52 protein-coding genes, 2 tRNA genes and 2 pseudogenes (2 of these 56 running past the window's edge) are annotated in these 56,527 nt (G+C 67.3%); 34 read left to right on the top strand and 22 right to left on the bottom strand.

Translation table 11 applies throughout. The features are described 5' to 3' along the window. Nucleotides 1-396, top strand: partial view of an Abi-alpha family protein gene (locus ACQPW1_RS43365; protein WP_433659245.1) — the end only. The gene continues 549 nt to the left of window position 1, outside the view; only the last 396 of its 945 coding nucleotides appear in the window; its start codon lies beyond the left edge, outside the window; the stop codon is at nucleotides 394-396. A 314-nt stretch (nucleotides 397-710) separates the two neighbouring features. Next, nucleotides 711-1,238 (top strand): annotated as a pseudogene (locus tag ACQPW1_RS43360) (nuclear transport factor 2 family protein); the annotation flags it as partial. Nucleotides 1,239-1,240: 2 nt separating this feature from the next. Here ACQPW1_RS43360 and ACQPW1_RS43355 read toward each other — a convergent pair. After that, a complete protein-coding gene (locus ACQPW1_RS43355) occupies nucleotides 1,241-2,860 on the bottom strand; it encodes a peptide chain release factor 3 (protein ID WP_433659243.1) in 1,620 nt (539 codons plus the stop codon). 306 nt (nucleotides 2,861-3,166) lie between these two features. Between ACQPW1_RS43355 and ACQPW1_RS43350 the strand changes: the two genes are divergently transcribed. Then, nucleotides 3,167-3,781, top strand: a complete 615-nt coding sequence (locus ACQPW1_RS43350; protein ID WP_433659241.1) for a 50S ribosomal protein L25/general stress protein Ctc — start codon at nucleotides 3,167-3,169, stop codon at nucleotides 3,779-3,781. 22 nt (nucleotides 3,782-3,803) lie between these two features. Further along, the gene (pth, locus tag ACQPW1_RS43345; protein WP_433659239.1) at nucleotides 3,804-4,385 is read left to right on the top strand and encodes an aminoacyl-tRNA hydrolase; all 582 of its coding nucleotides are present in this window, start codon (nucleotides 3,804-3,806) and stop codon (nucleotides 4,383-4,385) included. 57 nt (nucleotides 4,386-4,442) lie between these two features. Here pth and ACQPW1_RS43340 read toward each other — a convergent pair whose 3' ends face one another. The 3 genes from ACQPW1_RS43340 to ACQPW1_RS43330 all read right to left on the bottom strand — a co-directional run bounded on the left by ACQPW1_RS43340 (nucleotide 4,443) and on the right by ACQPW1_RS43330 (nucleotide 7,468). Beyond that, the gene (locus ACQPW1_RS43340) at nucleotides 4,443-4,952 is read right to left on the bottom strand and encodes a pyridoxamine 5'-phosphate oxidase family protein (protein WP_433659237.1); all 510 of its coding nucleotides are present in this window, start codon (nucleotides 4,950-4,952) and stop codon (nucleotides 4,443-4,445) included. A gap of 66 nt (nucleotides 4,953-5,018) precedes the next feature. Beyond that, the gene (locus ACQPW1_RS43335; RefSeq protein WP_433659236.1) at nucleotides 5,019-6,665 is read right to left on the bottom strand and encodes a fatty acyl-AMP ligase; all 1,647 of its coding nucleotides are present in this window, start codon (nucleotides 6,663-6,665) and stop codon (nucleotides 5,019-5,021) included. A 131-nt stretch (nucleotides 6,666-6,796) separates the two neighbouring features. Further along, nucleotides 6,797-7,468, bottom strand: coding sequence for a lysophospholipid acyltransferase family protein (locus tag ACQPW1_RS43330; RefSeq protein ID WP_433665505.1), 672 nt, complete (start codon nucleotides 7,466-7,468; stop codon nucleotides 6,797-6,799). Nucleotides 7,469-7,572: 104 nt separating this feature from the next. Between ACQPW1_RS43330 and ACQPW1_RS43325 the strand changes: the two genes are divergently transcribed. Continuing rightward, nucleotides 7,573-8,139, top strand: coding sequence for a TetR/AcrR family transcriptional regulator (locus tag ACQPW1_RS43325; RefSeq protein WP_433659234.1), 567 nt, complete (start codon nucleotides 7,573-7,575; stop codon nucleotides 8,137-8,139). Nucleotide 8,140: 1 nt separating this feature from the next. Here the strand turns inward: ACQPW1_RS43325 and ACQPW1_RS43320 are convergent, their stop codons facing one another. Continuing rightward, nucleotides 8,141-9,325 carry an aminotransferase class V-fold PLP-dependent enzyme gene (locus ACQPW1_RS43320; protein WP_433659232.1) on the bottom strand — a complete coding sequence of 395 codons (1,185 nt, stop codon included), beginning with the start codon at nucleotides 9,323-9,325 and terminating at the stop codon, nucleotides 8,141-8,143. A 204-nt stretch (nucleotides 9,326-9,529) separates the two neighbouring features. Here ACQPW1_RS43320 and egtA point away from each other — a divergent pair, with 204 nt between their 5' ends. From egtA to egtD, 4 genes are all read left to right on the top strand, one after another. Then, nucleotides 9,530-10,897: an ergothioneine biosynthesis glutamate--cysteine ligase EgtA gene (gene egtA, locus ACQPW1_RS43315; RefSeq protein ID WP_433659230.1), complete on the top strand. Its 1,368-nt coding sequence runs from the start codon at nucleotides 9,530-9,532 to the stop codon at nucleotides 10,895-10,897. Between the two features lie 124 nt (nucleotides 10,898-11,021). Beyond that, the gene (gene egtB, locus ACQPW1_RS43310; RefSeq protein WP_433659228.1) at nucleotides 11,022-12,368 is read left to right on the top strand and encodes an ergothioneine biosynthesis protein EgtB; all 1,347 of its coding nucleotides are present in this window, start codon (nucleotides 11,022-11,024) and stop codon (nucleotides 12,366-12,368) included. A gap of 64 nt (nucleotides 12,369-12,432) precedes the next feature. Next, nucleotides 12,433-13,323, top strand: a complete 891-nt coding sequence (locus ACQPW1_RS43305) for a class II glutamine amidotransferase (protein WP_433659226.1) — start codon at nucleotides 12,433-12,435, stop codon at nucleotides 13,321-13,323. After that, a complete protein-coding gene (gene egtD, locus ACQPW1_RS43300; protein ID WP_433659224.1) occupies nucleotides 13,320-14,291 on the top strand; it encodes an L-histidine N(alpha)-methyltransferase in 972 nt (323 codons plus the stop codon). Before ACQPW1_RS43305 ends, egtD begins: the two co-directional genes overlap by 4 nt. Here the strand turns inward: egtD and ACQPW1_RS43295 are convergent. The 6 genes from ACQPW1_RS43295 to ACQPW1_RS43270 form a co-directional block, all read right to left on the bottom strand. After that, on the bottom strand, nucleotides 14,288-14,950 hold the full coding sequence (locus tag ACQPW1_RS43295) for a DUF2461 domain-containing protein (RefSeq protein WP_433659223.1): 663 nt from the start codon (nucleotides 14,948-14,950) through the stop codon (nucleotides 14,288-14,290). The genes egtD and ACQPW1_RS43295 overlap by 4 nt on opposite strands. A gap of 27 nt (nucleotides 14,951-14,977) precedes the next feature. Then, nucleotides 14,978-15,934: a hypothetical protein gene (locus ACQPW1_RS43290; RefSeq protein WP_433659221.1), complete on the bottom strand. Its 957-nt coding sequence runs from the start codon at nucleotides 15,932-15,934 to the stop codon at nucleotides 14,978-14,980. Nucleotides 15,935-16,099: 165 nt separating this feature from the next. Further along, nucleotides 16,100-16,360 (bottom strand): hypothetical protein, encoded by a 261-nt coding sequence (locus tag ACQPW1_RS43285; RefSeq protein WP_433659219.1) that lies wholly within the window; start codon nucleotides 16,358-16,360, stop codon nucleotides 16,100-16,102. 98 nt (nucleotides 16,361-16,458) lie between these two features. Further along, nucleotides 16,459-17,439, bottom strand: coding sequence for a ribose-phosphate diphosphokinase (locus ACQPW1_RS43280; protein WP_107659278.1), 981 nt, complete (start codon nucleotides 17,437-17,439; stop codon nucleotides 16,459-16,461). Then, the gene (gene glmU, locus ACQPW1_RS43275; protein WP_433659217.1) at nucleotides 17,436-18,926 is read right to left on the bottom strand and encodes a bifunctional UDP-N-acetylglucosamine diphosphorylase/glucosamine-1-phosphate N-acetyltransferase GlmU; all 1,491 of its coding nucleotides are present in this window, start codon (nucleotides 18,924-18,926) and stop codon (nucleotides 17,436-17,438) included. The genes ACQPW1_RS43280 and glmU overlap by 4 nt, the downstream gene beginning before the upstream one ends. 110 nt (nucleotides 18,927-19,036) lie before the next feature. After that, nucleotides 19,037-19,107, bottom strand: a tRNA-Gln gene (locus ACQPW1_RS43270). A 262-nt stretch (nucleotides 19,108-19,369) separates the two neighbouring features. Here ACQPW1_RS43270 and ACQPW1_RS43265 point away from each other — a divergent pair. From ACQPW1_RS43265 to ACQPW1_RS43250, 4 genes are all read left to right on the top strand, one after another. Further along, entirely contained in the window at nucleotides 19,370-19,984 is a 615-nt protein-coding gene (locus ACQPW1_RS43265) for a TetR/AcrR family transcriptional regulator (protein WP_051187212.1), read from the top strand. A gap of 182 nt (nucleotides 19,985-20,166) precedes the next feature. Beyond that, on the top strand, nucleotides 20,167-20,814 hold the full coding sequence (locus ACQPW1_RS43260; protein WP_396975032.1) for a TetR family transcriptional regulator: 648 nt from the start codon (nucleotides 20,167-20,169) through the stop codon (nucleotides 20,812-20,814). Between the two features lie 262 nt (nucleotides 20,815-21,076). Next, entirely contained in the window at nucleotides 21,077-24,631 is a 3,555-nt protein-coding gene (gene mfd / locus ACQPW1_RS43255) for a transcription-repair coupling factor (RefSeq protein ID WP_433665504.1), read from the top strand. A gap of 119 nt (nucleotides 24,632-24,750) precedes the next feature. Beyond that, the gene (locus ACQPW1_RS43250; RefSeq protein WP_433665503.1) at nucleotides 24,751-25,383 is read left to right on the top strand and encodes a MazG family protein; all 633 of its coding nucleotides are present in this window, start codon (nucleotides 24,751-24,753) and stop codon (nucleotides 25,381-25,383) included. On the opposite strand, the gene ACQPW1_RS43245 is transcribed toward ACQPW1_RS43250, so the two are convergent. Continuing rightward, entirely contained in the window at nucleotides 25,377-25,991 is a 615-nt protein-coding gene (locus tag ACQPW1_RS43245) for a peptide deformylase (RefSeq protein ID WP_433659215.1), read from the bottom strand. The genes ACQPW1_RS43250 and ACQPW1_RS43245 overlap by 7 nt on opposite strands. Nucleotides 25,992-26,155: 164 nt before the next feature. Between ACQPW1_RS43245 and ACQPW1_RS43240 the strand changes: the two genes are divergently transcribed. Both ACQPW1_RS43240 and ACQPW1_RS43235 read left to right on the top strand, forming a co-directional pair. Beyond that, nucleotides 26,156-27,250, top strand: a complete 1,095-nt coding sequence (locus tag ACQPW1_RS43240; RefSeq protein WP_433659213.1) for a glycerol dehydrogenase — start codon at nucleotides 26,156-26,158, stop codon at nucleotides 27,248-27,250. A gap of 357 nt (nucleotides 27,251-27,607) precedes the next feature. Next, a complete protein-coding gene (locus ACQPW1_RS43235; RefSeq protein WP_433659212.1) occupies nucleotides 27,608-28,561 on the top strand; it encodes a phosphodiesterase in 954 nt (317 codons plus the stop codon). On the opposite strand, the gene ACQPW1_RS43230 is transcribed toward ACQPW1_RS43235, so the two are convergent. Next, nucleotides 28,509-29,969, bottom strand: a complete 1,461-nt coding sequence (locus ACQPW1_RS43230) for a stealth family protein (RefSeq protein ID WP_433659210.1) — start codon at nucleotides 29,967-29,969, stop codon at nucleotides 28,509-28,511. The genes ACQPW1_RS43235 and ACQPW1_RS43230 overlap by 53 nt on opposite strands. 657 nt (nucleotides 29,970-30,626) lie before the next feature. On the opposite strand from ACQPW1_RS43230, the gene ACQPW1_RS43225 reads away from it, so the two are divergent. The 3 genes from ACQPW1_RS43225 to ACQPW1_RS43215 all read left to right on the top strand — a co-directional run bounded on the left by ACQPW1_RS43225 (nucleotide 30,627) and on the right by ACQPW1_RS43215 (nucleotide 32,345). Beyond that, the gene (locus ACQPW1_RS43225; protein WP_433659208.1) at nucleotides 30,627-31,079 is read left to right on the top strand and encodes a flavodoxin domain-containing protein; all 453 of its coding nucleotides are present in this window, start codon (nucleotides 30,627-30,629) and stop codon (nucleotides 31,077-31,079) included. Nucleotides 31,080-31,200: 121 nt separating this feature from the next. Continuing rightward, a complete protein-coding gene (locus tag ACQPW1_RS43220) occupies nucleotides 31,201-31,692 on the top strand; it encodes a pyridoxamine 5'-phosphate oxidase family protein (RefSeq protein ID WP_433665502.1) in 492 nt (163 codons plus the stop codon). Between the two features lie 77 nt (nucleotides 31,693-31,769). Further along, nucleotides 31,770-32,345: a TerD family protein gene (locus tag ACQPW1_RS43215; protein ID WP_433659206.1), complete on the top strand. Its 576-nt coding sequence runs from the start codon at nucleotides 31,770-31,772 to the stop codon at nucleotides 32,343-32,345. A 97-nt stretch (nucleotides 32,346-32,442) separates the two neighbouring features. Here ACQPW1_RS43215 and ACQPW1_RS43210 read toward each other — a convergent pair whose 3' ends face one another. The 5 genes from ACQPW1_RS43210 to ACQPW1_RS43190 form a co-directional block, all read right to left on the bottom strand. Then, complete coding sequence (locus ACQPW1_RS43210; RefSeq protein WP_433659205.1) at nucleotides 32,443-33,855, bottom strand: MATE family efflux transporter; 1,413 nt, start codon at nucleotides 33,853-33,855, stop codon at nucleotides 32,443-32,445. Between the two features lie 232 nt (nucleotides 33,856-34,087). Continuing rightward, complete coding sequence (locus tag ACQPW1_RS43205; protein ID WP_433659203.1) at nucleotides 34,088-35,125, bottom strand: PLP-dependent cysteine synthase family protein; 1,038 nt, start codon at nucleotides 35,123-35,125, stop codon at nucleotides 34,088-34,090. Nucleotides 35,126-35,156: 31 nt separating this feature from the next. Further along, nucleotides 35,157-36,506, bottom strand: a complete 1,350-nt coding sequence (locus ACQPW1_RS43200; RefSeq protein ID WP_433659201.1) for an alanine racemase — start codon at nucleotides 36,504-36,506, stop codon at nucleotides 35,157-35,159. Then, nucleotides 36,497-37,507, bottom strand: coding sequence for an ornithine cyclodeaminase family protein (locus tag ACQPW1_RS43195; RefSeq protein WP_433659200.1), 1,011 nt, complete (start codon nucleotides 37,505-37,507; stop codon nucleotides 36,497-36,499). Before ACQPW1_RS43195 ends, ACQPW1_RS43200 begins: the two co-directional genes overlap by 10 nt. Then, nucleotides 37,479-38,681: a TauD/TfdA family dioxygenase gene (locus ACQPW1_RS43190; protein ID WP_433659198.1), complete on the bottom strand. Its 1,203-nt coding sequence runs from the start codon at nucleotides 38,679-38,681 to the stop codon at nucleotides 37,479-37,481. The genes ACQPW1_RS43195 and ACQPW1_RS43190 overlap by 29 nt, the downstream gene beginning before the upstream one ends. A 263-nt stretch (nucleotides 38,682-38,944) precedes the next feature. On the opposite strand from ACQPW1_RS43190, the gene ACQPW1_RS43185 reads away from it, so the two are divergent. The 9 genes from ACQPW1_RS43185 (at nucleotide 38,945) to ACQPW1_RS43145 (ending at nucleotide 48,332) form a co-directional block, all read left to right on the top strand. Further along, nucleotides 38,945-40,462 (top strand): ABC transporter substrate-binding protein, encoded by a 1,518-nt coding sequence (locus ACQPW1_RS43185; protein ID WP_433659197.1) that lies wholly within the window; start codon nucleotides 38,945-38,947, stop codon nucleotides 40,460-40,462. Next, the gene (locus ACQPW1_RS43180) at nucleotides 40,459-41,415 is read left to right on the top strand and encodes an ABC transporter permease (protein WP_433659195.1); all 957 of its coding nucleotides are present in this window, start codon (nucleotides 40,459-40,461) and stop codon (nucleotides 41,413-41,415) included. The genes ACQPW1_RS43185 and ACQPW1_RS43180 overlap by 4 nt, the downstream gene beginning before the upstream one ends. After that, the gene (locus ACQPW1_RS43175) at nucleotides 41,412-42,254 is read left to right on the top strand and encodes an ABC transporter permease (RefSeq protein WP_433659193.1); all 843 of its coding nucleotides are present in this window, start codon (nucleotides 41,412-41,414) and stop codon (nucleotides 42,252-42,254) included. Before ACQPW1_RS43180 ends, ACQPW1_RS43175 begins: the two co-directional genes overlap by 4 nt. Further along, the gene (locus ACQPW1_RS43170; RefSeq protein ID WP_433659191.1) at nucleotides 42,251-43,852 is read left to right on the top strand and encodes an ABC transporter ATP-binding protein; all 1,602 of its coding nucleotides are present in this window, start codon (nucleotides 42,251-42,253) and stop codon (nucleotides 43,850-43,852) included. Before ACQPW1_RS43175 ends, ACQPW1_RS43170 begins: the two co-directional genes overlap by 4 nt. Nucleotides 43,853-43,880: 28 nt before the next feature. Continuing rightward, nucleotides 43,881-44,618 (top strand): lytic transglycosylase domain-containing protein, encoded by a 738-nt coding sequence (locus ACQPW1_RS43165; RefSeq protein WP_433659189.1) that lies wholly within the window; start codon nucleotides 43,881-43,883, stop codon nucleotides 44,616-44,618. A 112-nt stretch (nucleotides 44,619-44,730) separates the two neighbouring features. Then, nucleotides 44,731-46,017, top strand: coding sequence for a phosphopyruvate hydratase (gene eno, locus ACQPW1_RS43160; RefSeq protein WP_433659187.1), 1,287 nt, complete (start codon nucleotides 44,731-44,733; stop codon nucleotides 46,015-46,017). 92 nt (nucleotides 46,018-46,109) lie between these two features. Continuing rightward, complete coding sequence (locus ACQPW1_RS43155; protein WP_433659185.1) at nucleotides 46,110-46,778, top strand: FtsB family cell division protein; 669 nt, start codon at nucleotides 46,110-46,112, stop codon at nucleotides 46,776-46,778. Nucleotides 46,779-46,851: 73 nt separating this feature from the next. Next, nucleotides 46,852-47,388 (top strand): DUF501 domain-containing protein, encoded by a 537-nt coding sequence (locus ACQPW1_RS43150; RefSeq protein WP_433659183.1) that lies wholly within the window; start codon nucleotides 46,852-46,854, stop codon nucleotides 47,386-47,388. Then, nucleotides 47,385-48,332 carry an exopolyphosphatase gene (locus ACQPW1_RS43145; RefSeq protein WP_433659181.1) on the top strand — a complete coding sequence of 316 codons (948 nt, stop codon included), beginning with the start codon at nucleotides 47,385-47,387 and terminating at the stop codon, nucleotides 48,330-48,332. Before ACQPW1_RS43150 ends, ACQPW1_RS43145 begins: the two co-directional genes overlap by 4 nt. Before the next feature lie 11 nt (nucleotides 48,333-48,343). On the opposite strand, the gene ACQPW1_RS43140 is transcribed toward ACQPW1_RS43145, so the two are convergent. Continuing rightward, nucleotides 48,344-48,799, bottom strand: a complete 456-nt coding sequence (locus ACQPW1_RS43140) for an SRPBCC family protein (RefSeq protein ID WP_433659179.1) — start codon at nucleotides 48,797-48,799, stop codon at nucleotides 48,344-48,346. A gap of 172 nt (nucleotides 48,800-48,971) precedes the next feature. Between ACQPW1_RS43140 and ACQPW1_RS43135 the strand changes: the two genes are divergently transcribed. The 4 genes from ACQPW1_RS43135 to ACQPW1_RS43120 all read left to right on the top strand — a co-directional run bounded on the left by ACQPW1_RS43135 (nucleotide 48,972) and on the right by ACQPW1_RS43120 (nucleotide 53,256). Next, complete coding sequence (locus ACQPW1_RS43135; protein WP_433659177.1) at nucleotides 48,972-50,438, top strand: peptide MFS transporter; 1,467 nt, start codon at nucleotides 48,972-48,974, stop codon at nucleotides 50,436-50,438. Nucleotides 50,439-50,492: 54 nt separating this feature from the next. Further along, nucleotides 50,493-51,992: an amino acid permease gene (locus tag ACQPW1_RS43130; protein ID WP_433659176.1), complete on the top strand. Its 1,500-nt coding sequence runs from the start codon at nucleotides 50,493-50,495 to the stop codon at nucleotides 51,990-51,992. Between the two features lie 121 nt (nucleotides 51,993-52,113). Next, a complete protein-coding gene (locus tag ACQPW1_RS43125; protein ID WP_433659174.1) occupies nucleotides 52,114-53,031 on the top strand; it encodes a ribonuclease Z in 918 nt (305 codons plus the stop codon). Between the two features lie 151 nt (nucleotides 53,032-53,182). Then, a tRNA-Leu gene (locus tag ACQPW1_RS43120) sits at nucleotides 53,183-53,256 on the top strand. Between the two features lie 7 nt (nucleotides 53,257-53,263). Here the strand turns inward: ACQPW1_RS43120 and ACQPW1_RS43115 are convergent. Together ACQPW1_RS43115 and ACQPW1_RS43110 are read right to left on the bottom strand one after the other, a co-directional pair. Continuing rightward, a pseudogene (locus ACQPW1_RS43115) lies at nucleotides 53,264-53,521 on the bottom strand (tyrosine-type recombinase/integrase); the annotation flags it as partial. 405 nt (nucleotides 53,522-53,926) lie between these two features. Continuing rightward, on the bottom strand, nucleotides 53,927-54,139 hold the full coding sequence (locus tag ACQPW1_RS43110; RefSeq protein ID WP_433659172.1) for a hypothetical protein: 213 nt from the start codon (nucleotides 54,137-54,139) through the stop codon (nucleotides 53,927-53,929). 154 nt (nucleotides 54,140-54,293) lie between these two features. Between ACQPW1_RS43110 and ACQPW1_RS43105 the strand changes: the two genes are divergently transcribed. From ACQPW1_RS43105 to ACQPW1_RS43095, 3 genes are all read left to right on the top strand, one after another. Next, complete coding sequence (locus ACQPW1_RS43105) at nucleotides 54,294-55,034, top strand: helix-turn-helix transcriptional regulator (protein WP_433659170.1); 741 nt, start codon at nucleotides 54,294-54,296, stop codon at nucleotides 55,032-55,034. A 524-nt stretch (nucleotides 55,035-55,558) separates the two neighbouring features. Next, nucleotides 55,559-55,822 (top strand): hypothetical protein, encoded by a 264-nt coding sequence (locus tag ACQPW1_RS43100; RefSeq protein ID WP_433659168.1) that lies wholly within the window; start codon nucleotides 55,559-55,561, stop codon nucleotides 55,820-55,822. Nucleotides 55,823-55,888: 66 nt separating this feature from the next. Then, a complete protein-coding gene (locus ACQPW1_RS43095; protein WP_433659166.1) occupies nucleotides 55,889-56,314 on the top strand; it encodes a hypothetical protein in 426 nt (141 codons plus the stop codon). Between the two features lie 76 nt (nucleotides 56,315-56,390). Here ACQPW1_RS43095 and ACQPW1_RS43090 read toward each other — a convergent pair whose 3' ends face one another. Next, nucleotides 56,391-56,527, bottom strand: partial view of an AMP-binding protein gene (locus ACQPW1_RS43090; protein ID WP_433665501.1) — the 3' portion only. It continues 1,453 nt past the right edge of the window; 137 of the gene's 1,590 nt are visible here — the last part of the coding sequence; its start codon lies off the right edge, out of view; the stop codon is at nucleotides 56,391-56,393.

The following is a 56,527-nucleotide window of genomic DNA, read 5'->3' as shown; positions in this document are numbered from 1 at the left end:
GACCGCATCCTCGACGAACTGGCGCCCGACGAGGCCCGCATCCTGCGCTTCATGGCGCAGAACGGCCCGCAGCCCTCGGTCGATGTGCGGACCAACCGGCCGCTGGGCATCGGCTCCGAACTGGTCCAAGGGGATCTGACCTCGGTGCCGGAACAGGCGGGCGTCCGTTATCCGGACCGGTCACGCCCTTACCTGATCAACCTGAGTCGGCTCGGGTTGACGCTGGTCTCCGATGACCCGGTGGTGCTGAGCCGATACATGGTGCTCGAGGTGCAGCCGGTAGTAGAGGCCGCGTTGAAGAAGGCCGGTCGCGCACCGAAAATCGTGCGCAAGAGTCTGCGTCTCACCGAGTTCGGCGAGGACTTCTGCCGCACCTGCTTCACCATCGCCAATTAGCCAGAAGGTTCGTTAAACGACTGTTCCCTCGGTCAGCTACTGATAACAACGGCGGGCCGTCATCACCGCGCTCCGGGGAAGCGGACACGGAGGGTACAAATCTCCCAATTCGTGAAGCCGGAAGGCTTTGGATGGGATTGTTAAGTATGGATCAGGGAACCGGCGGGCAGGGGCGCGGCGACCCGAGTGCGGGTGGCGGCGGACAGGAGCGGGGTAACCCCGGGATCGACATCGGCGGGCGCGGCGATCCCGCGGCAGACGCGGGTGAGCAGGGGCGCCGAGAGGGCCGACCGCGCGTCGACGATCGCAGACTCGACGACGTCACCGCGATCAGCAGACTGAAGTTCCGCTACCTACGCAGCCTCGACACGAAATCCTGGGATGAGTTCGCGGACACCATGATTCCGGACGCGACCGCCACCTACAGCGAATACCTGCAGTTCGAATCGCGCGACGCGTTCCTCGCGTTCATGCGCAACACCCTCGGCCCGCACGTCATCACCGAGCACCGCTGCGACCATCCCGAGATCGATGTCGACGGTGATTCCGCGACCGGCACCTGGTACCTCGCCGACACCGTGCTCATTCCCGGTCACAACATGTTGCTGCGCGGCGCGGCCTTCTATTCCGACGAATACGTGCGCTGCGACGACGGCAGCTGGCGCATTTCGCACACCGGTTACGAACGCACCTACGAAGTGGTGCTCTCCCTGAGCGATCTGCCCAGCCTGCGCCTGACCTCGAGCCGTTGGGGTCTGATCTCCAGAGAAGACGGCGTCATTTCCTCGGTCGAACGCGATCCGGGCGCACCACCTGTGCGGCGCGAGCCGGAAGCAGGCTGAACTCAGTCCGCCGTCGCGACCAGTGGCTCCAGGGTCAGCTTCGGGAATTCCTTCTCGATGTACTGCAACCGCCACTTGTCGCTGAACAGCGCGAGCAACGCACCGTCGCTGCGGGTGAACACCTCGACGCCGCGCTGCTTGCCCAGTTCGTCCATCGATGCGGCATCGGTGCGCCGGGCCAGCGTGTAGGGCAGGTTGTCCATCTTGGTCTCGACATTGAACTCGGTCAGCATGCGCGCGGTGACCACCTCGAACTGCATCGGACCGACGGCCGCGAGCACGGGTGACGCGTCGCCGCGAATGTCGTTGCGCAGCACCTGAACCACGCCCTCGGAGTCGAGCTGATCGATGGCCTTGCGGAACTGCTTGTACTTGCCCGCGCTCTCGGCGCGCAGCACCGCGAAGTGCTCCGGCGCGAACGACGGGATCGGCGGGAACTCCACCTTCTTGTCCACGAACAGTGTGTGACCAGGGGCCAGTGCGGTCGCGTTAACCAGGCCGACCACGTCGCCCGGGTAGGCGGTGTCGACTGTGTTGCGTTCCCGGCCGAACACGGTCAGCGCGTACTTCGTCGCGAACGGCCGACCGGTCTGCGCGTGCGTGACGACCATGCCGCGCTCGAACTCACCGGACACGATCCGCATGAACGCCAGCCGATCCCGGTGCGCGGCATCCATGCCCGCCTGCACCTTGAACACGACCGCGCTGAACGGCTCGGTGATCTCGCGCGCTCCGCCGTTCACATCGGGACGCGGGCCGGGCGCGGGCGCCAGCGAGACCAGCGCCTCCAGCAGTTGCCGCACACCGAAATTCAGCATCGCGGAGGCATAGATGACCGGTGAGGTCTGCCCGGCGAGGAACATCTCCTGATCGTGGTCCTGCCCGGTGGCCGAGAGCAGCTCGCTCTCCTCGACCGCGGTGGTCCACGGCTCGCCCTCGCGCGCCTCGGCCTGCGCCGGGGTCAGCGACTCCTCCGGCGCGATGGTCGCGCCGCCCGCGGTGCGGGTGAAGTGGATGTATTCGAGCGGGGCACCTTCTTCGCCGCGGCGAAGCAGCCCGCGGAAGTCGCCCGCGATGCCGACGGGCAGAAACAGCGGTGTCGGGGTAAGTCCGATCCGCTCGTTGATCTCGTCGAGTAGTTCCAGCGGCGCCTGGCCCGGCCGGTCCCACTTGTTGATCACGGTGATGACCGGGATACCGCGATGGCGACACACCTGGAACAGCTTGAGCGTCTGCGGCTCCAAGCCCTTCGCGGCGTCGATCAGCATCACCGCGGCGTCGACGGCGGTGAGCACCCGGTAGGTGTCCTCGGAGAAATCGGAGTGGCCCGGCGTATCGACGAGGTTGATCACGCTGTCCATGTCGGAGCCCTCGGCGCGGTAATTGAACTGCAGCGCGGTCGAACTGACCGAGATGCCGCGCGCCTTCTCCATCTCCATCCAGTCCGAGACAGTGGAGCGGCGGCCCGCCTTACCGTGGATCGCGCCCGCCTCGGAGATCATCCTGGCGTGCAGCGCGAGCGCTTCGGTGAGCGTCGACTTGCCGGCGTCGGGGTGCGAGATCACCGCGAACGTGCGCCGTCGGGAAACCTCGGCGGGAAGTCCCTCAGGGGAGGCGGTCAACGGAACAACCTTTCACAGACGACCGATCGGCAACCTGTCTAATCTACGCGATCCGCATGGCCCGGACACGACCTGTGCCTGACCACCCGATTCAAACTGCGCATAACCATTGCGGTATGGTGTTCGGGTTGTCTCGGCGAGGGTGACCGCAGACCTTGATTTGCGTTCACCGTGATCGACGCGGCTCGGCTTCCGGCCGTCCCCGTTGGTTCTTTCGTCGGACGAGTAGACCAATCTAGCCAGGTCGGAAACAGACCCTGGCGCACTGTTGACAGCCCGGAACAGCCGTAGGGAGTAGATCCAGTCATGTCCGACGCCAACCTTCTCGAAGCCGCCGTACGCACCGAGTTCGGTAAGGGTGCCGCCCGCCGTACCCGTCGCGCGGGCAACGTTCCCGCCGTGCTGTACGGCCACCAGGCCGACCCGCAGCACCTCTCGCTCGATGCCCGTGCCTTCTCCGCCATTCTGCGTGAGCACGGCACCAACGCGGTGCTCAGCCTCGTCATCGACGGCAAGAAGCAGCTCGCGCTCACCAAATCCGTTGTCGTGCACCCGATTCGCCGCTACATCGAGCACGCCGACCTGCTCATCATCAAGAAGGGCGAGAAGGTCACCGCCGATGTGAACGTCATCATCGTCGGCGACGCCGCCCCCGGCACCCTGGTCACCCAGGACGCCACCACCATCTCCATCGAGTCCGACGCGATGAGCATCCCGGAGTCCATCGAGGTCTCGGTCGAGGGCATCGAGGCGGGCACCCAGATCAACGCCAGCCAGCTGACCCTGCCCAAGGGTGTCACGCTGATCGTCGATCCGGAGACCCTGATCGTCAACATCATCGCCGCCCCGCAGTCCGAGGCCGAGGCTGAGGAAGCCGCCGAGGCCGCCGAGGCCGCCGCCGAAGCCGCGAGCGCCGAGTAAGTAGCACCGGAATCGGTTGTCGATGACCGAATCCACCACCGGGCCCGCGCTCGTCATCGGACTGGGTAACCCGGGCACCGAATACGAGCGGACCCGGCACAACGTGGGGTTTCTGGTCGCCGACGTGCTCGCGGAGCGCGTCGGCGGCCGTTTTGCCGTGCACAAGAAGTCCGGCGCCGACCTGCTGCAGGCCCGTCTCGACGGCCGCCAGGTGCTGATCGCCAAGCCGCGGTCGTTCATGAATCTGTCCGGGCGCCCGGTCGCCGCGCTGGCCAAGTTCTTCTCCGTGCCGCCGACCGAGGTGATCGTCGTGCACGACGAGCTGGACCTGCCGTTCGGCGAGATCCGGCTCAAGCGTGGCGGCGGCGAGGGCGGGCACAACGGCCTTCGCTCCGTGTCGAGCGCGCTGACCACTAAGGACTATCTGCGCACCCGGATCGGCATCGGCCGCCCGCCCGGTCGGCAGGATCCCGCCGACTACGTGCTCAAGTCGTTCGCGGCGCCGGAGCGCAAGGAAGTGCCGGTGATCGTCGAGCAGGCCGCCGACGCCGTCGAGCTGTTGCTCCGGGTCGGTTTGGAAGCCGCGCAGAACCAGGTGCACTGACCGGCTGCGTCGCGAATTCGCCGCGCTGCCAATGTCTTTCGGTGCTTGTGCGGCGGATCAGTTGAAGCTGTAACGGGTTTGGCTGAACGGCTCGCCCTTGCTGAAAGCCAGCACCTTTGCCGGTGCGACGGCATAAACGAGGGCAGTGTGTCCCGCGCCATCGTTGAATCCGCCATCTACCACCGCAAAGTCCCAGTCCAGCTTGGACTTCCACAGCTTTGCCAGCTGCTGCAACGTCGACTGGTCGGTGATTCGAGCAGCGGTGCCTTCGACCACCACATCGAGTCCCGAGTTCATCGCATTGGTACCGGTGCTGAGAATGCAGTGCGGCTCGGCGGCCAGGTTCACCGCCTTCTGCTCCTGCGCGCCGGTGCAGATGTGCAGACTGCCGTCGTGCCAGATCGCGGGCAGCGGCGTGACATGCGGGCGGCCGTCACGCCGAGTTGTACTCAGCCAGAACATTTCCGACGTGGTCAGCACATCGCGCACCGCAGACCAGGCCGGAGATGTGGCACCTCGGCTGCTGAAGTCCTCGTTCAGTTCGATGGTCGGCTCGAGCTCGGGCATCGCTGTCTCCTGTTCGCTGGTTATCTATACAGACGACGCCAGCGGCAGAAGCTCATCGGTCCCGTCTCAGCGCAGGTGGACGGCGGTGGCAGCGCGCCGGAGCTTGCCGGAGGAGGTCTTCGGCAGCGCGCCGGGGCCGAGCACGGCGACGGTCCGCGGACGGGAACCGACCTCGGAGAACACCGCGTGCACGATCTCGCGCTCGATTCGCTTGACCGCCTCGGCATTCTGGTATTCGTTGCTCTCCACCACCACCGCGAAACTCTCCCGCTTCTGCCCGGCGTCCAGGCGCACGGCGACCGCGTTGCCCGGCCGCACCCCGGTCACCCGGGTGGCTGCGCGCTCGATGTCGGTGGGGTAGATGTTGCGGCCGCCCATGATGATGACGTCCTTGATCCGGCCGCACACCACGATCAGGCCCTCGTCGGTGAAGTAACCGATGTCGCCGGTGTCGAGCCAACCCGCCGCGTCCTGCGCGGGGCGGAAGCCGTTCACCGTGACGTAGCCGGAAGTGACTGCCGGGCCACGTAATTCGATGACGCCGACGGATCGGCTGGGTAACTCTTGCCGCTCCGCGTCGACAACCCGGCCCTCGAGGTGATCGACCAGATAACCCAGCGTGGGCAGTCGGCGGATGTTGCCGGGATGCCCGTGCGGATCGGGCACCGGCACCGCCTTGCCGAGCGCCTCCAGCAGGTCGGCGTCGATGACATCGAGCACCTGACCCAGGCCCGGATCCGGAATCGACACGGCCAGTGTCGTTTCCGCCATGCCGTACACGGGGGTGAGTGCCATCGGGCTGAGCCCGAAGCGCTTTCCGGCCGCGGCCAGCGTCTCCATGGTGTCCGGGTCGACCGGCTCCGCGCCGTTCCACATGTAGCGGACGCTGCTCAGATCGAACGCGCCGTCATCGGCCTGCTTCAGTCGGCGGGCCAGCAGTGAGTACGCGAAATTCGGTGCGGCGGTGACAGTTCCGCGGTACTTGGCGATCAACTCGGCCCACAACAAGGGGCGCATCAGGAAGTCGATCGGCGTCACGCACACCACTTCCGCGCCGATTTGCATGGGGACACTGAGGAATCCGACCATACCCATGTCGTGGAACAGCGGCAGCCAACTGATCATCACGTCGTCGTCGAGCTGGAACTTCACCCGATCGAACATCGCGTAGGCGTTGACGAAGAAGTTGCCGTGCGTGATCCGGACCGCCTTGGGCGACCCGGTCGATCCAGAGGTCAACTGCTGCAGGGCGATATCGTCCTCGGCCGTCGGCACCGGATCGGTATCCGTGCCGTCGTGCAGCTGATCGATGCGCACCACGGTGATGCCGCGCTCGCGCAGCAGCGGCTCAGCCGCCTCGAACGGGGCGCCGAGCACCACCGCGCGCGCCTCGATCATGGTCAGCACGGTCTCGGTGTCGCGGGCCCAGACGATCAGATCGGTGCGCGGGGTCGGCTGGTGCAGCATGGTGATCGACGCGCCGCGCATCCAGATGCCCTGGCAGGCCGGTGCGATATCGACCGGCATGCCCGCGAGCACGCCGACGGCGTCACCGTGCCCGATGCCCGCCGCCGCCAGGCCGCCCGCCATCCGCCGGGCGATCCGATGGATCTCGCCCCAGCTCTGGCGTCGGGGTGCGCCCGGCTCACCGGTCACCAACCCCCGGGTAGACGCCTGCGCCGTCGCATACATCTCGTCGGTGAACCTGCTCAACGTCAACTCCCTCATCACCAGCTTCGGGCCGCCTGCCGACCTGAATCAACTATCCCGCCATTCCGGCGTGGCGTTAACCCTTTTCCTGCGTGTCTGAGTTTGCTGGAGTGTCGCGGGTAACGGAACGCGCGTCAGCGACGAGCGGCCGGGGCCGGGAACGTGGTGGCGTATCGGTCGACGTAGTGGCGGCCCGAGCGGGCGGCGAGCTCGCGCATCAGCTCGTCGGTGGTGGTCCGCGCGGCGTGCTGCTGCTCGGCGGGCAGGTAGTAGCGCGGGGTGCCGAAGCTGATCCGGACCTTGCCGAAGCGGGGCAGCCGGCTGCCGCGGGGGTTGACGCGATCGGTGCCCGAGAGCACGACCGGGATCACGGGCGCGCCGGTCGCCATCGCGACGCGCAGGGTGCCGGTGCGGCCGCGGTAGATCCGTCCGTCCGGCGAGCGGGTGCCCTCGGGGTGGATGGCCCACACGCCGCCCGCCTCGAGAATGCGGGTGGCGGCCGCGAGCGCGTCGGCCGCGGCGCTACCGCCGGTTCGGTCGACCGGCACCTGGCCTGACGCCGAGAAGAACCACCTCTTGAAGCGGCCGCGCAGGCCGGTCCCGGTGAAGTACTCCTGCTTGGCCAGGAAGGCGACCTGGCGCGGCAGCACGAGTGCGAGGTAGAGCGAGTCGATCACCGCGAGGTGGTTGGCCGCGACGATCACCGGTCCGGTGCGCGGAACTTGGTCGAGCCCTTCGACTTCGGGTCTACCCAGCACCCGCAACAGGGGACCGAGCAACACGTACTTGAAGAGCCAGTACCACACGTAAACCTCCCAGAAAGAATGTGTAGACATTGTCTACCGCATTCGCGTAGACAGTGTCTACACCCGCGGTGCGGAGACTTGTGGTCGCGGTAGACAATGTCTGCATGGTCGAGAGTGAACCGCTGCGGGAACGCCTGGTCGGTGCGGGCGTCGACCTGTTGGAAGAGGTCGGTGCGGCGCAATTGGGACTTCGCGCCATCACCCGGGCCGCGGGTGTCTCACATGGGGCACCGCGCAGGCACTTCCCGACCCATCGCGCGTTGCTGGCGGCCATCGCGGCGCGCGGCTTCGCCGAGCTGATCGAGCGGTTCGCCACGCTCGACCCGGGCGGCGAGACGACGCGAGATCGCCTGGCCCGCATGAGCATCCAGTACGTCGAGTTCGCCGCCGAACGCCCGGAGATGTTCACCCTGATGTTCCGGCACGACCTGCTGGAAGGCTCCGGCGAGAACCTGCGGGCGACCACGCTGCCACTGTTCGCGCGATACGCGGCACTGGTGAGCGAGGCCGCCCGGCACGGATCGGTGGACCCGGAGGAGCGCGCGACCGCCCTGTGGACCAACCTGCACGGCATAGCCACCCTGCAGGCGAATCGCAGCCTCCGGTTGATCGCCCCCACCGCCGACATCCGCGCGCTCGTCGACCGTGCGCTGGAATTACACCTGGCCTGAACTACAGGGCGGCGACGGCGGTGATGAAACGGTCCAGTTCGTCGAAGGTTACGAAGCAGTGCGGCGAGGCGCGGATCACGGATTGCAACCCGCGGCCGGTCATGTCCAGCAGGGTGGAGCTGGCGTGGCTCACGGTTACCGTGATGTGTTGCGCGGCAAGCTGATCGCGCACCGCGATGGCATCGATGCCGTCGACGGTGAAGGACACGATGCCGCTGTGCCGAATGCCGATGTCGCGCATCGTGACTCCGGGAATCTCGGGTAGCGCCTTGCGCAGGTGCTCGGCGCGGGCGGAGATGGCGTCGTACACGTTTTCCGGACCGAGGTCGAGCAGGTACTGCACGGCGGCACCGAGACCGAGGCGTCCGGCTACGTCGCATTCCCAGAACTCGAAGCGGCTGGCGTCGGGGGCGAGGCGGTATTCGTCCGGGCCGATCCACGCCGCGCTGTGCAGGTCGAGTCGTCCGGGTTCGATGGATTCCGCCAATTCCGGCCGGACGTAAAGGAATCCGGTGCCGCGCGGCCCGCGCAGCCACTTGCGGCCGGTGGCCGAGAGTGCGTCCACGTCGAGCTCGGCCACATCGATCGCGAGCTGCCCGGTCGACTGGCAGGCGTCCAGCAACACCAGCGCACCCACCGAATGCGCGATCCGGGTGGCCTCGGCGGCCGGGTTGACCAGGCCGCCGTTGGTCGGTGCGTGCAGTATCGAGACCAGCTTGACTTGCTCGTCGACCATGTTCGTCAGCGCGTCGAGATCGATCTGCCCGGTGTCGTCGCTCGGGATCGTCTGCACCGTGGCCCCGGTGGCGCGGGCGCGCTGCAATGCCGCGATGGCATTGCTCGCGTAATCGGCCTCGGAGACCAGGATTCGGTCGCCCTCGGTCAGCGGAATCGAGTAGAAGAAGTCGGCCCACGAACGAGTTGCGCTGTCGCTCAACGCGATGCTGGTCGGCGCCGCGTTGATGAGCGTGCCGATCGCGGTCTTCACCGCGGCGAGATCGTCGAGCCGTTCGTTCGCGGCGCGGTAGCCACCGACCTCTGCCTCGCGCCGCAGATGCTCGACGGTGGTGTCGAGGACTACCCGCGGCGGCAGGGACGACCCGGCACTGTCGAGGAAAACCGAACCCGGTTCGGCGCCTGCCGCACAACCCGGAGTGTCGGCACGGACACGCTCTTCATCCAGCATGATTCCGACTTTAACGGGCATAGCCGGGCGGAGTCCGTCCGTACCAGGCTGGTCCCCAGTTCGGATTCTTGTCGATTTCTTGTCGGTACCGCTCGCTACTCTGGATGGATCGCCGCGAGCGGAACACAGCACGGCAACGCGGTGGTTATAGATCAACGGCGGACACGAAACCACAGCATCTCGGACGCACAAGTGGAGGTTGGCATGGCGGTCACGCTGGAATCAGAGCTGGTCAGTCGGGTTATCCACGACGGAGAGCTCAACTCGCGGGCCGCCGCCGAGGCGTATATCGGAGGTGTCTGCTTCAAGCAGGGACCACCTATGCTGATCGGCGCCGAGCTCGAATGGCTCACCGTGCAGGGTGAGTGTCAGGCGTCAGGCCCCTCGGCCGCCCCGCGTCCGCAATTGACTGCTCTTGCGGATGCCCTCGGACCTTACGCACCACGGTCCATCGCCCCCGATTCGCCGGAAAAGGCACTACCCGGGGGCAGCCGGGTCACCATCGAACCCGGCGGTCAGATCGAACTATCCAGCGCACCATTCGCTGATGCCGCGCAGCTGAGTACCTCGCTCCGCGACGATGCCCGCCTCTTGCGGGAACTTCTCGAATCCCGGTCCATCCGCACCGTTTCCGCTGCCGCCGACGCGGACCGCCGCCCCAAGCGGCTGCTCCAGTTGCCGCGCTATCGCGCGATGGAACAGACCTTCGCCGGCATCGGACCGTACGGCAAACTCATGATGTGCAATACCGCCGCGACCCAGGTCAGCGTCGATGCGGGCGCCGACCGCGCCGATATCGCCGCCCGCTGGACCGCGCTCTACGCCATCGGCCCGGCCATGCTCGCCGCCTTCGCCTGCTCGCCCACCCTCCGTGGCGCCCCGGCAGGCGAGTGGGCCTCCCAGCGGATGCGGGCCTGGCTGCGGCTCGACAACGCCAGGACCCGGCCACCGCTGATGGACTGGGCGGATCCGATCGTCGGCTACAGCAGATGGGCGCTGGACGTCCCGCTGCTGTGCGTTCGAAGACCGGACGGCACTGACGGGCCAGGTACGAACGGTCATCGCACCAATGGCCACGGTGTCGACACCGGCTGGTCGCCGCCGCCGGGGGCGACCTTCGCGGACTGGCTCTCCGGTGCCTTGGACGACGAGGTCGGCCGCCGACCCGATCGCAACGACCTCGACTATCACCTGACCACGCTGTTCCCGCCGGTCCGCGCGTCCGGGTATCTAGAGGTCCGCTATATCGACGCCCAACCCGGCGACAGCTGGACCGTCCCGATTCACGTCCTCGACGCGCTCATGTCCAGCCGCACCGTGGTGGCCGAGGCGATCGCCATCGCCGCGCCACTGGCCGGGCACTGGCTCGACGCCGCCCGCTATGGCTTGGCCGATCTGGAAATCCGATCGGTGGCGGTCGAACTGCTCAGCCTGGCCGCGGCCAACGCGTCGACCGTCGAGGCTGCCCGCGAGATCGAGGCCGCCGTCGAGCGATGTCGCAGCGGCCATAAACCCGTGGCGGAATCCGCCGCGGCCGACTCCGGGGCGGGCGGTCCCGGAGCGGATTCGTGAGCGCCGGTCCGCGAGTGAGCCTTGGCCGCAGCTGTATTGCGTGCCGAGCTTGCCTGCATTGCCGATCCGGCCCGGCGTACGCAGCTGCGCCGAAGCCGACAGGAACTAGCACCGGAGACCCATCGTGACCATTCAGCATCCGCCTGCCACGGACAACGCGGGCACCGAACAACTACGTGAGCAGATCGCCGAGGTACTCACTCGTGCCAGGCAGCGCACGCTCACCCTCACCGACTGCATCGACGAAGCCGAACTGGTGGCACAGCACTCGCGGCTGATGAGCCCGCTGGTGTGGGACCTCGCACACATCGGCAACCAGGAAGAACTGTGGCTGGTCCGCGATGTCGGCGGCCGCGAGGCGGTGCGCGCCGACATCGACGAGCTGTACGACGCGTTCAAGCACGCCCGCTCGAACCGTCCCGCGCTGCCGCTACTCGACCCGACCCAGGCCAGGGGATACGTCGGCACCGTCCGCGACAAGGTGTGGGATGTGCTGGACCGCAGCGACTTACGCGGCTCGCCGCTGGTCGACGGCGGTTTCGCGTTCGGCATGATCGCCCAGCACGAGCAGCAGCACGACGAGACCATGCTGTCCACCCACCAGTTGCGCACCGGCGCCGCGGTATTGACGGCGCTCGCGGTGCCGACCGTGGCGGCTCCCGTCACCGGCGAAGTCGTCGTTCCCGCAGGCGAATTCACCATGGGCACGTCCACCGAACCGTGGGCGCTGGACAACGAACGCCCGGCGCACCGAGTTCGGTTGCCCGGCTTCGCGATCGACGCCGCACCGGTGACCAACGAGCAGTACCTCGCGTTCATCGATGACGGTGGCTACGACCGTCCCGAGCTGTGGTCCGAACGTGGTTGGGCGCATCGGCAGGAGGCGGGCCTCGTCGCGCCGCAGTTCTGGGAGCGAGACATCTCCGGACACTGGTGGCGGCGCGTCTTCAGCGTGCTGACCCCGTTGCGCCCGCATCAGCCGGTGGTGCACGTGTGCTGGTTCGAGGCCGAGGCGTTTGCCAACTGGGCGGGCAAGCGGCTGCCGACCGAGGCGGAGTGGGAGAAGGCCGCGCGCCATGATCCGGCCACCGGCGCGGTCCGCCGATTCCCTTGGGGCGACAGCGAACCCGACGCCAGCACCGCGAATCTCGGCCAGCGCCACCTGGAACCGGCCGACGTCGGTGCCTATCCGGCGGGCGCGTCCCCGGCCGGGGTGCACCAGCTGATCGGCGACGTCTGGGAATGGACCGCATCGGGTTTCGATCCGTACCCGGGCTTCCACGCCTTCCCGTACAAGGAGTACTCCGAGGTCTTCTTCGGCGGCGACTATCGCGTCCTGCGCGGCGGCTCCTTCGGCACCGATCCGGTCGCTTGCCGCAGCACCTTCCGCAACTGGGACCACCCGATCCGACGGCAGATCTTCTCGGGCTTCCGGCTCGCCAGGGACCTGCGGCCGGGGGAGGGCGAGTGAGCACGGCGGCTCCTTTCGCGGGGCCTGATCGGTTCGGCATCGCGGCGGCGGGAGGCGGGCACTGATGTGCAGACACCTCGGTTACGTCGGCCCGGCGGTGCGTGTCGGTGAGATGCTCACCGCCGGTACACATTCGCTACGAACTCAGGCCTGGGCACCGCGAGACATGCGTGGCGGCGGCACGATCAATGCCGACGGGTTCGGCGTCGCGTGGTGGCGGGCTGTCGAGCCGGCCGACACTCAGCACCCGTCGGCCACCGGCGAACCGCCCGGTGGTGCCGCGGCAGGCAGCACCGTGATCGCCAGCCGATACCGCAACTCCGCCCCCATCTGGACCGATCCGGCGGTGGAAGAGGTACTGACGCAACTGCATTCGACCGCCGTGCTCGGCTCGATCCGATCCGCCACCGTCGGCATGCCCGTCGAGCGGGCAGCGTGCGCGCCGTTCACCAGTGCACAGTGGGCCTTCAGCCACAACGGCTCGGTGCCGAGCTGGCGGAAGGTCATCACCGCGGCGTCGTCGGACTTGGACAACGCCGCCACCCGATTCGGCGCGACCAGACTCTTCGAGACGATCCAGCTACTCGAGGCCGAATCACCGACTGACGCCGCGACGCTCTGGGTGCTGTTGCGGCAGTTGCTCACTGCGGTGTCGCCGGACGGTTTCGTCGATTCCCCAGGCACGGCCCTCGGCCTGCTGGCGTCCGGCGTGCTGAAACACGCACCGGCCGCCCGCCTCAACTTCCTGCTCGGCGACGGTGAAACCCTCTGGGCCACAACCGTGCACCACGCCTTGTCGGCGCTGGTCACCGACACCTTCGCCGTGCTCGCCTCCGAACCCTATGACGACGACCCGAATTGGCGGTCGATCCCCGACCGCAGCCTGGTTGTCGCCAGTCCAGGAAAGCTCACCATCGATCCGCTGCCCGACAGCACGAAAGGCGCCTCACGATGACCGCACCGACGCTGGAGATCCACCTATCCGACGACGACCTCACCTCGGCATTGCGCGCGGACGCCAGGCTCGGCCTCACCGCGGACCCGAAGTGGCTGCCGCCCAAGTGGTTCTACGACGCCCGCGGCAGTGAACTGTTCGAGCAGATCACCGAGCTCCCCGAGTACTACCCGACGCGCACCGAACGCGCCCTGCTGGAGCGGGTGGTCGGCGAGATCGCCCGGGTCGCACAGGCCGAGGTGCTCGTCGAGCTCGGTGCGGGCTCGGCCGCCAAGACCCGGCTGCTGCTCTCCGCGCTGACCGCCGAGGGTCCGCTGAAGACCTATGTCCCGCAGGATGTCTCGTCCTCGGCGCTGCGGGCCGCGGCGGACGAGATCGCGGCCGAGTTCCCCGGCCTGGCCGTGCACGGGGTGGTCAGCGATTTCACCGACACCCTGCACAACCTGCCCGGCGGCGGCCGCCGGATGATCGCCTTCCTCGGCGGCACCATCGGCAACCTGATCCCCGCCGAGCGCGCCGCGTTCCTGTCCAGCATCTACGAGGTGCTGGAACCGGGTGAGCAGCTGCTGCTCGGTGCCGGTCTGGTCATCGATCCGGCCGTGCTGGTCCCCGCCTACGACGACGCGGCCGGTGTCACCGCCGAGTTCAATCGGAATGTGCTGCACGTGTTGAACTCTCGGCTCGACGCCGATTTCGCGCCGGAGAAGTTCGAGCACATCGCGCTGTGGGACGCCGAGCACGAGTGGATCGAAATGCGCTTGGCGGCAACCGAAGACATGACCGTCACGGTGCGCGACCTCGATCTCACCGTGCGGTTCGCGGCGGGCGAGCAGATGCGCACCGAGATCTCGGCCAAGTTCCGCGTCGAGGGTCTGGCCGCGGAACTCGCCGCCGCCGGGTTCACCACCGAGCAGGTGTGGACCGATCCGGACAACCGCTTCGCGCTCGTCCTCGCCGCACGCGACTAGGCAAGCAGTGGTGACCGGGTAGTCGCTCCGGTCACCACAGCGGAGAGCCAATCGACCAGGGGCCGCATCGTCTCCCAGGCGGTGCGGATCTCCTTGGCGGCCCGTGGTTTATCCAGCCATGGGGGTGCGCCGAGTTCCTTGTTGCAGACCAGGGCCTTGTGCCGGAGCAGGTCGATGCGCGGATGCTCGGCGTCGTAACCCTTCGGCTTGGTCTTGAGCCGGTCGCCGCCGATCGTGTAACCCGCTTTGCTCAACTTCGCCAGAATCGCCTCCAGCTCCGGGCCACGCACATCGTGATCGATGGTGGCGCGCAGCTGGGCGATCTGTTCCGACGAACCGCCGTAGAAACCGCCCGCGACATACAGTCCCGCCGCGCCGACCTGCACATACCAACCGGTGCTCGGCGCGACGGACACATACGCGCCCTGGTGATTCTTGTACGGCGTCTTGTCCTTGGAAAAGCGCACATCCCGATACGGCCGGAAGATCTTGGCCGCACCGAAATCCGGCTCCAGCTCGGCGGTGAGCGCGAGCATCGGCGCCTTCACCGACGACTCGTACACATCCTTGTGCGCGCTCCAGAACGCCTTCGAGTTATCGGCCTCGAGATCCTCGTAGAAATCCAGCCCCGCCAGCGGAAAGCCGCCGAACTTGGTCATGACTGTGCCTCGCTCATACAGAGCAATCTACGTTCTCAGGTCTCCGTTGAAGATAAGGAACCCCACCAGGAAGCCGATGATCATGGTGACGCCCGACGCGATCGCGGCCCATTTGCCGAGCGACTCGCCCTTGTTGTGGCCGACGATGCCGAGCACGATGCCCGCGGGGCCGAACAGAATGGGGCAGAACAACACCGCGACCACCGCGCAGACGAATCCGATGATCGAGAACACCTGCGTGCCGGACGACTGCGGGGGAGTCGTGTACGGCTCGTACGACTGCTGTGGATAAGAGCCATAACCGCCAGGTAGCGGCCGCTGCTGTTCGCTGTAGCCGCCCGCCGGTGGATAGTTGTACATCCCGCCCTGCGGATATTGCGGCGTGCCACCCGAATCCAACGGTTGGCCACTCCCCGGATACTGCGGGTACTGCGACTGACTCTGCGGACCCCATTGCTGCTGACCGGTCGGCGCACCCCACCCCTGACCCGACGGATCAGCACCCCAAGACGGCTGGCTGCCCGCGGGCCCAGCGGGTCCGCCACCTGACCAAGGCTGACTACCGGGCGGCCCGGCAGGTCCCGAGTCCCAGGACGGCTGCCCGCTGGACGGCCCAGCAGGCCCCGAACCCCACGATGGTTGATTGCTCGACGGCCCAGCGGGTCCGCCGCTCTGCGAGGGCTGGCCGCTCGACGGCTGATGGCCGGACGGCCCGGCAGGCCCCGAACCAGAAGCCGACGGTTCACTCGACGGCCCAGCAGGACCTGCTTCCACCGGCTGCGATTGCCCGCCCAACGGCCCGGCGGGCGCGTCGCTCGGCTGCCACCATTCACCGGCCGGTGGCGGTGGCGCGGTATACGGCTCACTCGAAGGTTCGCCCGCACCAACACCTTTCGACAACGAAGGGGGCGCGCTCGCCGCAGACTCCGCGCCTGCTGATTCCGGCACGCCGTCGGTGGGTTTCGGATCCTGTGGCGTGCTCATCGCGCCTCCTCGTGTCGTCCGGTCGCCACCTCTGCGTACCTCCGCCACCGCGGCCGTCCGCGATGAGCGGACGGACTGCGTCCGGCTTGTCCGTTATGCGTACCACGACGGAAGAACTGTCATAGCCGATTGCGCTAGGTGGCGCATCCGGTCATCGACCGAGCGTCAGAGCGAGGTGTCGTCGACGATCTCCATGGCCACCACCTCGGCGGGCCGTTCGTCGTCCTCGGCCTTCTCGGCGCGCTGCTCGCGCGGGGTCGACTCCTGCGCCAACTCGTCCGCGATGCCGAGCCTGCCGTCATCGTCGTTCTCGTGATAGCGAATGCGCAGGTCATCCGGCGGATCCTCGATATTGCGCTGGTAGGCGCGGATCTCGTCGGCTTGGTCGTCGTCTCCCATGTCTGTGTCCAGCGATTCACGGTCCATACCCCTCAGTATCCCCGCGTATCGCCATAACTAACTGAACCGGCGCAAAGAAAAGGCGGCCCGGACCGAAGTCCGAGCCGCCCTTTCGCGGTGTAAAGCTATGCGTTGCCGTTGAAAAGGCCTGTTACCGAGCCGTTCTCGAAGACCTCGCGGATGGTGCGGGCCAGCAGCGGCGCGATGGACAGCACCGTCAGCTGCGGGAACTTCTTCTCTTCGGTGATCGGCAGCGTGTTGGTGACCACGACCTCCTTGGCGCCGCAGGCGGCCAGCCGCTCCGCGGCCGGGTCGCTCAGCACGCCGTGCGTCGCGGCGATGACCACGTCACCGGCACCGGCGTCCTTGAGCACCTTGACCGCGCCGGCGATGGTGCCACCGGTGTCGATCATGTCGTCGATCAGGATGCAGGTGCGGCCCTCGACATCGCCGACCACGCGGTTCGCCTTGATCTGGTTGGGCACCAGCGGGTCGCGGGTCTTGTGGATGAACGCCAGCGGCGAGCCGCCGAGCGAGTCGGCCCACTTCTCGGCGACGCGCACGCGGCCCGAGTCGGGGGAGACCACGGTGATGTGGTCGAGGGTGTAGTTGGTGCGGATGTACTCGGCGAGCTGCAGCTGCGCGTGCATGTGATCGACCGGGCCGTCGAAGAAGCCCTGGATCTGATCGGTGTGCAGGTCGACGGTGATGATGCGGTCCGCGCCCGCGGTCTTCAGCAGGTCGGCGACCAGGCGAGCCGAGATCGGTTCGCGGCCACGGTGCTTCTTGTCCTGGCGGGCGTACGGGTAGAACGGCAGCACGGCGGTGATCCGCTTGGCCGAGCCGCGCTTGAGCGCATCGATCATGATGAGCTGTTCCATCAGCCACTGGTTCAGCGGAGCGGGGAAGCTCTGCAGCACGAACGCGTCGGAGCCGCGGACCGACTCCTCGAACCGGACGAAGATCTCGCCGTTGGCGAAGTCGCGTGCGGTCTGCGGCGTGACGTGGACGTCGAGTTCCTTGGCGACCTGCTCGGCCAGCTCAGGGTGGGCGCGTCCCGAGAAGAGCATCAGGTTCTTCTGGTTGTCGATCCATGACGCGGTCACTGCTGTTTGCCATCCTTTTGCTCGTGTGCCTGACCGGAGTCCTCTTTGGCGGCGTTGGCTTCTGCCGCCGCGCGCGCCGCGGCCGTTCCAGGACGGTGGCGTTGCACCCAGCCCTCGATGTTCTTCTGCGGCCCGCCGGAAATCGCGAGTGCCCCGGGCGGAACGCTTCTGCGCAGTACAGTACCCGCCGCCGTATACGCGCCGTCACCCACCGTTACCGGTGCGACAAACATCGTGTCGCTTCCCGTTCGCACATGCGAGCCGACAGTGGTGTGATGCTTGGTCACTCCGTCGTAGTTCACGAAAACACTCGAAGCGCCGATGTTGCTGTGCTCGCCGATGGTGGCGTCGCCGACGTAGGTCAGATGCGGCACCTTGGAGTGCGCGCCGATCGAGGCGTTCTTGGTTTCCACGAAGGCGCCGAGCTTGCCGGAATTGCCGACCACGGTGCCCGGTCGTAGGTAGCTGAACGGGCCGATGGTCGCGCCGGGGCCGATCATCGCGCCCTCGCCGTGCGTGCGGACGACCCGCGCGCCGTCGCCGACGACGACATCGGTCAGCGTGCTGTCCGGCCCGATCTCGGCGTCCTCGCCGATCACGGTGTCGCCGAGCAGCTGCACGCCGGGGCGCAGGATGGCGTCCCGACTGATCCGCACGCTCGCGTCGACCCAGGTGGAGGCAGGATCGATGATGGTGACACCGGCGCGCATGTGCCGTTCCAGGATGTACCGGTTGAGCCTGCTGGTCGCGTTGGCCAGCTGGACCCGGTCGTTCACGCCGGTGACCTTGGCCGCGTCGACCAGGCGGGCGCCGTGCACCGGATGCCCGGCCTCGCGGGCCAGCCGGAGCACGTCGGTCAGATACAACTCGTGCTGCGCGTTGGCGGTGGACAACCGGCTGATCATGGTGCGCAGCACGTTCACGTCGAACGCGTACACACCCGAGTTCACCTCGGTGATCGCGGACTGGGCCGGGGTGGCGTCGGCGTGCTCGACGATCTCGAACACCTGGCCGTCGGCGTCGCGGACGATGCGGCCGTAGCCGTTCGGGTCGTCGGGCACGAAGGTGAGTACGGTCACTGCGGACCGTTCGGCGTAGCTGCGGTGTTCGTCGAGCAGCGCGGACAACGTGTGCCCGTCGAGCAGCGGCACGTCGGCGGAGGTGACGAGCAGGTCGCCGGTGAAACCGACGGGCAGCGCGGCCAGTGCGCACTGCACGGCGTGCCCGGTGCCGAGCTGTTCTTCTTGGATGGCCGGGGTGATTTCACGGCCGAGGTCGGTGGCCACCGCGTTGACGGCGGCGCCGACCTGCTCGCGGTCGTGTCCGACCACGGTGATCAGGTATGCGGGGTCGATCTCGTTCGCCGCATGCAGCGCGTGCGCGAGCATGCTTCGACCGGCCAGCGAATGCAGCACTTTGGGGGTCTTCGACCGCATTCGCGTCCCGGCACCGGCTGCGAGAACGACGACGGCGGTCTGCTGTGGCATGGATCTCCCTACGCTGCCTGTCATCGTGCTGCTGGGCTCTGCTCATCGTGCTGGGGTCTGGTGTGCTGGGCGCAGATGTGCGGGCCAACGCTAGTCATCGTGCTGCCGAGCTCCGCCGCCAGGACTCGAACCTGAACTATCTGAACCAAAATCAGAGGTGCTGCCATTACACCACGGCGGATTGTCACATCGGCGGATCGGGAACACCCGCCGCTGTGCCACGGCACGGGAAAGATCCTCGCATACACCTCCGCCTCTCCGCGATTCTTGCCGGTAGTTGGAGCGTTGAGAACGTCGGGGCGGGCTTTGATCGGAGGCGCGCCCGGGGTTGACGGCGCAATCTGTCCGGCTGTCTGGAACAGTTAAGGCACTGGACGGTCGTGTGGCGAAGGGAGGCGGGACTGATGTCGACTAGTGAACCGCCCAAGGTGTCGCGTCCGCGGATGACCGGTACCCAGCGGCGACAGCAACTCATCGAGATCGGTCGCGCACTGTTCGCCGAGCGCGGATATGACGCGACCTCGATCGAGGAGATCGCGCAGCGGGCCCAGGTCTCCAAACCTGTGGTGTACGAACACTTCGGCGGCAAAGAGGGGTTGTACGCGGTCGTCGTCGATCGCGAGATGTCGATGCTGCTCGACATGATCGTGTCCTCGCTGACCCAGAATCGGTCCAGGGTCCGGCTCGAACAGGTCGCGCTCGCGCTGCTGACCTACATCGAGGAACGCACCGACGGCTTCCGCATCCTGGTCCGCGATCAGCCCGCGGGCAATGCCGAGGGCCGCTACTCCAGCCTGCTCAACGAGGCCGTGAACCAGGTCGCGCACATCCTCGCCGGGGATTTCGAGCGCCGCGGTTTCGACACCAGCCTCGCCACCCTCTACGCCCAGGCGTTGGTCGGCCAGGTGGCCACCGCCGCCACCTGGTGGCTGGACGAACGCAAACCGTCGAAAGAGGTTGTCGCCGTGCATTTGGTGAATCTGTGCTGGAACGGGCTGAGCCATCTGGAGGCCGACCCGCATCTCAGCTCGGAGTGGCGCGCCGGTATCGAGGAGTGACCCAGGTTGTTAACCAGCGAATTGCGAAGTGGGTCCAGTCGAATGCTCGAATTGACTGCCGAGGGCCCGCCTGGTGGTACGGTTCACCCATCCTTTGGGTGCTGTTCGGGCGGTAAGTCGGTCTATTTCGTGATGTCGGTCTACTTCAGGATGGCTGGTTTTTAGGATGACAGGCGGATCTGATGGCTAGGCAAGCGCGCGCGGAGATCACCCGCGACTCCGTTCTTGCGGGCGCTGCAGATGTCTTTCTGCGCTTGGGTTACGCGAACGCGAGTCTGAGCGAGATCATCGCGCAGTCCAATGTGACCAAGGGCGCCTTGTACTTTCACTTCGGCTCGAAGGAAGAGCTGGCGCGCGCGGTGGTCGACCAGGGCAACGAGCGGCTGGTCAGCTCGTGTCAGGGTTTCTTCGATCCCAGAGTGCCTGCGCTCGAGGCGTGCATCGGCATCACCTATGTCGTGGCCGACCTATCGATGAACGATCCGATGGTCGGCGCGATGCTCAAGCTGACCCACCAGATCGGTGACTACCGCGGCGCCCAGGGCGACAACATCGCCAAGACATGGGGCGACACCTACCGCGTGCTCTCCGAAAGGGCTATCGCCCAAGGCGATTTGCAGCCCGAGCTCGACGCCGACGTGATCGGCATGCTGCTGCAGGAGATGACCGCGGGCGTGCACATCATCGCGGTCGGCACGGAGTCGATCGATCAGATGGCGACCCGGATGGAACGCGTCTGGTACTTCCTGCTCCCGTCGATCGTCCCCGGCGAGAAGCTCGCGTACTTCCGCGAGTTCGCGGCCCGGCGCCTGCGTCGCTACGTGCCGTAGTCGTTTCTCGATTGCGTTCGGGACGACTGATCTCGTCAGCACATGGGTAACTCGTCGGGTACGGGCTAACGCTTGCAGCCAACCTGCCGCTGGTCGCCAACGTCACTGGTGTGGCACCTAGGTCTGGCCTGAATTCGCGGGGAGGCGGGCCGCTAGACTTTGCTCGCTGCTCGAAACACCCGGCTTGAGCTCAGGAGTTGTGATGCCGACCCATCGTCCACCGCTTGCGGGACTTGCGGCGGTCGCCGGTGCCGATGCCGCGATGCGGACCGTCGCCGAGCTGGTCGGCAAGTCTTCGGTCGAGCTGGTCGGTCCGTCCGGGGTGCGGGCGTTCGTGGCCGCGACGATCGAGGCGAAACGGCCGCTGGTCGTGGTCACCGCGACCGGGCGCGACGCGGACGATCTGACGGTCGAACTGGAAGAGATGCTCGGCCCGGCGGTCGCGCAGTTCCCGTCCTGGGAAACCCTGCCGCACGAGCGGTTGTCGCCCGGCCCCGACACCGTCGGACGCAGGCTCGAGGTGTTGCGCAGGCTCGCCCATCCCGAAGACCCGTCCTTTCCCGCGCCGCTGCGCGTGGTGGTGACCACCGTGCGCTCGCTCATGCAGCCGATGGCGGGCAGCCTCGGCGACATCGAGCCGATCGTGCTGCGCGTCGGCGCTGAACTCGACTTCGACGAACTCCTCACGCGCCTGGTCGAATTCGCCTACAGCCGGGTCGACATGGTCGGCAAGCGCGGCGAGTTCGCGGTGCGCGGCGGCATCCTCGACCTCTTCCCGCCGACCGCCGATCATCCGGTGCGCGTGGAGTTCTGGGGCGACGAGGTCACCGAACTGCGCCCCTTCGCGGTCGCCGACCAGCGCTCGCTGACCGAGGTGTCGGTCGATGTCGTTGTCGCGCCGCCCTGTCGCGAACTGCTGCTCACCGCCGACGTGCGCGAGCGCGCCGCCGAGGTCTCGGTCGACTACGCATCCGACGCCGCCCTGGTCGAGATGCTGGAGAAGCTGGCCAACGGCGTCCCGGTGGACGGCATGGAGGCGCTGCTTCCGGTGCTCAAACCCGGCGAACTGCGGCTGCTGACCGAGGTGCTGCCCGAGGGCACCCATCTGCTGCTCTGTGATCCGGAGAAGATCCGCACCCGCGCCGCCGACCTGGTGCGCACCGGCGAGGAGTTCCTGGAGGCGTCCTGGACGGCGGCCTCCTTCGGCGCCGATGCGCCGCTCGGTGCGCACGGCCTGGACCTGGCCGCTTCCGGCTATCAGGCGCTGCCCGACGTGCACGCGAGCGCGGACGAGCGCGGCCTGCCATGGTGGACGCTGAGCCCGCTCACCTCGGGCATCCCCGCCGAGGTGGTGCTGCCGGTGCTGGCCGGGCCGACCGCCCGCGGCTCCGACGAGCTCGTCGCGACCATGTTCGCGTCGCTGCGCGCACATGTGTCGACCGGCGGCCGCGCCGTGGTCGTCGTCGCCGGACACGGTACGGCGCAACGCATTCTGGAACGACTGGCCGACGCCGACGTGCCCGCCACGGCACTGGAGCCCGGTGCCGAACCGGGCAACGGTGTGGTCGGTGTGCTGTGCGGATCGCTGCACGACGGTCTGGTGTTCGATGACGCCGGGCTCGTCGTCGTCGCCGAATCCGATCTCACCGGCAACCGGATGGCCGCACCCGGTGACGGCAAGCGGCTGCCCGCCAAGCGGCGCAACCAGGTCGACCCGCTGGCGTTGAACGCCGGCGACATGGTGGTGCACGACCAGCACGGCATCGGTCGATTCGTCGAGATGATCGAGCGCACCATCGGTGGCGCGCGGCGCGAGTACCTGGTCATCGAATACGCGCCGGGCAAGCGCGGTCAGCCGGGCGACCGGTTGTTCGTGCCGATGGAGTCGCTGGATCAGCTGTCCCGCTACGTCGGCGGCGAACTGCCCAGCCTGTCCAAGCTCGGCGGGTCCGACTGGTCCAACACGAAACGCAAGGCGCGCAAGGCGGTTCGGGAGATCGCCGGTGAGCTGGTGCAGCTGTACGCCGCGCGCCAGGCGGCGCCCGGGCACGCGTTCGGACCGGACACTCCGTGGCAGCAGGAGATGGAGGACGCGTTCCCGTTCACCGAGACCGTCGACCAGATGACCGCCATCGCCGAGGTGAAGTCGGACATGGAGAAGGCCGTCCCGATGGACCGGGTGGTGTGTGGCGACGTCGGCTACGGCAAGACCGAGATCGCCGTGCGGGCCGCGTTCAAGGCGGTGCAGGACGGTAAGCAGGTCGTCGTGCTGGTGCCGACAACCCTGCTCGCGCAGCAACATCTGCAGACGTTCACCGAGCGCGTCGCCGCCTTCCCGATCAAGGTGAAGGGCCTGTCCCGGTTCACCGACCCGGCCGACGCCCGCGCCGTGATGGAGGGGATGGCCGACGGCACCGTCGACATCGTGGTCGGCACGCACCGGCTGCTGCAGACCGGCGTGCGCTGGAAGGACCTCGGGCTGGTCGTGGTCGATGAGGAGCAGCGGTTCGGCGTCGAACACAAGGAACACATCAAGGCGCTGCGCACCCACGTCGACGTACTGACCATGTCCGCCACGCCGATTCCGCGCACCCTGGAGATGAGCCTGGCCGGCATCCGCGAGATGTCGACCATCCTCACCCCGCCGGAGGAGCGGCATCCGGTGCTCACCTATGTCGGCGCCTACAACGACAAGCAGGTCACCGCCGCCATCCGGCGCGAGCTGCTGCGCGACGGTCAGGTCTTCTACGTGCACAACCGGGTGTCCTCGATCGACAAGGCCGCCAAGCGGATTCGCGATCTGGTGCCCGAGGCCAGGGTCGCCGTCGCGCACGGTCAGATGAACGAGGACGCGCTCGAATCCACCGTGGAAGGCTTCTGGGAGCGCGAGTTCGACGTGCTCGTCTGCACCACGATCATCGAGACCGGCCTGGACATCTCCAACGCGAACACCCTGCTGGTGGAACGCGCTGACGCCCTTGGCCTTTCCCAGCTGCACCAGTTGCGTGGCCGAGTGGGCCGCAGCCGGGAACGCGGCTACGCCTACTTCCTGTACCCGCCGGAGAAGCCGCTCACCGAAACCGCCTACGACCGCCTCGCCACCATCGCGCAGAACTCCGACCTCGGCGCGGGCATGGCCGTGGCGATGAAGGACCTCGAAATCCGTGGCGCCGGTAACGTGCTCGGCGCCGAGCAGTCCGGTCACGTCGCGGGCGTCGGCTTCGACCTCTACGTCCGGCTGGTCGGCGAGGCCGTCGAGGCCTACCGCGCCGCCGCCGACGGCAGGCCGATCACCACCGAGGAACCCAAGGAAATGCGCATCGACCTGCCCGTCGACGCGCACATCCCGCCCGACTACATCGGCAGCGATCGGCTGCGGCTCGAGGGTTATCGCAAACTCGCTTCCGCCCAGGACGATTCGAGCCTCGCCTCGGTCGTCGAGGAGCTCGTCGACCGCTACGGTCCGCTGCCGGTCGAGGTCGGCCGCCTGGTCTCGGTCGCGAAACTCCGGCTGCTGGCCCGCGAATACGAGGTCACCGAGATCGCGGTCACCGGAACCACACTCAAGGTCTCCCCGCTGCACCTGCCCGACTCGAAACAGATGCGCCTCAAGCGGATCTACCCGAGCGCCAGCTATCGCGCCGCCAGCGGCGTGATCTCGCTGCCGCTGCCGCGGGTCGAAGACAGCGTCGGCGCGAACCGCGTCCGCGACGTGGTGCTCCTGCAATTCGTCGCCGACCTGCTCCTCGCCCTGGACGGAAAAGCCCAGGGCGCAGTGGATCTCACCACCGCGACCGAGGTCTCGGCCGCGCGATGACTGCCGACCGCGACGAGGCCGCACTGCGCGCTGCCCGCCACGCCGCCGCCAGCCGGGCGAACGGAACCCCGTCCGATACCGCGGTGGTGGCCGCCGGTCTCACCGGCGCCGTCGAGGTCATGGACCGCCTCTGGAACTTCGGCGGCTGGGAAGTAACCCAAACCCACGATTCGCTGCGCCCCTACCTGCTCGAGGAAACCTACGAACTCCTCGACGCCATCCAGCACAACGATGCCGAAACCATCAAGGAAGAACTCGGCGACCTCCTGCTCCAGGTCCTGTTCCACTCCCGAATCGCCCAGGCCGCAGGCGAATTCACCGTCAACGACGTAGCCGCCGCCTTGGTCGCCAAACTCGTCAACCGCAGCCCCTACCTCCGCGACACCCAATTCGCCGCCGACACCACCCTCGAAGAGAAGATCGCCGCCCAGGAAACCGCCTGGGAAGAACGCAAATCCGCCGAGAAGTCCCGCCGCTCCTGCCTCGACGGCATAGCCATGGCTCAACCCGCCCTGGCCCTCGCCGAGAAGATCCGCGACCGCAGCACCAAGGCCGGCCTCCCCGACGACCTCATCCCCGACGACCTCCGCATAGTCCACCTCGGCGCCCCCGACAGCGCCGAAGAACGCCTCCGCAAAGCCACCCTCACCTTCGCCGCCACCATCCAAGCCACCGAAGACGCCGCCGAAACCGACCGCGGCGAACGCCTTCCGCTGTCAGGCGACGACTGGCGGAAGTACTGGGTTCACTGAGACGAGACGGGTGGCGTTTCCGTGACCTCGGTGAGTGTGCCGGGTTCGGCTTTGTCGACGTAGAGGACGCCGTTGAGGTGGTCGGTCTCGTGCTGCACGATGCGGGCGGGCCAGCCGGTGAACTCGGCGAGACGGGATGTTCCGCCGAGATCTATGTAGCGCAGCGTGACATCGGCGTGGCGGCGGACCATCGCGTGGTATCCGGTGACGCTCAGACAGCCCTCGGGGAAATCGGCGGTGCGGAGTGACGCGGGTGCGTACGTCGGGTTGAGGATCACCAGGAATTCCTGGGGATAGCGCTCGCGGGTGGAGGCGATCTCCTCGCCGACCGCGGCCGAGTCCTCGAGCACGGCCAGCTGCACCGGCAGGCCGATCTGCGGCGCGGCCAATCCGACGCCGGGAGCCGCGTGCATCGTTCGCCGCATCAGCTCGACGAGGGCCGACAGCACCTCGTTGTCGAGCTGACCCTCGTACTGCCGGGCGACCGAACGCAGCACGGGATCGCCGGACTGGACGATGGGAGCGACACCGTCGCCGTACCGGTCGAGCAGCTGCTCGACCGGTATCCGCAGACTCGACGCGTCGTCACCTTCGGTTGGAGTTGCCATGGCCCATCTCTTACTTGTCACAGAGCCGCGAGGGCTGATTCGGGAGATGATCGTGATGTTAGCTCGATTCGGCCGCAGTCTCGTTTTGCCGCAAGATGTCCCGTTCGCCGCGTTCCCGCTCGCGTAGCGTTTGACGGTACGGACATCAGATCGGGAGGTTTCGGATGTTGAGTGTGTTTTCTTCGCCGGGGCATTACGTGCAGGGGCGGGAGGCGACCGAGCAGCTCGGGGCGGAGATGGCGCGGCTGGGGATCGGGGGGCCGGTCACGATCGTGGCGGGGCGTAGTGCGCAGCGGTTGTTGACCGGGGCGTGGGAGCGGTCGTTGACGGACGCGAAAATCGCTTACTCCGTGCATCTTTCGAATGGGGAGTGCACCAGGGCGGAGATCGCCAGGATCACCGCGGGGGTGCAGGACAGCGGTAGTACCGCGGTGCTGGGCGCGGGTGGCGGGAAGGTGCTCGATTCGGCGCGGGTGGTCGCCGACGATCTCGGGCTGCCGATGATCAGCTGTCCGACGACCGCGTCGAGTGATGCTCCGTGCAGCGCGTTGTCCGTGATCTACACCGACGCAGGCGAAGTCGAGACTTCGCAACTGCTGCGCCGCAATCCGGCGCTGGTTCTCGTGGACACCTCCGTCATCGCCCAGGCGCCGGCCCGGCTGCTCGCCTCCGGCATGGGCGACGCGCTCGCCACCTGGTTCGAGGCGCGCACGTGCTCGGCGGCGCAGGTGCGCAATCTGCGCGGCGGCGCGTCCACCCGCAGCGCCACGGCCCTCGCCGAGCTCTGCTACAACACTTTGCTGGCCGATGGGTCGCAGGCGTTGGCCGCCGTGCGCGAGCACGCCGTCACCCCGGCGCTCGAGCGGATCGTCGAGGCCAACACCCTGCTGTCCGGTCTCGGCTTCGAATCCTCGGGACTGGCCGCCGCCCACGCCATCCACAACGGGTTGACGGCCGCGCCGCAGACGCACGCGTTTCTGCACGGCGAGAAGGTCGCCTTCGGTGTGCTCACCCAGTTGGTCTTGGAAGGCGCCCCGTCCACCGAGATCGCCACGGTCCTCGACTTCTGCCTCGAGGTCGGCCTGCCCACCACCCTCGCCGGTCTCGGCCTGGCCGACGCCGACGAATCGACGTTGTCCGCGATCGCGACCCGCGCCACCGCCCCGGCCGAGTCGATGCACAACGAGCCCTTCGTCGTCGATGTCGCGATGACGATCGACGCCATCCGTGCCGCCGACGCCATCGGCCGAGCCCGATAGCCACGAGTTGGCAGATGGCTTCGGTGCATACCGAGAGCCCATATCTGCCACGCACACTCGGCTACCCGATATGAAACCGCTAGGTCGGTTTCTTATCGGGTAACGATTCGAACGCACCGACCGCAGCGAGCGGTTCGAGCGCCCTACGGCCCGCTACGCAGCTATGAACCGCGTCACTACTGAACCCGGCCCCGGTTAACGTCGGACCACCTCCGCGGGATTTCGACATAGAAACCTCACCTTCCCGCAAGCATGTCGTCACCGTCCGTCGGGAAACCTGTCAGTAGTCCTTCGCTATTCTGGCGGTGGAATCCGAAGCCAATGGCGGGCAAACCGCCGGGGAGGACGTTCGGTCCGGTGCACATCAGCAGAGTCGCGGAGCACCCGCGACCGGATCATGTGCTGTTCCACTTCAGCGACACCCACGTGATTGCCGGCGACGGCGAGCTATACGGTGACGTCGACGCGGACCAGCGATTACGCCAGCTACTCGAGCAGGCCGCGGCCAGTCGGATCCAGCCGACCGCGATCGTGTTCACCGGCGATCTCACCGACAAGGGTGAGCCTGCGGCGTACGACAAGCTCAAGGCTCTGATCGAGCCGTTCGCAAGGAGTTTGCCGGCGCCCATCGTGTGGGTCGCGGGAAACCACGACGACCGCAGCCTGCTGCGCCGCAAGCTACTCGGCGAGCGCGCCTCGACCGCGCCGCTGGACCGGGTCCATGTGATCGACGGCCTGCGCATCATCGCCCTGGACACCTCGGTCCCCGGCCACCACTACGGCGAGATCTCCGACGAACAGCTGGATTGGCTGCGTTCGGTGCTGTCCGAACCGGCCCCGTTCGGCACAATCCTGGCCATGCACCATCCGCCCGTGCCCTGCGTGCTCGACCTGGCGGTCACCGTCGAGCTGCGCGACCAGCGCAAGCTGGCCGACGTGCTGGACGGCAGCGACGTCCGCGCCATCCTGGCCGGGCACCTGCACTTCTCCACCAACGCGACGTTCGCGGGCATCCCCGTCTCGGTCGCCTCGGCGACCTGCTACAGCCAGGATCTCGGCGTCGAGCAGGGCGGCCAGCGCGGCCGGGACGGCGCGCAGGCCTTCAACTACGTGCACATCTACCCGGACACCGTGGTGCACTCGGTGGTCCCGATCGACCGCGGCGCGACGGTCGGCACCCCGTCGACCGCGGCCGAAGCGGCCGAGACACTCGCGGCGGAGGGGATCGTCATCCCGCCCGCCGCGCGCATCCCGCATGTCATGCGGCGCCGGGCGACGACTCCGGAATCGGACGACGAGTCGGTGCGCTGAGTCGTTCCCACGGCGCCGGGTCGGGGAAGTAGCGCGACAGGAACGCCGAAACCGCAAGCACCCGATCGGCTTCGGAGATCTCGGGGAAACTTCCGTCGTTCAGGCAGAAGAAGTCGACGTTGCGTTTCCGCGCGATCCCATCCAGCAGCGAGAGCCCCTTGTGGCTCGTCGTGTCGACGTAGCGCACCTTCGCCGTCTCCTGCGGCACCGCACGTCCGGTCAGCATCGCGTAGTAGTGATACAGCGAGTTGGTGACGGAAATGTCGGTGGCGGAACGGAACCGGCTGGTCCTGGTGCGCGCGAAGTCGGCCGCGAACGCGTCCTCCATCTCCAGCAACACGCTGCGCCGCAACGGAACCGGCGTGTGTTCGAGATGGCGGGAGATGAGGTGCCCGAACCGCTCGGCCAGCAGTTCCCTGTTCACCCTGGCGGCATTCTCGAAACCACTGCGCCGCTCGTTGTTGCGGCCCGGCCCGATCCTGGTGTCCGCCTCGATGAACCGGCTGATGCCTGCCGAGGTGAAGAACATCGACGGCCGCACCGGGCGGGCGAAGAACATGTCGTCGTTGGAGTACAGGAAGTGCTCGCTGAGCCCCTCGATGTGCTGCAACTGGCTTTCCACCGCATGGGAATTGAACGTCGGCAGCCCGCTGGTGTCCGAAAAGTGGTCCACCGCACGGACAACCGTCACCCGGGGATGGTCGGCGAGCCAGCCCGGCATGGTGGAGTCGGTGGCGATGAAGATCCGCCGGATCCATGGCGCGTTCTTATCCACCGACCGCAGTGCGTATTTCAGCTCGTCGATCTGCCGGATGCGCGCGTCCGCGTCGTCACCCTCGCCGACGACCACCTGCGCGAGCATGCCCGCGCGGCGGGCCCGGAACTCCGGATCCGAACCGTCCACCCAGGAGAACACCAGGTCGATATCGAAGCTCACGTCGCTGGGCTGCGGCGCGAACATGTCCACCAGGGTCGGCCACGCCCGATCGAACAGCAGCACCTGCGTCTGCTCGACATCGGCGAGGTCGAACATGGTGCGGGTCAACGCGTTCGGGCGCGGGCACTCGACCGTGTCGCCGTGGTACTGCCACAGCTCCAGATCGACCCGATGCGCCGGGTCGCTGTCGCGTCCGATTCGGAAGACGTTGTGCTGCACCTCTTCACACGCGAAACCGGCCGCGACCGCACCGGCCGTCACCCGGCGCACCATCAGGTGATGCGACGCGTCGGCGGCGAGTACGAGCCGTTGTCCGCGATCGCGGACCAGCAGGAACGGCACCTCGGCCGCCGCGAGCTCGGAGCGCAGATAGCCCAAATCGTCGATCATCGAGGTCGATACGACGAGGTTGCCTGCCATCGGCCGGGTCACCATCTCTACACCGGGATTTACTGCCCCCATGTCCATCATCAGCTTGTCTCCACATTCGTTCGTGCTCCGTTGGGGCCAACTACCTAGGCACCGCGCCGGAGCCGAGCGGCCTCACCGCCGACGTCGTGACGTCGGCCGTGCAGTGCCGCGCCCGGCGCGGTCGCATTCAGAAGTGGGGCACGATGCCGTAGCGCAGGAACGAATTGATCACACGGTATGTAGACGACAGGTAAACCATTCGTTTTCACCTCACTCACGGCAGAACGCACAAGCGTCAAATGGGTGTGCTGGATCCGTGCGCGCGGGCGAGACTACGACCGAGCGTGCGCACGGGAGACAGCACGCTGGGCCGGACAATCATCGGCCGGCAAAGAGAAGATGTCCCAGACAACAATGGGGACTGTACGAATGATGCATCGACGGTGACATTTCGTCAATCGGGACACTCCGTCTCGCCCGTTGCCGTTCCGCTGCCCCTGGGCCCGCCCTTGTGCCGCAACATCCACGCATGGCCTGGTAATGGCCACTTCTCGGCCCGATCTGGGCGGTCCAGCAGCAGCTCAGGCCGCCAGTTGCCGTGACAGGCATCATGTCCGGGCCGACTCTTCGGTAACGAAGGGGTGGCGACGGATGGCTAGCATATTAGGATAGCCTCACCAACCTTGTATGGACCTGTGGAGAAGGGAGTGCACCGCCGTGCGCGTCGTCATTCTGTTCGGATCCGAGATGGGCACGGCCGAGGCCGTCGCGGACAGCGTCGCCGACGCGCTCTCCTCGCACGACGTGTCGGTCTACGACATGGGCGATTTCGCCGTCGACGACCTCGACGCGCAGGACTTCCACGTCATCGTCTGCTCGACCTATGGCGACGGCGACCTGCCGACCACCGCGGAGCCGTTCTTCGACGAACTCACCGCGGCCGCACCCGATCTGACCGGTCTGCGTTTCGCCGTGTTCGGCCTCGGCGACACCATCTACGGCGACACCTTCAACCGCGGCGGCGAGATCGCGGCCGAGAAGCTCATCGAGTGCGGCGCCAGTCAGGTCGGCGAGCACGCGCGGCACGACGCGTCGACCGAAATCCGCGCGAAAGACATGGCTCGCGACTGGGCGGCGACGTTGCCCATCCCCGCGCTCGCCTCGGCCTGATAGTCGGCTGAGAGCAGTCCGGACATAGGGTGCAGCGCCAGCGGACAAGCGGCCCAGCACTTTAGACTGCTATCAAGCGCGGCACAGCCCGTCGCGCTCGACGATCCATGAGGTGACGAAGATGGTAGCCGGAGCGAGCCACGTGCAACGTCAAGACCACTCGACAGATCACGACGATCATCCCGAGCTGGACGTGCTACCGGAATGGCCCCAGGAAACGATCGCGGTGCTGGTTACCACCGACCCGGGGCCGCACGCGATCCCGGTGTCCTGGCCGGTGCGCGCCGCTGACCGGCGCATCCTGCTCAGCCTGAAGTTCGATCGCGGGTCGCTGGCCCGCCTGCGCGAACGTCCGCAGGTGGCGCTGCTGATCCTCGGCGGCGGCAATGTCGCGCTGTGCGCGCGGGGCACCGCGCGGGTCATCGCCGAGGAAATGCCCGGCGCCGCCGACTATGTTGCGGTACGGATCGATGTCGAGGCGATCGACGACCACCGGCAGTCGGCCTTCGCGGTGGCCAACGGCATCCAGCGCACCGTGCTCGATCCGACCGAACTACACGCGCTGGAGGGGCGCGTGAGCACCCTGCGATCCTGGGTCGACAACCAAATCTGAACCGGCACAACAGTTCCGGAACGCACGATGATAATCGGGAATGACGGCGGCGCGAACGGGCCGCACGGAAGGAATTCATGAGCGTCACATTGGCCAAAGGCGGGAATGTTTCGCTGTCTAAGCAGGCAGCCAACCTGACCAAGGTCGCGGTAGGACTCGGCTGGGACGTGCGCACCACCACGGGCGCCGACTACGACCTGGACGCCAGCGCGCTGGCCACCGGGCCGGACCAGAAGGTGCTGTCGGATCAGCACTTCATCTTCTACAACAACCTGCGTTCACCGGAGGGCTCGATCGAGCACACCGGCGACAATCTGACCGGCGAGGGCGAAGGCGACGACGAGGTGATCAACGTCGACCTGAGTGCCACCCCGCCGACCATCACCAACATCTTCTTCCCGGTGTCCATTCACGACGCCGACGCACGCAGCCAGTCGTTCGGACAGATCCGCAACGCGTTCATCCGGGTCACCGACGCGTCGACCGGCATCGAACTCGCCCGCTACGACCTGACCGAGGATGCCTCCACCGAAACCGCCATGGTGTTCGGCGAGCTGTACCGGCACGGCAACGAGTGGAAGTTCCGCGCCATCGGCCAGGGCTATGCCTCCGGGCTCGCGGGTATCGCCCGCGACTACGGCGTGCATATCTGACCGATCGCGCTCAGAACTCGGCGATCGCGGCGCGGTTCTTCCGGATCCTGTCGGCCTTGGCAGACCTGCGGAAGAACCGCCCGACGATCGCCGCCGATCAGCTTGGGCTGCTGAGGCTTTCCGGCGTCTCCGCCACCACCTGCGGCCGGTCCCGTTCCCTGCTGTCGAGCAGGGCGAAGTACCGGCGCAGCATCAGTCCTGCCGTGGTGGCCAGGCCCGCGGTCAGACCCCACCAGACGCCTGCCGCACCGAGGCCGACCGGGAAGGCCAGCAGCAGGGCGACGGGCAGGCCGACGCACCAGTAGCCGATGACCGACAGCCGGAAGCCCGCGTTGGTCTCCTTCAATCCGCGCAGCAGTCCGGTGCCGATGTTCTGCGCGGCGTCGAAGAACTGCAGCACGATGCCGATCAACAACAGCGTGTGCGCGATCTGAATGGTGCTGGTATCGCTCGAGTTCAAGAACGGACGCAGCACCAGATCGGGCGCGAGCACATAGACCACGCCGGTGATCGCGGCCACGACCGCGACATGACGCAGCGCCAGCCAGGCCAGTGCCCGGGCGTGCTGGTACTCGTCGCGCGTGACGGCATGGCTGACCAGGATCGACGCACCGTGTGACAGGCCGATGGCGACCTGGAACACGATGTAGATGATCTGGTAGACGATGTTGTGCGCGGCCAGCGCCGCCGGACCGATGCTGCCCATGACGAGGGCGAGCACCGAGAACATGCCCGCCTCGGAGCCATAGGTGAGCGCGATCGGCCCGCCGAGCCGCAGTTCGGCGAGGACGGTGGAGCGCCGCACCGGCCACGGCCACAGCGGCAACGTCGCGCCGAGCCGGGGGTCGCGGCGCACCATCGCCCAGAATACGCCGAAGGTGATCAGGAAGACCAGCGAGGTGGCCACGCCGATGCCGGTGAGGCCGAGTTCGGGCAGTCCGGCGCGGCCGTGGATGAAGCCGAGCGCCAGCACCAGATTCAGTACCACCGAGCCGAGCGTGACCAGCAGCAGCGCCTGCGGGCGTTGCATGCCGACGGTGTATTGCCGCAGCACCTGGAACCACAGGCACGGCAACAGACCCGGCGCCAGCGCGACCATCAGCGGACGTGCGTCGGCCAGCACCCCGGCGTCCTGCCCGAGCCATTGCAGCGCCCAACCGAGTCCGATGAGCAGTGCGCCACCGACGATTCCGGCGAGCGTGGCGATCAGGAAGCTCGACCGCAGTACATCCTTGATCTCGTCATCGGGGGATTCGCCACGCTTGCCCGCCGAGCTGACCGCGGTGGCAATCTGATTGCCGCTGGCGGTGATCAGCCCGACGCACATGGTGCGAATCTGGTTGAACAGCGCGATCGCCAGCCCACCCGCGGCCACCTGCTGCACGCCGAGCGTGCCCATCAGCACGATGTTGGTGGTGGACACCGCGATCTGCGCCAACTGCGTCATCGCGATCGGGGTGGCGAGCGCGGTCAGCCGACGACTGTCGGCACGGTAGCCCGACAGGTTCACCTGGCTACCTCCGCCCGCCCGGCGCCGCGCACGTTTCCGCGGCCCGCGCACGAAACTGCCCGCAATTCCGTGCGCGGCGGGCCGATTCGTGCGCTGCGCCGATCAGCAGCTGTCGGCGCGGTGATCCAGGCGCCGCGCACGTTTTGTTCTGTTGCGCACGAAACCGCTGGCGATTCCGTGCGCGGGGGGCGATTCCGTGCGCGGCGCTGTGATCCGTGGGTGTGCGGGCACTTCATCGCGCCGCCGCGAGAGCGATGGGGTGGCGGGCAGCGGGGGCGTAGCGGTGCAGCATCGTTCGTACCTCGGCTTCGGCGTCGGGGTCGAGCAGGTCGCGTTCGGCCATCCAGGCGTCGTCGAAGACCGTGTCCAGGTACTTCTCCCCGCCGTCGCAGACGAGGGTGACGATCGTCGAGCCGGCCGGGAATTCGTCGAGACGGGTAAGCGCGGCATGCACCGAGCCGCCCGCCGAGCCGCCGATCATCAGGCCCAGCTCGGCGGCGACCGCGCGGGCGGTGGCGAAGGCGTCGACGTCGGTCACCTTGACGCCCTCGTCCAGCAGCGAGTAGTCCACCGCGGTGCCGATGGTGGCGCCGGGCGGGGTGCCGGTGCCGGACTGCCAGTACGGGCCGCCCTCGCCGCCGAACGCGATCGAGCCGACCGGCTCCACGCCGATCACCCGGGCCGGGCAACCGAGTTGGCGCAGCCGGGTCGCGGTGCCGAACAGCGAACCGCCGGTGCCGACCGAGGAGAGCAGGATATCGACCCGCTCCACGTCCTCCAGCAATTCTTCGGCGACCGCGTAGTAGCCGACCGCGTTGGCGTCGTTGTTGTGCTGCTCGGTGAAGTACGCGTCCGGCCGCGCGGCCGCCATCGCCTCGGCCAGGTCTTCCCGGGCCGAGGTGGCGAGGTTGTCGTCGCCGACGTCGGCGACGAACACCAGTTCCGCTCCCATTGCTCGCATAGCGCGCAGCTTGTCCTTACATGCGTGATGATCGACCACTGCGGTAAAGCGATACCCACGTTCGGCAGCTACTACCGCGAGACCGAGTCCGGTGTTCCCGGATGTCGACTCGATGATATGCCCGCCACTTCTCAGCAAACCACGACGCTCCGCATCGAGGACCATCTCGCGGGCCATCCGGATCTTGGCCGCGCCGGTCGGGTTGAACTGCTCGAGCTTGAGCAGTAACCGGGTGCCGGTCGAGGTCGCCGCCAGTTCGAACAGCGGCGTGCGGCCGATCAGGTCCGTCACGCGCGTGACGAGCGGCATGGAGTATCTCCTCGTTCAGGTGGGTGGGGTGTCAGCCGTCGAGCGTCCAGCGGAACCGATCGTCCGATGCGTCGTGCAGCACGACTTTCGGCGGTATCGGCAGGTCATGGAAGGCGGATTCGTTCGAATCCATTTGGTATCCGGCGGTATTGGGGTAGATCAGCAGGTCGCCGACCGCTGCGGCGCGCGGCAGGGGGATGCGGCGCCAGCTGAGCATGTCGGAATCGAGGCAGGTGGCGGCGCCGACGCTGGTCGGCGTGACGGTGCCCGGCCGCGTGGGCCACAGCAGTGGGTCGGGCAGGTACTCGCTGTCGAACCACTGTTCGGACAGGCTCAAGCTGGTGCCGTCAACGGTGAGCAGGCAGTACGGCGCACCGTCGGCCTGCCGGATCTTGCTGCCCTGGACCCGGAAGACGGTGAATCCGGCGTGTGCGAGCAGCGCCCGCCCCGGCTCGATCGCCAGCCGGATGGTGTTGTCGCGCAGCCGCTGTGCGAGTCCGTCGTGTTCGAGGATCGCGGCGAGCATGGTCGGGCCGGGTGCCGGGAAGTGATAGGGGTAGTACGACTCGAACGACTTGCCGGAGTGGAACCACCGCCGGTCGACGTGTTCGGTGAACTCCGCCCAGGCGGCGGCGGGCACGTAGTCGACGCCGAATCCGCCACCGATCGACAGCGTCGTGGCGGGATGGCCCAGTGTCCGCGCGTGCAGGCAGCGGGCGATCAGCTCGCGGGCCAGCTCGGCGCGCGCCACGGCGTCGTAGCCGGACAGGTGAAAGCTGAAGCCTTCCAGGCGGATTGATTCGTTGCCGCCGATTGTGGTCAACGCGTGGTCGATCTCGGCCTCGGTCATGCCGAAGCGGCTTGCCGACCCGGCGGGCAGCACTCGGAGCAGCACCCGGGCCGAGATGCCCAGTGCGGCAAGACGTTCGAGTTCACCGAGATCGTCGACGGCGATCAGTGCACCGTGCCGGGTGGCCAGCCACACCAGCTCGTCGGACTTCGCGGGCCCCGTCACCATCAGCTCGTTACCGCGCACACCCTGTGCGAGTGCCGCCGTGAGCTCGCCGGTACTGGAAACATCCACGCCCGCACCGTTTTCCGCGCAGGCACGCGCAACGGCGGCGGACTTGTTTGCCTTCTTGCCGTAGTAGATGACGCCATCGATCCCCGCCTGCTCGAACACCGCGTGGAACCCATGGATGTTGCGGCCTACCAGCGACGGATACATGACGTGGAACGGTCCGCCCACCGCAAAGCCGATGTCACCCAGGAGATTCGGATCACCGAGCGCGCGGCGTTCCCACTCGTCCAGGTGTGCCGGGACCGGGGCGGCGCTGATCGCACCGCGCGTCACCCCGATCCCGCCGACGTCTAATCCCACAGGGGCACCTCCGTGCCACGGCCTTCCGCGATGGCTCGCTCGGCGAGGGCGTGCGCGACGGCGATATCGGTCAGCACCAGCCCGCTGTTGTAGACGAAGATGCGCTCGTCGTCCGAGCGTCGCGCGACCGCGCACCGACTCAGGATCTGCGGCAACTCGGCGTCCACCGCGCGCAGCCGACCGTCCGGCCCGACCATGTCGGTACCGGTCAACGCCATCTGCTCGGCGCTGGTGGCGACCACCCGGTCGGCATTGACCAGGGTCGAGGGGGCCAGGCCGTAGCCGACCAGCACCACCGTCGAACCCGGTGCGAGATCACCGGATTCGAGCGCCACCTCGGTGCCGGGACCGGCGGTGGCCAGCACCACGTCGGCGGTGGCCGCGGCGGCCCGCGGGTCCTCGACCGTTTCGAGCAGCGCGTGCGGATAGTACTCGGCCAGGTGCCGGTGCACCGCGTCCAGCCCTTCGGGATGGGTGCCGTAGAGCATCAGCTTGCGCAGCTGCGGATTCGCGGCGAGCAAGTGCGGCAACGCGTTTCGGCCCTGGGTGCCGGTGCCGATCAGCAGCACGCTCTCCGCGCCGCGGCGGATGGTCTCGCGCACCAGCAGCGCCGACACCGCCGGGGTGCGCAGCGCGCCGACCCTGGAGCAGTCCATCATCGCGATCGGCGCGCCGGTGCTGTCGTCGTACAGCGTGATGGTCGTGTAGTAGCGCTTGGTGCTGCGATCGTGTCCGGGGTCGAACTTGTACGACGTCTTCATCGCGACCACCCGGCGGCGACCGTCGCGGCCGAGCATCGCGTAGGACACCGACCAGCCGTCCGGATTGGCCACGCTCAGTTTGCGTGGGTTGTCCGAATCGCCCGCGGCGAACGCCAGATACGCATCTTCGACCGCGCGCACCACATCGCCGGGCGTGATCGGCACGCCCGCCAGGTCGCTACGGCTCAGCACCCGTAAGTGGGTGCTGCGGTCACGGATGTTCAAAGGATCCTCGATCATGTGCTGCTTCCCGCTCTATCGCCACCGGATGGTTCTCCCGGTGTCCGTCCGTACGGGCTGGGTCGCAGCCGCCGGACACGAACGCGGAATTCACTGCTGCTCGGAACGGGGCGACGATCCGTTGCCCATATCCATTCTCGTCGGCCTCTTCGGCCCGCCGCGGTCGATCAGGCAGGCGCACGTTCACCCGCTTCAACCAGCGGTCGGTGCCGTCGTAACGCGCCGTGAACGGTACTCGACCGTGCACCGCGACGTCATTGTCTACCAGCAACACCTCGCCGGGCGCGAGGGCGGCCGTCACACAGACGTGCTCCAGTTCGGCGGTCAGCCTGGCGTAGGCGGCGCGGAATTCGGCGTCGGCGTCGTCGAGCGGGGTGTATGCCGGGTCGTAGCGCAGCGTCGTCTCATCCGGTCCGGCCGAGCTCCACAGCGTCGGCAGCGGCGCGGCCGAATACCGTTCGTGCCCACTGCCGTACGAGACGTCGGGCAGGATCGGCAGGGTCGGCGTGCTCAGCAGTCGCCGCTGGTCGGCGGTGAGCTCGACCCGCCGGACCGACGACACCGTGGTGCCGACCATGTCCGGATTGCGCAGGCAGCCGAGCATCAGCAGATTGGCGCGCTCGGGGTGGAAGGCGTCCTCGGAGTGCGGGCTGAGCAGGGTCTTGCTGCTCGCGCCGGACTGCTCGTCCTCGTGGCCGGGCGACGGCAGGATGTTGTTGACCAGCCGTCCGCCCTGCTGGCCCTGCCAGCCGAAGGGCTCACCGGCCGAACGCGCCAGCAACAGCATGACCAGGTCGAGCTCGAACGAGTGCGCGCGCCGGGCGGCGGTGCCGCTCCACTGGGCGGCTTCTCGCCAGCTCGGCGGGGTGGGGCCGAATTCGTCGTCGGTGAGCGGGAGCCGGCTCACGATGGTGGCGCCTGCCGCGGTGGCGGGCGGGCGCATGGTGCGGCGGACGTCAGCGGGTAATTCGGCGAACCTGGCGTCGATCTGTGCGATCACGGCCGGGTCGGTCAGCGTGGCGGCGGTCGCGGCCTTGTCGTGCAGCGTCGTATCCAGTGTGGTAGATATCTCTCGCGCGAGCTGACGCACCGCACGCCCGGCGGCGGCGGGGAGCTCACGACGTTCGATATCCTGCGGGTGAAGCGTCTTACGTTCGGAGAGAACGCCTTTCACCGAGGGGGTCCCTTCTTCGCATCGTTCGAAAAGAGCAGGAGTGACGTCGATCTGCGAAGCTATCCGGTCTGGCCGGGTAAAGCAAGGCTTACCTTAGCGAGTTTAGGAAAAATAGCGGAAGTGCATAACTATAGTGAAGTTCGGCTTAATCGGGGTGGCATGACGCGCGACTGATTAGGCTAGCCTGTCCTGATCGCATTGTTGGTTAGCGTCAGCACGATCGCGACCGCGCGAGGGTGCTTGTCCAGGAAGAAGGCAGCGGAATGGGTTTGAATCGGCGGCAGCTCCTGCGGTCGGGTCTCGGCGTCGGAGCGGTGCTCGTTCTCGCCGCCTGCTCGAAGGACACCGACTCGGCCGGGCCCGCGCAGCGCGGCGGCACGCTGCGGGTCGGCGCGCTGGGCATCGCGGCGCGCAGTGAACGCGATCCGCACGCCAACCTGAGCAACGACAGCGACTTCCTGATCACCTCGCTGGTGTACGACGCACTCACCGTCCCCGGCGGCGACCCGAATGTCGCACCGCGCTTGGCAACTCGGTGGGAGTCGGACCAGGAACGCCGCCGCTGGACCTTCACCCTCGCCGACGGCGCGACCTTCCACGACGGCAGCCCGGTCACCTCCGACGACGTGGTGTGGTCGCTGCGCAGACTGCGTACCGTCGGCGGCGCGTCGAAAATGCCGGTGGCCGTTGAGGACATCACCGCCGACGGCCCGAACCGGGTGGTGCTCACCGTGCCCGAGCCGAACACTCAACTGCCGCTGCTGGTGCGGCTGATGACGTTCACTGTGAAAAAGGACACCACTGACTTCATCAAAGCCATTGGCACCGGGCCGTTTCGGTTGGAGTCGTACCAGGGCGGCAATGCCAGGCTGGTGCGCAACGAGCGGTGGCACGGCACGCCGCCGCTGCTGGACGCCATCGAGGTCACCATGTTCGAGAGCGTGACCGCGCTGGGTAATGCCGTGCTGGGCGGGCAGATCGACCTTGCCTCCAACGTCGGCGCGATCGCCGGGCGGACGGCCGAGGGGCGCGGCGACCTGCGGGTGGTGCGGCGCGCCGACGACATCATGCTCGGCGTCGCGATGCGCGCCTCGGACGGGCCGTTCGCAGACACCAAGGTGCGCGCCGCGCTCAGGCTCGGTGTCGATCGAAACGCATTGGTGAACCAGGTGCATTCGGGCTACGGCAAGGTCGCCAACGACATTCTGGGCACCGCCGATCCGATGTACGACAAGACTATCGCGCAGCGCACCCGGGATATCGGCCGCGCGAAAACGCTGCTGCGCGAAGCCGGTTTCGATACGGGGCGCTCCTACCCGCTGGTGACCAAGGCGGAGGCACCCGGTGAGGTCGAATCGGCCAAGGTCATCGCGACTCAGCTGGCCGAGATCGGCGTCCGCCTCGACGTGGTCACCCAGGAGTCGAACGCGTTCTACGACCAGACCTGGTTGAAGGCGCCCCTCTACACCGTCTCCTGGGGCACCAACGATTCCGCGTTGTTCTACGCGAAGAACCTGATGTCCAGCGGTTCCAACCGCAACGAAACCGACTTCAAAGACGCGGCATTCGATACAGCCACCTCGAAAGCCTTGGCGGCACAGAATGATTCGGACTACGCGCAGGCCAGCCGCGAGGTGCAGCAGATCGAGCACGAGCGCGGCGGCTACCTGGTGTGGGGCATGGCCGACGGCATCGACATCGCGTCCGCCAAGGTGCACGACCTGCCGACACTCGGCGGCTTCGCCAGGGTGCAGCTGGAACGAGCCTGGTTGGCCGGGTGATCCCGTTCGCGCGCCTGCTCGTCCGGCGCATCGCTTTGCTGATCGCCTTGCTGGCAACGGTCTTCGTCGTTGTAGACCTACTGCCAGGCAATACGGCGCGGGCGGTGCTCGGACGGGACGCGACGCCGGACCGGATCGTAGCGAAGGAGCGCGAGCTCGGCCTGGACCGGCCACTGCCGGAACGCTTCTGGGACTGGATCGCCGGGGTGCTGACCGGCGACTTCGGCCATACTGCGCGTGGGCGTTCGATCAACGAGCTGCTCGCCGACAAGTTCCCGCCAACACTCTTGCTCGGCGGGCTCGCATTGACGCTGGCCGTGGTCGCGTCGCTGCTGCTGGGAATCTGGTGGGCGGCGCGGCAGCAGGTGGCGCCGAGCGCGACGGTCATCCGGCAGGGCGCGGTCCGGCTGCTACAGCCCGCGACGACAATCGCCGCGGCGATACCGGAATTCGTGGTCGCGACCCTGTTGATCCTGGTGTTCGCGCTCGCCGCCGGATGGCTGCCCGCGGTCACTATCACCGATCGATCCGGCTTTCCGGCGAGCCCGGACATGCTGGTGTTGCCCGTGCTCGCGCTGGCGATCCCGCAGATCGGATGGAACACCCGGGTCGTGCGCGCCGCCATGGTGGACGCGGCACAGGCGCCGCACGTGGAAAGCGCCGTGCTGGACGGTATTTCCACGCGCACCGTGCTGCTCCGGCATGTGTTGCCGTTCGCGCTACCGACGATCGTGGCGAGTTTCGCGACCACCGTCGGGATGGTGCTCGGCGGATCGCTGGTGGTGGAGACCATCTTCAACTATCCGGGTCTCGGTGCCGTGCTCGCCGGTTCGGTGGCGGATCGCGATGTGTCGGTGGTCGCCTCGGTGGTCGCGCTGTCCGGTGCGGTCATCATGTGCGTGCTCGCGGTCGCCGACGGAATCCGCGCCTGGTCATTGCGGGGGCGCGGATGAATCACGCACTGCGCCAAAGCGAACAGGTGGCTGGGACGAATCGCCGACGGGTGCAACTCCTTCGGCTGCTGACAGTGCTACCCGCCGTCCTGGTGACGCTGCTCGCCGTGCTCGGCCCCGCGCTGGCACCGCACGCATCCGAGACTCCCGTCGGCATCCCGTTCGGTCATACCAGTCCCGACGCCTGGTTCGGCACCGATCGGCTGGGCCGCGATGTCCTGAGCCAATTGTTTTACGGCGGTTGGGGTCTGCTCTTGCTGGCCGCCTTGATCGCCGCGGCAGTAACTGCGCTGTCGTGTGTACTCGGCGCGATCGCCGCGCTGCGACCGCGGGTCGGCGGGTTCATCGAGCTGGCCACCGACTTCGCTATGCTGCTGCCCGCCGTGCTCGGCATCCTGCTGGTACTGACCTCCTGGCCGGACGCGGGCGCCATCGGCCTGCTCGTCGTCGCCATGCTCTTCGGCACCCCGTACTGTGCCCGGGTTTTCGCCGCGGCCGCCGCGGGTGTCGCCGCCTCCGGCTACGTCGAGGCGGCCCAGGCCAGCGGTGAGACCCTGCCGCACTTGGTTTTCCGCGAGGTGATCCCGAATCTGCGCGAGGTGATCGCCACTCAGCTCGGCCTCCGCTTCGTGGCCGCCGTCTACCTGGTCAGCACGGCATCGTTCCTGCAATTGCCGACCACCCTCGGTGCGAGCAACTGGGCGGTCATGGTGCGCGAGAACGCCTCCGGCATGCTGCTGAACCCCTGGGCGGTCCTCGCGCCGAGCCTGGCCATCGCGGTTGTCGCGGTGAGCGTCAACCTGGCCGTCACCGCTTTCGGACGAGGGGAGCGCGGATGAGCGAGCGAACGTCACGCGTGGCCGCCGCCCTCGATCACGGCTCGCCGAACGGTGCGAGCAGCCACGCGCCGGGGCTCGGTGATGGAGTCGCGGGACAGACCGCAAGCGTGCCGGTAGTGGTCGACGAGTTGTCGGTACGTGGCTCGACGGGCCAGGAGTTGTTCGGCCCCAACAGCTTTCAGATCGCCGCGGGAACGATCACCGCGCTCACCGGGCCCTCCGGTTCGGGCAAGACGACGCTGATGCGGGCGCTACTCGGGCAGCTCCCGACCGGCGCGTCCCGGTGCAGCGGCTCGGTCTCGGTCGCAGGCCACGACGTATTCGCACTCGATCCCGTTGCCCGGCAGCGGTTCCGGCGCACCCACGTCGCTTACGTAGGGCAGGACCCCGGATCTGCCCTCAATCCGCTGATGCGAGTACACGGACTGCTGCACGAGGTCGCCCGCCACGCCTCCCGTGACACCGTTATCGAGACCCTCGAACTGGTCGGCCTCTCGGCGGAACATCTGCGCCGTCGATCCGGCGAGCTCTCCGGCGGCCAACAACGCCGAGTAGCACTGGCCCGCGCCCTGATCCGCCAGACCGGCGTGCTGATCCTCGACGAACCCCTCGCCGGTCTGCACGGCGCCCTGCGCACCGACATCGCCCGCCTACTGACGGAGATCGCCGCCGAACGCTCCACCGCGATCCTGCTGTCCGGCCACGACACCACAACCGTGCACGCCATCGCGGACAACATCATCGAACTTGGTGCCGCGTGCTTCGGAGTCGATACCAACGAGCGTCCACCTTCGGCTGAGACCGTCGAACCGCCCACGCCCGACCGCATTGCGGAACACGAGCCACCGGTGCCTGGCACGGTCCCGCTCCTGCTGCATGCCAAGGGCATCAGTGCGTCGATCGACGAGCGCGAGGTCCTGGCCGCCATCGACCTCGAACTGGCACCTGCCTCGGCGCTCGCCGTGGTGGGCGTCTCCGGCGCGGGCAAGACAACGCTCGCCCGAGTAATCGCGGGCCTGCACCGCTCGGCAAGCGGAACACTCGAGCTGCACGGAACGCCGATTCCGGTCACCGGCCGTAGCCGAGCGGCCAACGGCAGCAACGGCATTCAACTGGTAACCCAGAATCCGCGATCCGCCCTCAACCCGCGCCGAACCGTCGCGCAAACCCTCGGTCGTCCACTGCGCCGCATCGGCGGTGTACCCAGACGCCAACTGGCCCAACGGGTCAGCGAACTACTCGCCTCCGTCGAGCTCGCGCCCGAGCTGGCCCGCCGCTACCCACACGAGCTGTCCGGCGGCCAACGCCAGCGAGTCGCCCTGGCCCGCGCACTCGCCGCCGAACCCGCGGTCCTCATCTGCGACGAGATCACCTCCGCGCTGGATCACAGCACCGCCGCATCGATCATGACCCTGCTGGACCGCGTTCGCACCGACCGCGCCATGGCTCTGCTGGTGATCAGCCACGACATGGCCCTGGTCGCCGCACACTGCCCGCGCCTGGTCGTTCTCGATCAGGGCCGAATCGTCGAATCCGGTGAGACGCGCGCCATACTCGCCGCCCCGGCGCACACCGCGACGCGCGAGCTGCTCGGCTGAGTTCCGCGGGGTACTCCGTCGCACCTGGATGATAGGTGGAGTGCTCCTCGAGAAGACCGGCGCTTTGGCCGCCGTCATGGTGACCCTCGCGCTCGCCGGTTGCGGGATCGACCGTGATCTCCCGCCGATTCCCGAGGGCATCCCGCCCGGCCCGGGCACCCCGCTGCCGCTCATCGACCTAGACGGCCCCGGCCGCACGGCCGTTCAGTTGCGCGGCTGGGCCGAGGAGCAGGCGGACCGCATGGCGATTCCGTCGGTCGCGTTGGAGGCCTACGGCTACGCGGCGGCGGTACTCGCGCGGTCCAAGCCGGACTGCGGTATCGCCTGGACGACCATCGCGGGCATCGCGAGCGTGGAGAGCAAGCACGGCTCGCACGGCGGCTCGCGGATCGACGCGGACGGCACGGTGCGTCCGCCGATCATCGGCATCCCGCTCGACGGAAAGCCGGGCGTCGCGTTCGTCAAGGACACCGACGGCGGTGCGCTGGACGGTGACCCGGAGTTCGATCGCGCGATCGGCCCGCTGCAGTTCATCCCGGAAACCTGGAAGCGCTGGGGCGTCGACGCCAACGGCGACGGCGTGGCCGACCCGCAGAACATCGACGACGCGGCCCTCACCGCGGCCCGCTACCTGTGCGCGAGCGGCGGCGACCTGACCTCCGAGCAGGGTTGGCAGAAGGCGCTGCTCACCTATAACCAGTCCAACAGCTACCTGCTGACCGTGCGCGATCGCGCGGCCGCCTACAGCGTCGGCCGCCGGGTATGACCTCGTCCACCGGAGTGCCGGTTACCCGCCCAGCTCAGCGGACGCTAGGCTCGCAGCGCACGGCAATTTCCGTAATACCCACCGTGCCTGCAGCCTAAGGAGTGTCGTTTTCGTGGCCATCATCGAACAGGTCGGAGCTCGCGAGATCCTGGATTCTCGCGGAAACCCCACTGTCGAGGTCGAGATCGCCCTCGACGACGGCACCCTGACCCGGGCCGCTGTGCCCTCCGGCGCCTCTACCGGCGAGCACGAGGCCGTCGAGCTGCGTGACGGCGGCGAACGCTACGGCGGCAAGGGCGTACAGAAGGCCGTCGAGGGTGTGCTCGACGAGATCGCGCCCGCCGTCATCGGCCTGGACGCGGTCGAACAGCGCACCGTCGATCAGGTGCTGCTCGACCTGGACGGCACCCCGGACAAGTCCCGCCTCGGCGCGAACGCCCTGCTCGGTGTCTCGCTCGCGGTGGCTCGCGCCGCCGCCGAGTCCTCCGGCCTGGAGCTGTTCCGCTACCTCGGTGGCCCGAACGCGCACGTGCTTCCGGTGCCGATGATGAACATCCTCAACGGTGGCGCGCACGCCGACACCAGCGTGGACGTCCAGGAGTTCATGGTCGCCCCGATCGGCGCGCCCACCTTCAAGGAGGCGCTGCGCTGGGGTGCCGAGGTGTACCACGCGCTGAAGGCGGAGCTGAAGTCGAAGGGCCTGTCCACCGGTCTCGGCGACGAGGGCGGCTTCGCCCCCGACGTGGCGGGCACCCGTGAGGCGCTCGACCTGATCAGCGTGGCCATCGGCAAGACCGGCCTGAAGCTCGGCAGCGATGTCGCGCTCGCGATGGACGTCGCGGCCACCGAGTTCTACACGACCGGCAGCGGCTACAAGTTCGAGGGCAGTGTCCGCAGCGCCGCCGAGATGACCCAGTTCTACGCCGAGCTGCTCGCCTCCTACCCGCTGGTCTCGCTCGAGGACCCGCTGTCGGAGGACGACTGGGACGGCTGGGTCTCGCTCACCGACGAGATCGGCGAGAAGATCCAGATCGTCGGCGACGACCTGTTCGTCACCAACCCGGAGCGCCTGGAAGAGGGCATCGCCAAGGGCGCCGCGAACGCGCTGCTGGTGAAGGTGAACCAGATCGGCACGCTCACCGAGACTTTGGACGCCGTGGAGCTCGCGCACCGCAACGGCTACAAGACGATGATGAGCCACCGGTCCGGCGAGACCGAGGACACCACCATCGCCGACCTCGCGGTCGCGGTGGGCAGCGGCCAGATCAAGACCGGTGCGCCGGCGCGCAGTGAGCGGGTTGCCAAGTACAACCAGCTGCTGCGCATCGAGGACGCACTCGGTGATTCCGCGCGGTACGCCGGCGACGTCGCGTTCCCGCGCTTCGCATTCGAGGGTTAGTGACCGCGGTGCGAGCGACGGGCCCGGAGGCGGTAGCTTGCGTAACCACGAAGGGCCCCGGGAGCACCGCAGATTAGATACAGGGGATCGCTATGACGGAGCGACGTGCGCGTGGAACCAGTCCAGCCGGGCGTGGGGACCGCCGCACGTCGCGTTCCGCCAGCTCGCGGCCCAAGGCCGGATCCGATACGGAGACGGCCGCCAGGCCCGCCGCGGTAAAACGCACCGCGCGCAGGCGATCCGACGACAAGAAGGCCGAGCCGCAGAAGGTCGGCCTGCGCAGTACCGGCCACGGCTCGGACAAGCACGACCGCACCATCCTCGGCCTGTCCACCGGCAAGGCGGTGATCCTCGCCATCGTGGTGTGCGCGCTGGCGCTCACCCTGGCCGTGCCGATGCGCACCTACTTCACCCAGCGGGCCGAGGCCGCGCAGCTGGCGCAGCAGCGCAAGGACCTGGAGTCCGATCTGCAGCGGCTACGGGATCGCCGTGCGCAGCAACAGGATCCGGCCTACATCCGGTCCGAGGCCCGCGACCGGCTCCGGCTGGTGCTGCCCGGCGAGACCCCCTACATCGTGCAGGTGCCCGGCATGGAAGCCGCCGCCCCGCCCACCGCGGTGACCAGGTCCCGGGAGCCCGACCCCTGGTACACCGAGCTGTGGCGCAGCATCTCCGAACCACAACCCGCCCCCGCGGCCGACAAGGCAGCACCACCCGCACCGCCCGTCGCGCCGCCGCCAGGACCGGAAGGACCCAAGTGACCGAGCGCAGCGAGGGAACCACAGACACAGCACAATCTGTCGCAGCGGAACCGAGCGCCAGCGAGGTGAAGCTGTGACAGCACCGAACGACCAGGATCTCGCGATCATCGCCACGCAGCTCGGCCGCGAACCGCGCGGCGTGCTCGCCGTCGCCTATCGCACCCCGGACGGGATCCCGGCCGTCGTGAAAACCGCGCCCCGCCTGCCCGACGGCACGCCGTTCCCTACCCTGTACTACCTGACCGACCCGCGGCTCACCGCCGAGGCGAGCAGGCAGGAATCCGCGGGCGTGATGCGCGAGATGACCGAACGGCTCGGCAGCGACCAGGAATTGGCCGCGGCCTACCTCGCCGCGCACCAGAGCTACCTGGCCGAGCGCAACGAGATCGAGTCGCTCGGTACCGATTTCACCGGCGGCGGGATGCCGGAGCGGGTCAAGTGCCTGCACGTGCTGATCGCGCACGCGCTGGCCAAGGGGCCGGGCGTGAACCCGTTCGGCGACGAGGCGGTGGCGCTGGCCGCCGACAATGGGTTGCGCGGCACCGCGATTCCGGCCGACTGGCCGAAGTACGAGCGGGTCGGCGTGCCGGAAAGCGGAGCGCAGGCATGACTGACCGGGTAGCCGCCGTCGATTGCGGGACCAACTCCATCCGACTGTTGATCGCCGATGTGCGCGACGACGGCACCTTGGCCGACGTGCACCGCGAGATGCGGATCGTGCGTCTCGGCCAGGGCGTCGACGCGACCGGTTCGCTGGCGCCCGAGGCGATCGAACGCACCAGGGTCGCGTTGGCCGATTACGTTGCGCTGATGCGGAAGACGGGTGTCATCCGGGTGCGCATGACGGCCACCTCCGCCACCCGCGACGCATCCAATCGCGAGGACTTCTTCGCCATGGCCCGCGCCGAACTCGGCACCGTGGTGCCCGGCGCGGAAGCCGAGGTGATCTCCGGTGACGAGGAGGCGCGGCTGTCGTTCGCCGGTGCCATCGGCGAACTCGCCAGCGAGGCAGGGCCTTTCGTCGTGGTCGACCTCGGTGGCGGCTCGACCGAGCTGGTCTTCGGCGACAGCGCGGGCGTGCAGGCCGCGTTCTCCGCCGACATCGGCTGCGTGCGGATCACCGAACGCTGCCTGCCGGGCGACCCGCCGACCGCCGAACAGGTCGGCGCCGCAAGGGAATTCGCTGCCGAGCGACTATCCGAAGCCTTTGCCCGCGTGCCCGTCGAGGGCGCGCACACCTGGGTCGGCGTCGCGGGCACCATGACCACGCTGGCCGCCGTCGCGCTCGACCTCCCCGAATACGACTCGGAGAAGGTGCATCTCACCCGGCTCACGCTGGATCAGCTTCGGGCCGTGTGTGATCGCCTGATCGGCATGACCCACGACGAGCGTGCGGCCCTCGGCCCCATGCACCCCGGCCGCGTCGATGTGATCGGCGGCGGTGGCGTCATCGCCGAGGTGCTCGCCGACGAACTCGCCCGCCGCGCAGGCATTTCCGAGATCGTCGTCTCCGAACACGACATCCTCGACGGCATCGCGCTCTCCATCGCCTGACGTCGGTCCTCCTATTCGGACTTGCCTTCGCGCGCTCGGCCGGTGACCAGATCGGCCAGCCTGGACAGTGATTCCTTGTTCCGCGGCGCGAGCAGTTGCGTCTGCACCAGGTCGGGTACCAGTGCCGCGGGCCCGCTGATCGCGCGTTCGAACATGCTGATCCGGGTGGTGGCGGGCGTGATCTCGGTCAGCTCCAACCGGATCCATGCCGAGCCCACCGGCCACAGCCGGGCCTCCAGCTCGAGCATTCGCGGCTCGTCCACGTCGCGCACCTTCGTGGTGTCGGACAGGTTCAGCGGCCACGGACCGACGCTGTGGTGGATGCGGGTGCCGACGGCGGGCCAGCCGGGGTCGACATCGCGAATGTGGGAGGCGCCGACCACCCAGAGCGGGTAGAGCCAGCCGTCGGCCAGCACCGCGAACGTATCCGCCACCGAGGCGGGCACCGTGATTTCTACCGGATCCATCCGTGCGTCACTTTCGTCGTCTGACGGGGCTCTGGTGATGCCCAACATGGGCCTGGGGAAACGCTCCGATATGCAGTCTGGCACGATCCGCAACCGGGCGCGATGCTGCGAGGATCTTCGAGATTTCGGCGTTGATGCCGAAGAATCGTCGCAAACATGGGAAGGTCTGAGGATGTCGGAAGTGAAAACGGCTGATTCACCGATCGCCGCACGGACCATCTTCGGTCACCCGATCGGGTTGACCAACCTTTTCGGAGTCGAGCTCTGGGAACGGTTCTCGTACTACGGGATGGTCAGCATCCTCGGGTACTACCTGTACTACTCGTCGACCGACGGCGGCCTCGGACTGGACAAGAGCACGGGCGTCGGCATCGTCGGCGCCTACGGCGGGCTGGTCTACCTGTCCACCGTGCTCGGCGGCTGGATCGCCGACCGGCTGCTCGGCATGGAACGGACGGTCTTCTACGGCGGCGTGGTGGTGATGGCCGGGCATATCGCGCTGGCCGTGCTGCCCGGGCTGACCGGAGTGGGCGTCGGTTTGGTGCTGGTCGCGCTCGGCAGCGGTGCGCTCAAGGCCAATGCCTCCTCGTTGCTCGGCACGCTGTATCCGAAGGGCGACGCGCGCGCCGACGGCGGTTTCACGCTCTTCTACCTCGGCATCAACATCGGCGCGTTCAGCGGCCCGTTGCTCACCGGCCTGCTGCACGACCACCTCGGCTTCCACGTCGCGTTCGGCGCCGCCGCGATCGGCATGGCGCTCGGCCTCATCCAGTACGTGGTGTTCCGGCGCAATCTCGGCACGCACGGCCGCGACGTGCCGAACCCGTTGCCGCGCAGCGAGATCGGCCGGACGGTCGCCGTGCTCGTCGTCGCCGCGGTGCTGGTTGCCGTGGTCTTCATGACCGGCCTCGTCACGTTGGACAACCTGCCCGACGCGACCACCGGCGTCATCGCCGGTGCCGCGATCATCTACTTCTTCGTCATGCTGACCAGCCCCAAGGTGACGCCGGTCGAGCGGAGCCGGGTGCGCGCGTTCATCCCGCTGTTCATCGCCAACGCGGTGTTCTGGTCGCTGTTCCAGCAGATCTTCACGGTGCTCTCGGTCTACTCCGACGAGCGGATCGACTGGCGCATCTTCGGCTGGACCGCCCCGTCGAACTGGATCAGCTCGGTCGAGCCGGTCTGGATCATCTCGCTGTCACCGCTTTTCGCCATCATGTGGACCAAGCTGGGCTCGCGCGCGCCGAGTACGCCGCGCAAATTCGCGCTCGGTGTGGTCGGCATGGGCCTGGCGTTCATGTTGTTCGTGCCGCTGTCGTTCATCAGCGGGCAGCACGTGCCGATCCTGCTCATCGTCGCCGTGCTGGCCGGTTTCGCGGTGTCGGAGTTGCTGCTCTCACCGATCGGTCTTGCGGTCACCACCCAGCTCGCACCGGAAGCTTTCCGGGCACAGATGATGGCGCTGTACTTTTTTTCGGTTGGCATCGGCACGTCGATGTCGGGTACTTTGGCTCGGTTCTATGACCCAGACCACGAAATCGCCTACTTCGGCATCATCGGCGCCGTCGCGGTCTGCGCCGGACTGGTCGTGGCCGCCATCGCGCCGCGGATCAGCAAGCACATGGAAGGCGTGCACTAGCGCGCCCCGGGACGTAGACAGCTCGACAGCATGATCAGAGGTAGAGGAGAAGGTGTGGCGATCCGCAAGCCGGACGGCGCGACGGGACAGGACCCGGCTCGATGGGGCGGGCTGTTCCGCACCAAATCCGTCGAGCAATCGATCAAGGACACCGACGAGCCGGACTCGAAACTCCGCAAGGACCTGACCGCGTGGGACCTCACGGTCTTCGGCGTCGCGGTGGTGATCGGCGCGGGCATCTTCACGCTCACCGCACGCACCGCGGGCAACGTGGCCGGACCGTCGGTCTCGCTCGCGTTCGTCTTCGCCGCGATCGCCTGCGGGCTGACCGCGCTCTGCTACGCCGAGTTCGCGTCGACGGTCCCGGTGGCGGGCAGCGCGTACACGTTCTCCTACGCCACCTTCGGTGAACTCGTCGCGTGGATCATCGGCTGGGACCTGATCCTGGAATTCGCGCTGGCCACCTCGGTCGTCGCGAAGGGCTGGTCGCAGTACCTCGGCGAGGTGATGGGTTCGACGCCGATCGTGCACATCGGCTCGGTGTCCTTCGACTGGGGCGCGGTGCTGCTGATCGCGATCCTCGGCGTGCTGCTGGCGACCGGAACCAAGGTGTCCTCGCGGGTATCCGCGGTGGCGGTCGCGATCAAGCTGGCCGTGATCGCGCTCGTGCTGATCGTCGGCATCAGCTACTTCAAGTCGGAGAACCTGACCCCCTACATTCCGCCGTCACAGCCCAGCGAATCGAGCGACGGCCTGCGCCAGTCGCTGTTCTCCTTCCTGACCGGCGCCGGGCACACCAGCTTTGGCTGGTACGGCCTGCTCGCCGCGGCCAGCCTGGTGTTCTTCGCGTTCATCGGCTTCGACGTGGTGGCGACCACCGCCGAGGAGACCAAGAACCCGCAGAAGGCGGTGCCGCGCGGCATCCTCGGCTCGCTGCTGATCGTCACCATCCTGTACGTCGCGGTGTCGCTGGTGCTCACCGGCATGGTGCCCTACACCGAGTTGTCCGGTGACAACGCCACGCTCGCAACGGCTTTCGCGATTCACGGCGATACCTGGGTGAAGAACATCATCTCGGTCGGCGCGCTCGCCGGACTCACCACGGTGGTCATGGTGATGTTCCTCGGCCAGACCCGAGTGCTGTTCGCGATGTCGCGCGACGGGCTGATGCCGCGAAAGCTGGCGCACACCAGCAAGTACGGCACGCCGGTGCGGATCACCGCGATCGTCGGCGTCGTCTGCGCGGTGCTCGCCGGTTTCGTCGACTTCGGCACGCTCGAGGAAATGGTCAACATCGGCACACTGTTCGCGTTCGTGCTGGTCTCGATCGGCGTGCTGATCCTGCGCCGCACCCGTCCGGATCTGCCGCGCGGCTTCCGCGTTCCGCTGGTGCCGGTGGTCCCGATTCTCGGTGTCCTCGCGTGCTTCTGGCTGATGCTGAACCTGTCGGTGGAAACCTGGATCCGGTTCATCGTCTGGATGGCTCTCGGTTTCATCATCTACTTCGCCTATAGCCGGCGGTACTCGGTGCTACGCAACACTCCCGCGGAGTAAGTGCGGTGAGTGGCACATCCGCCATTCACGCCATTGATGTGCGAAGCGTGCTCTCGACCGTTGGTCGGGGGCACGCTTTGTGCGTCGGGCTGGGGAATGGCGCGAGAGTAGCGTGGCGATAGTGTCGCAGCGGGAGCTTGTCGTCCTCGGGACTGCCAGTCAGGTGCCTACCAAGCAGCGCAACCACAATGGGTATCTGCTGCGGTGGGATGACGAAGGGGTGCTGTTCGATCCGGGGGAGGGGACGCAGCGGCAGATGACGTATGCCGGGGTGTCGGCCACCGACATCACGCGGATCGCGATCACGCATTTCCACGGCGATCACAGCCTCGGGCTGGCCGGTGTGGTTCAGCGGATCAGTCTCGATCAGGTGCCGCACGCGGTCGATGTGTGCTTTCCCGCCTCGGGCGCCGAGTATTACGACCGACTCGTCAACGCCACCTCGTACTACCAGCGCGCCGAATTACGCCCTCGCCCAATCGATCGACCGGGTCCGGTGGAATTCCCCGGCGCGCCGTTCGCGGTATCGGCGGTTCAGCTCTCCCACCCCGTCGACACTTTCGGTTACCGCCTCACCGAGCCGTCCGGACGCCGCATCCTGCCCGACCGGCTGCGGGCTTACGGACTGAGCGGTCCGATCATCACCCGACTGCAACAGCAGGGCTACCTCGAAATAGCCGGTCGCACCATCACTCTCGAAGAGGTCAGCGAGCCGCGTCCCGGCCAGAGCTTCGCCTTCGTGATGGACACCCGCCGCTGCGACGGCGTCCACGAACTCGCCGCCGACGCCGACATGCTCGTCATCGAGGCCACCTTCCTCGACGCCGACGCCCACCTCGCCGTCGAATACGGCCACCTCACCGCGGGCCAAGCCGCGCGTGTCGCGGCCGACGCGCGCGCCCGCACCCTAGTCCTCACTCACTTCTCCCAGCGCTACCGAGACCTGTCCGAGCACCTCGCCGAAGCCCGCCGGCACTTCACCGGCACCATCCACATAGCCACCGACCTCACCCGAATCCCGCTGCCGCCCAGGCGATAACGAAACACCGCCGATCCACCCTTCCCGCCACGTCCCGTCGCCACCCTTTTGGTCAACTGCCCGACAATCTCCAGGAGGACGCCGACACGTTGCACAGCTTGAACAGTCGGAATTCCGGTACACCCGTACGACTCGGTACGCTGTCCCGGACGCCCCCATAGCCCAATTGGCAGAGGCAGTGGACTTAAAATCCATCGAGTGTCGGTTCGAGTCCGACTGGGGGCACGAGAGGCTATGCGCCTAAAGATGCCGGTACGTGCTGTTTCTTAGGCTTGGTCGTCTGCCTGGACAACGATTCTGCCCACCCTTTGCCCACAACCTTCTGCATTTTGCGCGCCACGGCCTCAAGGTCGTCATCGAATAGATCGGCGTACACATCCAGCGTCATCGCTGCCGAAGCGTGGCCTGGCATCCGCTGTACGGCCTCGACGTTGGCCCCGGCACTGATCGCCAGGCTTGCCGCTGTGTGGCGTAGGTCGTGCGCCGTGACCGTGAGAACGATTCTCCGCGCTGTCGTGCCGAGCTGTACCAAGGCCAGAAGGCCACCACGATTCCAACCGGCGGTGTGTAGATTCGGACGGCTCCATCCATCCCTTCCTGATCGCCTGAGCAACGAGAAAGCGCCCCCCTGCAACAACCTTCCAGGGCGCTATTTCGTGCTTGGGTCACCACGCGAAGCGATCGCCTTTCGTTGCGAAGGCTCCGTTTCCCCTCGGGGTGATCCGCCACCGCCGACCGCTGGCCACAATCAGGCCGCGGGATTGCAGCCGGGACACAGCTCCGCGTGTCTGCCAGCTGGTCAGTTTGCCTTGTGCTGCAAGCTGTTCCACGGTGAGCATCCCACCTGGAGCCAAGACACTGAGTACCGCGAAGTCCTGGGCGGTGTGTGGCTTGCTCATTTCCATATCCAGAGCCGCCAACACGGCAGGCTCGGTGTCGTCTCGGCGGTATCCGTCTGGACGGTCACCCGGTAGTCGGGATTCCAGTCCTTCAGGGCCGACGCAAGTCGAACGATCACATCGGCCGGGGCGGTGTAGGAGCCGACCGGGTGTGCTGGGCCGTTGCCGAAGTCGATCCGTATCCGCTGCGGCAGTCGGTGACTGTTCATCAGGGTCCTCCTGGGGAGGGTTGTCGGCTACCGGCCCCTTTACGGAGCCAACATCAACCCTGTCTGCGCTGCCGTGCCGATGCGAGGTCGCTACAGGTGTCAATCCGGCCCTATTCAGGGCGACATTTAGGCGTCAAAGAGTTACGGTGTCGGCATGGTTTCGGCACCGAACACGGCTCTGCGCGCGGCCCGGAACGCGCGCCTGATGAGCCAGGACGACCTAGCACGGGCACTCCGGGACGCCGGATGTGTCAGCGCCAACAAACGTCTTGTGCAGCGCTGGGAAGCAGGGCTCACTGCCAACCCACACCCGACCTACGCGCGAGCGCTCGAGAAGGTCATGCGGCTGCCTATCGAGTCTCTGGGCTTTGGTGCCGTGGTGACAGGCCGAAGCCTGTCCGGCGGTGAGGACGGCACCGTGGTCGACTCGCCGATCGGTGAAGTCTCGCCCGAGCAGTTCAACGCCCGGCGACCCAGGACGCCCGGAAACTATTCCGGGATCTGGTTATCCCGGTACGAGTACTACAGCAGTGGCAGAGACGCGACGTTTACAGCCGTGCACCACGTCGTGGTGCTACAGCACGACAACCGCCTGACAGTGCGAAGCCTGCCGAACTCGGCGCAGTCCGCCATGGAGATGGATCTCACCGTCGACGGGCATGTGGCTACCGGCACATGGTCGGAGCACACCGCGCAGGACGGCTACTACCACGGTGCCTACTACCACGGGGCGATTCAGATGCTGATCGAGCTGACCGGCGCTCGAATGGCGGGTAAGTGGGTCGGGTTCGGCAAGAACTTCGAGATCAACTCCGGTCCGTGGGAACTGGTACTTCAGGAGTCATCGACGTCCAAGGCTGCAATCGACGCCTACGACCGACCACCTGACGTATAGCCCTCCCGGTGCGGGGTCTTCGCATGTCCTAGGTGCCCACAATCTGCCCACAATCGACCTGGAAACACCGTGAATCGGCGTGACCCACCGTGAAGTAAAACCCTGGCAGAGGCAGAGTTTGAGCCTCCGACCAGGGGCGCTAAATTGTTTCGAGTCCGACTGGGGGCACGAGAGATCTTCGATGCTCAGCTGGCGAGCGGGCCGGGACCGTGCAGGACGGTCAGGCACAGTCAAGTGCCGACTGGCCACCATTCTGGGCGCCTACACCGGTGCATCGCCCAGAATCCTGATCGAGGAAGCCGACACCTTCGGCAGCACCGAGGACGACCTACCGCGATTCCGCCTCGATATCACCACACCCGCAGGCCATCTGACAGCCCGCTCCAGAGCGACACTCATCCGAGCATCGACCGCCGAGTTGCGAACTAGCGCCAGAGCCAACGGTTCACGAATATGGGTACTGATCCACGAACAACCGACGCTGGGGCTCAGCAGCGCCTCGGTTTATGGCGGAGGAACATTCAATGACCAACGGACCGTCACGAATAATTGTCGAGCGAGTCGACCTTCTCCCCAGCCGGGCCGACTGGATATTCGTCACCGGTGTGCTCTCCGGCGAGCCGGTCAGCATCGGCGATGCAGTGACCATCCACCACGGCGACCAGACCACGGGCGCGACGATCAAATCGATCGAACTTCATGGTCGGCCCGGGAAAACGACGATCATGCTGGACGCGGAGCTGCGCCCGATCGTCACCGCTGGCACAGTGATCAACCGCCAGCAATGACATGGTCGGCCAGTTCCGCAACACCCTGATCTGTTCGGTTCCAGCCGAGAAAGGCGCCTGGTTGCGATGACCGATATCCAAGAGTGGGAGCGACAGCTCGAGCAAGACCTCGCCGACATCCGTCGCAGCAGTGCACAGCTCGCCAGCGCCATCGCTGTCGTGCGGGGTCGCGGCGAAGTCCGCGGTATCACCATCGAGGTCGACGCAGACGGCGACATCACCAACCTCCAAATCGCCCCCGCTGCAATGCGATGGAGCGGCAACCAGCTCACCACGGTCCTGCTCGACTGCCACCGCAAAGCCCGAGCCGACGCCAGAGACAAGGTCGAACACCTACTCTCCAAGGCCGACCCACGGCTCGGCAGGCAGCTCCCACGGCCACACAGCGAGCCCACGTCTACCGTTCGTTCTCACCCGACTGAAGAAGAGATTCAGCGCGCAGACGACGAATACTTCGAACGTCTGAACAACGGCTGGACGAATAACCGCTGACCACAGCCTGATTGAGTCCTGTGACGGCAAGGCTTAGTTGTCACCACCGTTGACGATCGAGCAGGCTGTTGCTAGCTCACGGTGTGTGACCGGGGGATTGTCGGACGCCAGTGGATAGGTCTGTGGAGTAACGGTTTCGGAGCTGCTGCTTGTAGACCTTGCCGCTGTCGTCGCGGGGCAGGGACTGCACGATTTCGATGCGGGTGGGCATCT

Origin of the sequence: Nocardia sp. CA-128927, from assembly GCF_050955855.1 — a bacterium.
Classification (GTDB): Bacteria; Actinomycetota; Actinomycetes; order Mycobacteriales; family Mycobacteriaceae; genus Nocardia.
This window is presented reverse-complemented; position numbering and strand designations above follow the sequence as displayed.

Bases quoted from the DNA above. Each gene is read 5' to 3' on its own strand.
- ACQPW1_RS43100 (WP_433659168.1), top strand. From the start codon at position 55,559: ATGACCAACGGACCGTCACGAATAATTGTCGAGCGAGTCGACCTTCTC.
- ACQPW1_RS43295 (WP_433659223.1), bottom strand. From the start codon at position 14,950: ATGACCAAGTTCGGCGGCTTTCCGCTGGCGGGGCTGGATTTCTACGAG.
- ACQPW1_RS43170 (WP_433659191.1), top strand. From the start codon at position 42,251: ATGAGCGAGCGAACGTCACGCGTGGCCGCCGCCCTCGATCACGGCTCG.
- ACQPW1_RS43205 (WP_433659203.1), bottom strand. From the start codon at position 35,125: ATGCCGCTCGTCACGCGCGTGACGGACCTGATCGGCCGCACGCCGCTG.
- pth (WP_433659239.1), top strand. From the start codon at position 3,804: ATGACCGAATCCACCACCGGGCCCGCGCTCGTCATCGGACTGGGTAAC.
- ACQPW1_RS43285 (WP_433659219.1), bottom strand. From the start codon at position 16,360: ATGGACCGTGAATCGCTGGACACAGACATGGGAGACGACGACCAAGCC.
- ACQPW1_RS43305 (WP_433659226.1), top strand. From the start codon at position 12,433: ATGTGCAGACACCTCGGTTACGTCGGCCCGGCGGTGCGTGTCGGTGAG.
- ACQPW1_RS43185 (WP_433659197.1), top strand. From the start codon at position 38,945: ATGGGTTTGAATCGGCGGCAGCTCCTGCGGTCGGGTCTCGGCGTCGGA.
- ACQPW1_RS43155 (WP_433659185.1), top strand. From the start codon at position 46,110: ATGACGGAGCGACGTGCGCGTGGAACCAGTCCAGCCGGGCGTGGGGAC.
- ACQPW1_RS43165 (WP_433659189.1), top strand. From the start codon at position 43,881: ATGATAGGTGGAGTGCTCCTCGAGAAGACCGGCGCTTTGGCCGCCGTC.
- ACQPW1_RS43220 (WP_433665502.1), top strand. From the start codon at position 31,201: ATGGTAGCCGGAGCGAGCCACGTGCAACGTCAAGACCACTCGACAGAT.
- ACQPW1_RS43230 (WP_433659210.1), bottom strand. From the start codon at position 29,969: ATGATGGACATGGGGGCAGTAAATCCCGGTGTAGAGATGGTGACCCGG.
- ACQPW1_RS43215 (WP_433659206.1), top strand. From the start codon at position 31,770: ATGAGCGTCACATTGGCCAAAGGCGGGAATGTTTCGCTGTCTAAGCAG.
- ACQPW1_RS43245 (WP_433659215.1), bottom strand. From the start codon at position 25,991: ATGGCAACTCCAACCGAAGGTGACGACGCGTCGAGTCTGCGGATACCG.
- egtA (WP_433659230.1), top strand. From the start codon at position 9,530: ATGGCGGTCACGCTGGAATCAGAGCTGGTCAGTCGGGTTATCCACGAC.
- ACQPW1_RS43260 (WP_396975032.1), top strand. From the start codon at position 20,167: ATGGCTAGGCAAGCGCGCGCGGAGATCACCCGCGACTCCGTTCTTGCG.
- mfd (WP_433665504.1), top strand. From the start codon at position 21,077: ATGCGGACCGTCGCCGAGCTGGTCGGCAAGTCTTCGGTCGAGCTGGTC.
- glmU (WP_433659217.1), bottom strand. From the start codon at position 18,926: ATGCCACAGCAGACCGCCGTCGTCGTTCTCGCAGCCGGTGCCGGGACG.
- ACQPW1_RS43145 (WP_433659181.1), top strand. From the start codon at position 47,385: ATGACTGACCGGGTAGCCGCCGTCGATTGCGGGACCAACTCCATCCGA.
- ACQPW1_RS43105 (WP_433659170.1), top strand. From the start codon at position 54,294: ATGGTTTCGGCACCGAACACGGCTCTGCGCGCGGCCCGGAACGCGCGC.
- ACQPW1_RS43350 (WP_433659241.1), top strand. From the start codon at position 3,167: ATGTCCGACGCCAACCTTCTCGAAGCCGCCGTACGCACCGAGTTCGGT.
- ACQPW1_RS43135 (WP_433659177.1), top strand. From the start codon at position 48,972: ATGTCGGAAGTGAAAACGGCTGATTCACCGATCGCCGCACGGACCATC.
- ACQPW1_RS43340 (WP_433659237.1), bottom strand. From the start codon at position 4,952: ATGCCCGAGCTCGAGCCGACCATCGAACTGAACGAGGACTTCAGCAGC.
- ACQPW1_RS43240 (WP_433659213.1), top strand. From the start codon at position 26,156: ATGTTGAGTGTGTTTTCTTCGCCGGGGCATTACGTGCAGGGGCGGGAG.
- ACQPW1_RS43095 (WP_433659166.1), top strand. From the start codon at position 55,889: ATGACCGATATCCAAGAGTGGGAGCGACAGCTCGAGCAAGACCTCGCC.
- ACQPW1_RS43110 (WP_433659172.1), bottom strand. From the start codon at position 54,139: ATGAACAGTCACCGACTGCCGCAGCGGATACGGATCGACTTCGGCAAC.
- egtD (WP_433659224.1), top strand. From the start codon at position 13,320: ATGACCGCACCGACGCTGGAGATCCACCTATCCGACGACGACCTCACC.
- ACQPW1_RS43290 (WP_433659221.1), bottom strand. From the start codon at position 15,934: ATGAGCACGCCACAGGATCCGAAACCCACCGACGGCGTGCCGGAATCA.
- ACQPW1_RS43175 (WP_433659193.1), top strand. From the start codon at position 41,412: ATGAATCACGCACTGCGCCAAAGCGAACAGGTGGCTGGGACGAATCGC.
- ACQPW1_RS43140 (WP_433659179.1), bottom strand. From the start codon at position 48,799: ATGGATCCGGTAGAAATCACGGTGCCCGCCTCGGTGGCGGATACGTTC.
- ACQPW1_RS43195 (WP_433659200.1), bottom strand. From the start codon at position 37,507: ATGATCGAGGATCCTTTGAACATCCGTGACCGCAGCACCCACTTACGG.
- ACQPW1_RS43250 (WP_433665503.1), top strand. From the start codon at position 24,751: ATGGACCGCCTCTGGAACTTCGGCGGCTGGGAAGTAACCCAAACCCAC.
- ACQPW1_RS43320 (WP_433659232.1), bottom strand. From the start codon at position 9,325: ATGCTGGATGAAGAGCGTGTCCGTGCCGACACTCCGGGTTGTGCGGCA.
- ACQPW1_RS43325 (WP_433659234.1), top strand. From the start codon at position 7,573: ATGGTCGAGAGTGAACCGCTGCGGGAACGCCTGGTCGGTGCGGGCGTC.
- ACQPW1_RS43265 (WP_051187212.1), top strand. From the start codon at position 19,370: ATGACCGGTACCCAGCGGCGACAGCAACTCATCGAGATCGGTCGCGCA.